General features: G+C 64.3%; 52 protein-coding genes and 1 pseudogene (1 of these 53 cut by a window edge). 29 read left to right on the top strand and 24 right to left on the bottom strand.

Annotated features, from left to right (window positions below; genetic code table 11):
• The 6 genes from H162_RS0115825 to nudC form a co-directional block, all read left to right on the top strand.
• Positions 1-576: the 3' portion of a LacI family DNA-binding transcriptional regulator gene (locus H162_RS0115825; RefSeq protein WP_020654456.1), read on the top strand. The gene continues 435 nt to the left of window position 1, outside the view; the window shows 576 of its 1,011 coding nt (coding positions 436-1,011); its start codon lies beyond the left edge, outside the window; it ends in the stop codon at positions 574-576.
• A 288-nt stretch (positions 577-864) separates the two neighbouring features.
• Entirely contained in the window at positions 865-1,290 is a 426-nt protein-coding gene (locus H162_RS0115820; protein ID WP_020654455.1) for an organic hydroperoxide resistance protein, read from the top strand.
• 190 nt (positions 1,291-1,480) lie between these two features.
• A complete protein-coding gene (locus H162_RS0115815; RefSeq protein WP_020654454.1) occupies positions 1,481-2,506 on the top strand; it encodes an alpha/beta hydrolase in 1,026 nt (341 codons plus the stop codon).
• Between the two features lie 225 nt (positions 2,507-2,731).
• A complete protein-coding gene (locus tag H162_RS0115810; RefSeq protein ID WP_020654453.1) occupies positions 2,732-3,097 on the top strand; it encodes a VOC family protein in 366 nt (121 codons plus the stop codon).
• Positions 3,098-3,704: 607 nt separating this feature from the next.
• The gene (locus H162_RS0115805) at positions 3,705-4,790 is read left to right on the top strand and encodes an MFS transporter (protein ID WP_229452094.1); all 1,086 of its coding nucleotides are present in this window, start codon (positions 3,705-3,707) and stop codon (positions 4,788-4,790) included.
• 110 nt (positions 4,791-4,900) lie between these two features.
• On the top strand, positions 4,901-5,722 hold the full coding sequence (gene nudC, locus H162_RS0115800) for an NAD(+) diphosphatase (protein ID WP_020654451.1): 822 nt from the start codon (positions 4,901-4,903) through the stop codon (positions 5,720-5,722).
• Here the strand turns inward: nudC and H162_RS0115795 are convergent.
• Positions 5,719-6,654: a hypothetical protein gene (locus H162_RS0115795; protein WP_020654450.1), complete on the bottom strand. Its 936-nt coding sequence runs from the start codon at positions 6,652-6,654 to the stop codon at positions 5,719-5,721. The genes nudC and H162_RS0115795 overlap by 4 nt on opposite strands.
• 143 nt (positions 6,655-6,797) lie before the next feature.
• On the opposite strand from H162_RS0115795, the gene folE reads away from it, so the two are divergent.
• The 3 genes and pseudogenes from folE to H162_RS0115780 all read left to right on the top strand — a co-directional run bounded on the left by folE (position 6,798) and on the right by H162_RS0115780 (position 8,483).
• Entirely contained in the window at positions 6,798-7,376 is a 579-nt protein-coding gene (gene folE, locus H162_RS0115790; protein ID WP_020654449.1) for a GTP cyclohydrolase I FolE, read from the top strand.
• Positions 7,377-7,448: 72 nt separating this feature from the next.
• Positions 7,449-7,730: pseudogene (locus H162_RS0115785) on the top strand (transposase); the annotation flags it as partial.
• Between the two features lie 147 nt (positions 7,731-7,877).
• Positions 7,878-8,483, top strand: coding sequence for a phosphatase PAP2 family protein (locus H162_RS0115780; RefSeq protein ID WP_020654447.1), 606 nt, complete (start codon positions 7,878-7,880; stop codon positions 8,481-8,483).
• Between the two features lie 5 nt (positions 8,484-8,488).
• Here the strand turns inward: H162_RS0115780 and H162_RS0115775 are convergent, their stop codons facing one another.
• Complete coding sequence (locus tag H162_RS0115775) at positions 8,489-8,896, bottom strand: hypothetical protein (RefSeq protein WP_026354703.1); 408 nt, start codon at positions 8,894-8,896, stop codon at positions 8,489-8,491.
• 76 nt (positions 8,897-8,972) lie between these two features.
• The gene (locus tag H162_RS0115770) at positions 8,973-10,007 is read right to left on the bottom strand and encodes a lipid A deacylase LpxR family protein (protein ID WP_020654445.1); all 1,035 of its coding nucleotides are present in this window, start codon (positions 10,005-10,007) and stop codon (positions 8,973-8,975) included.
• 130 nt (positions 10,008-10,137) lie between these two features.
• Between H162_RS0115770 and H162_RS0115765 the strand changes: the two genes are divergently transcribed.
• From H162_RS0115765 to H162_RS0115750, 4 genes are read left to right on the top strand one after another with little or no spacing between them, the layout of a single operon-like run.
• Positions 10,138-11,373 (top strand): RtcB family protein, encoded by a 1,236-nt coding sequence (locus tag H162_RS0115765; protein ID WP_020654444.1) that lies wholly within the window; start codon positions 10,138-10,140, stop codon positions 11,371-11,373.
• A 39-nt stretch (positions 11,374-11,412) separates the two neighbouring features.
• Positions 11,413-12,027 (top strand): (2Fe-2S)-binding protein, encoded by a 615-nt coding sequence (locus H162_RS31055; RefSeq protein ID WP_084677033.1) that lies wholly within the window; start codon positions 11,413-11,415, stop codon positions 12,025-12,027.
• Between the two features lie 10 nt (positions 12,028-12,037).
• Positions 12,038-12,985: an FAD binding domain-containing protein gene (locus tag H162_RS0115755; protein ID WP_020654442.1), complete on the top strand. Its 948-nt coding sequence runs from the start codon at positions 12,038-12,040 to the stop codon at positions 12,983-12,985.
• Positions 12,982-15,186, top strand: coding sequence for a xanthine dehydrogenase family protein molybdopterin-binding subunit (locus H162_RS0115750; RefSeq protein WP_020654441.1), 2,205 nt, complete (start codon positions 12,982-12,984; stop codon positions 15,184-15,186). Before H162_RS0115755 ends, H162_RS0115750 begins: the two co-directional genes overlap by 4 nt.
• A gap of 5 nt (positions 15,187-15,191) precedes the next feature.
• Here H162_RS0115750 and H162_RS0115745 read toward each other — a convergent pair whose 3' ends face one another.
• From H162_RS0115745 to H162_RS0115735, 3 genes are all read right to left on the bottom strand, one after another.
• Complete coding sequence (locus tag H162_RS0115745; protein ID WP_020654440.1) at positions 15,192-15,827, bottom strand: HAD hydrolase-like protein; 636 nt, start codon at positions 15,825-15,827, stop codon at positions 15,192-15,194.
• Between the two features lie 117 nt (positions 15,828-15,944).
• The gene (locus H162_RS0115740) at positions 15,945-16,898 is read right to left on the bottom strand and encodes a polysaccharide deacetylase family protein (RefSeq protein WP_020654439.1); all 954 of its coding nucleotides are present in this window, start codon (positions 16,896-16,898) and stop codon (positions 15,945-15,947) included.
• Between the two features lie 213 nt (positions 16,899-17,111).
• Complete coding sequence (locus tag H162_RS0115735) at positions 17,112-17,852, bottom strand: SDR family oxidoreductase (RefSeq protein ID WP_020654438.1); 741 nt, start codon at positions 17,850-17,852, stop codon at positions 17,112-17,114.
• 187 nt (positions 17,853-18,039) lie between these two features.
• On the opposite strand from H162_RS0115735, the gene H162_RS0115730 reads away from it, so the two are divergent.
• Entirely contained in the window at positions 18,040-19,677 is a 1,638-nt protein-coding gene (locus tag H162_RS0115730) for an ATP-binding domain-containing protein (protein WP_026354701.1), read from the top strand.
• A 21-nt stretch (positions 19,678-19,698) separates the two neighbouring features.
• Here H162_RS0115730 and leuA read toward each other — a convergent pair whose 3' ends face one another.
• Complete coding sequence (gene leuA / locus H162_RS0115725) at positions 19,699-21,381, bottom strand: 2-isopropylmalate synthase (RefSeq protein WP_026354700.1); 1,683 nt, start codon at positions 21,379-21,381, stop codon at positions 19,699-19,701.
• 562 nt (positions 21,382-21,943) lie between these two features.
• Here leuA and H162_RS0115720 point away from each other — a divergent pair.
• The 3 genes from H162_RS0115720 (at position 21,944) to H162_RS31045 (ending at position 24,059) form a co-directional block, all read left to right on the top strand.
• Positions 21,944-23,041, top strand: coding sequence for an NHL domain-containing protein (locus tag H162_RS0115720; RefSeq protein WP_020654435.1), 1,098 nt, complete (start codon positions 21,944-21,946; stop codon positions 23,039-23,041).
• A gap of 78 nt (positions 23,042-23,119) precedes the next feature.
• Positions 23,120-23,743, top strand: a complete 624-nt coding sequence (locus tag H162_RS33265; protein ID WP_084677032.1) for a hypothetical protein — start codon at positions 23,120-23,122, stop codon at positions 23,741-23,743.
• Between the two features lies 1 nt (position 23,744).
• A complete protein-coding gene (locus H162_RS31045) occupies positions 23,745-24,059 on the top strand; it encodes a hypothetical protein (protein WP_020654433.1) in 315 nt (104 codons plus the stop codon).
• A gap of 39 nt (positions 24,060-24,098) precedes the next feature.
• Here H162_RS31045 and H162_RS0115705 read toward each other — a convergent pair whose 3' ends face one another.
• Entirely contained in the window at positions 24,099-24,728 is a 630-nt protein-coding gene (locus H162_RS0115705; RefSeq protein WP_020654432.1) for an NUDIX hydrolase, read from the bottom strand.
• 457 nt (positions 24,729-25,185) lie between these two features.
• On the opposite strand from H162_RS0115705, the gene H162_RS0115700 reads away from it, so the two are divergent.
• From H162_RS0115700 to H162_RS31035, 4 genes are all read left to right on the top strand, one after another.
• Positions 25,186-25,842 (top strand): MEDS domain-containing protein, encoded by a 657-nt coding sequence (locus tag H162_RS0115700; protein WP_026354698.1) that lies wholly within the window; start codon positions 25,186-25,188, stop codon positions 25,840-25,842.
• A gap of 16 nt (positions 25,843-25,858) precedes the next feature.
• Entirely contained in the window at positions 25,859-28,294 is a 2,436-nt protein-coding gene (locus H162_RS31040; RefSeq protein WP_020654430.1) for a hybrid sensor histidine kinase/response regulator, read from the top strand.
• Positions 28,295-28,393: 99 nt separating this feature from the next.
• Entirely contained in the window at positions 28,394-29,680 is a 1,287-nt protein-coding gene (locus tag H162_RS0115690; RefSeq protein ID WP_026354697.1) for an MFS transporter, read from the top strand.
• Positions 29,681-29,860: 180 nt separating this feature from the next.
• Positions 29,861-33,067: a DUF3427 domain-containing protein gene (locus H162_RS31035; protein WP_040787553.1), complete on the top strand. Its 3,207-nt coding sequence runs from the start codon at positions 29,861-29,863 to the stop codon at positions 33,065-33,067.
• A gap of 142 nt (positions 33,068-33,209) precedes the next feature.
• On the opposite strand, the gene gyrB is transcribed toward H162_RS31035, so the two are convergent.
• From gyrB to dnaA, 3 genes are all read right to left on the bottom strand, one after another.
• Positions 33,210-35,714, bottom strand: coding sequence for a DNA topoisomerase (ATP-hydrolyzing) subunit B (gene gyrB / locus H162_RS0115665; RefSeq protein WP_026354695.1), 2,505 nt, complete (start codon positions 35,712-35,714; stop codon positions 33,210-33,212).
• A 141-nt stretch (positions 35,715-35,855) separates the two neighbouring features.
• Positions 35,856-36,962 (bottom strand): DNA polymerase III subunit beta, encoded by a 1,107-nt coding sequence (dnaN, locus tag H162_RS0115660; protein WP_026354694.1) that lies wholly within the window; start codon positions 36,960-36,962, stop codon positions 35,856-35,858.
• 119 nt (positions 36,963-37,081) lie between these two features.
• Entirely contained in the window at positions 37,082-38,473 is a 1,392-nt protein-coding gene (gene dnaA, locus H162_RS31030; RefSeq protein WP_020654422.1) for a chromosomal replication initiator protein DnaA, read from the bottom strand.
• 365 nt (positions 38,474-38,838) lie between these two features.
• Here dnaA and rpmH point away from each other — a divergent pair, with 365 nt between their 5' ends.
• The 7 genes from rpmH to H162_RS34055 all read left to right on the top strand — a co-directional run bounded on the left by rpmH (position 38,839) and on the right by H162_RS34055 (position 43,985).
• Positions 38,839-38,976, top strand: coding sequence for a 50S ribosomal protein L34 (gene rpmH / locus H162_RS33260; RefSeq protein ID WP_078035393.1), 138 nt, complete (start codon positions 38,839-38,841; stop codon positions 38,974-38,976).
• Between the two features lie 30 nt (positions 38,977-39,006).
• A complete protein-coding gene (gene rnpA, locus H162_RS0115645; RefSeq protein WP_084677031.1) occupies positions 39,007-39,405 on the top strand; it encodes a ribonuclease P protein component in 399 nt (132 codons plus the stop codon).
• Complete coding sequence (gene yidD / locus H162_RS0115640; protein WP_020654420.1) at positions 39,402-39,662, top strand: membrane protein insertion efficiency factor YidD; 261 nt, start codon at positions 39,402-39,404, stop codon at positions 39,660-39,662. Before rnpA ends, yidD begins: the two co-directional genes overlap by 4 nt.
• An 11-nt stretch (positions 39,663-39,673) precedes the next feature.
• Positions 39,674-41,344: a membrane protein insertase YidC gene (gene yidC, locus H162_RS0115635; RefSeq protein WP_026354692.1), complete on the top strand. Its 1,671-nt coding sequence runs from the start codon at positions 39,674-39,676 to the stop codon at positions 41,342-41,344.
• A 115-nt stretch (positions 41,345-41,459) separates the two neighbouring features.
• Positions 41,460-42,839 (top strand): tRNA uridine-5-carboxymethylaminomethyl(34) synthesis GTPase MnmE, encoded by a 1,380-nt coding sequence (mnmE, locus tag H162_RS0115630; protein ID WP_020654418.1) that lies wholly within the window; start codon positions 41,460-41,462, stop codon positions 42,837-42,839.
• Positions 42,840-42,912: 73 nt separating this feature from the next.
• Positions 42,913-43,503: a DUF1439 domain-containing protein gene (locus H162_RS0115625; protein WP_020654417.1), complete on the top strand. Its 591-nt coding sequence runs from the start codon at positions 42,913-42,915 to the stop codon at positions 43,501-43,503.
• A gap of 278 nt (positions 43,504-43,781) precedes the next feature.
• Positions 43,782-43,985 (top strand): hypothetical protein, encoded by a 204-nt coding sequence (locus H162_RS34055; protein ID WP_040787551.1) that lies wholly within the window; start codon positions 43,782-43,784, stop codon positions 43,983-43,985.
• A gap of 13 nt (positions 43,986-43,998) precedes the next feature.
• Here the strand turns inward: H162_RS34055 and H162_RS0115620 are convergent, their stop codons facing one another.
• Positions 43,999-44,589, bottom strand: coding sequence for an Hpt domain-containing protein (locus H162_RS0115620; RefSeq protein ID WP_020654416.1), 591 nt, complete (start codon positions 44,587-44,589; stop codon positions 43,999-44,001).
• Positions 44,589-45,548 (bottom strand): CAP domain-containing protein, encoded by a 960-nt coding sequence (locus H162_RS0115615; RefSeq protein ID WP_020654415.1) that lies wholly within the window; start codon positions 45,546-45,548, stop codon positions 44,589-44,591. The genes H162_RS0115620 and H162_RS0115615 overlap by 1 nt, the downstream gene beginning before the upstream one ends.
• A gap of 141 nt (positions 45,549-45,689) precedes the next feature.
• On the opposite strand from H162_RS0115615, the gene pssA reads away from it, so the two are divergent.
• Complete coding sequence (pssA, locus tag H162_RS0115610) at positions 45,690-46,469, top strand: CDP-diacylglycerol--serine O-phosphatidyltransferase (protein ID WP_020654414.1); 780 nt, start codon at positions 45,690-45,692, stop codon at positions 46,467-46,469.
• 1 nt (position 46,470) lies between these two features.
• Here the strand turns inward: pssA and H162_RS0115605 are convergent, their stop codons facing one another.
• From H162_RS0115605 to H162_RS0115555, 11 genes are all read right to left on the bottom strand, one after another.
• Positions 46,471-46,782 (bottom strand): metal-sensitive transcriptional regulator, encoded by a 312-nt coding sequence (locus H162_RS0115605; protein WP_020654413.1) that lies wholly within the window; start codon positions 46,780-46,782, stop codon positions 46,471-46,473.
• Position 46,783: 1 nt separating this feature from the next.
• Positions 46,784-47,710, bottom strand: coding sequence for an aldo/keto reductase (locus H162_RS0115600; protein WP_020654412.1), 927 nt, complete (start codon positions 47,708-47,710; stop codon positions 46,784-46,786).
• A 155-nt stretch (positions 47,711-47,865) separates the two neighbouring features.
• Positions 47,866-49,011, bottom strand: coding sequence for a D-alanyl-D-alanine carboxypeptidase family protein (locus H162_RS0115595; protein ID WP_020654411.1), 1,146 nt, complete (start codon positions 49,009-49,011; stop codon positions 47,866-47,868).
• A 96-nt stretch (positions 49,012-49,107) separates the two neighbouring features.
• Positions 49,108-49,737, bottom strand: coding sequence for an alpha/beta hydrolase (locus H162_RS0115590; protein ID WP_026354691.1), 630 nt, complete (start codon positions 49,735-49,737; stop codon positions 49,108-49,110).
• 16 nt (positions 49,738-49,753) lie between these two features.
• Positions 49,754-50,080, bottom strand: coding sequence for a (2Fe-2S) ferredoxin domain-containing protein (locus H162_RS0115585; RefSeq protein WP_020654409.1), 327 nt, complete (start codon positions 50,078-50,080; stop codon positions 49,754-49,756).
• A 47-nt stretch (positions 50,081-50,127) separates the two neighbouring features.
• Positions 50,128-51,267 carry a VanZ family protein gene (locus tag H162_RS0115580; RefSeq protein ID WP_020654408.1) on the bottom strand — a complete coding sequence of 380 codons (1,140 nt, stop codon included), beginning with the start codon at positions 51,265-51,267 and terminating at the stop codon, positions 50,128-50,130.
• Positions 51,264-51,908 carry an ABC-type transport auxiliary lipoprotein family protein gene (locus tag H162_RS0115575; protein ID WP_307188078.1) on the bottom strand — a complete coding sequence of 215 codons (645 nt, stop codon included), beginning with the start codon at positions 51,906-51,908 and terminating at the stop codon, positions 51,264-51,266. Before H162_RS0115575 ends, H162_RS0115580 begins: the two co-directional genes overlap by 4 nt.
• Positions 51,909-51,916: 8 nt before the next feature.
• The gene (locus H162_RS0115570) at positions 51,917-52,864 is read right to left on the bottom strand and encodes an MlaD family protein (protein WP_020654406.1); all 948 of its coding nucleotides are present in this window, start codon (positions 52,862-52,864) and stop codon (positions 51,917-51,919) included.
• A gap of 1 nt (position 52,865) precedes the next feature.
• Positions 52,866-53,681, bottom strand: a complete 816-nt coding sequence (locus H162_RS0115565) for an ABC transporter ATP-binding protein (protein WP_051109944.1) — start codon at positions 53,679-53,681, stop codon at positions 52,866-52,868.
• Positions 53,682-53,725: 44 nt separating this feature from the next.
• The gene (locus H162_RS0115560) at positions 53,726-54,859 is read right to left on the bottom strand and encodes an MlaE family ABC transporter permease (protein ID WP_026354690.1); all 1,134 of its coding nucleotides are present in this window, start codon (positions 54,857-54,859) and stop codon (positions 53,726-53,728) included.
• 54 nt (positions 54,860-54,913) lie between these two features.
• Positions 54,914-56,404: a B12-binding domain-containing radical SAM protein gene (locus tag H162_RS0115555; protein ID WP_020654403.1), complete on the bottom strand. Its 1,491-nt coding sequence runs from the start codon at positions 56,402-56,404 to the stop codon at positions 54,914-54,916.
• Positions 56,405-56,818 lie beyond the last annotated feature (414 nt).

Genomic DNA, 56,818 nt, shown 5'->3' with positions numbered 1-56,818 from the left:
CCGATCGTGGCCTTCGGGCGCAAGATCAAGGGCGAGCGCATGCTCGGCTTTTGCCTCGACAACTACCGCGGCGCCTGCGATGCGGTCGAATTCCTGGTCAAGCAGGGCCACCGGCGCATCGCCATCATCACCGGCCCGGCCGACCACGGCGACGCCCGCGCGCGCCTGGCGGGTTACTACGACACCCTGGCGAAACACCGGATCGAGGTCGATCCGAACCTGGTGGTGGCGGGCGACTTCCAGGAATCGGGTGGCCTGCTGGCGGTGAACCAGCTGCTGGCGGCGCACCAGCGCTTCACCGCGATCTTCGCGAGCAACGACCTGACCGCCTACGGCGCGCGGCTGGCGCTGTACCGCCGCAATATCCGGGTGCCGGACGACATTTCGATCGTCGGCTTCGACGACCTGCACAGCTCCATGTACACGACCCCGCCGCTGACCACGGTGCGCCAGCCGCTGTACGAGGCCGGGATCGGCATCGGCCGCATGATGCTGTCGATGCTGGGGCATGAGCAGCCGCCGGTCGACGTGCCATCGCTGAGCCTGATCGTGCGCGAATCGGTGCGCCTGATCTGAGCCGGGATTTTCACTGAAATCCGATCCTGCTCAACCCGCGTCCGCCGCTTCGTCTCGCTTCCTGTAACATCTTGTTACACAAGTAGCTTGCAATTGAATAGCGCACGATTTAATATGCAGTCCATGGCAGCGATGAACGAGGTTCAGCGAAGCCGGCAGCACCAGGCAGGCTGGTCCCCAGGGAGAGTCAGGCCTAGGGCAAGAGAGTAGATGTAGTATTTAAATAGTGCGCTATCTAATAGCGAATTAATCCAGCGGAAGTGTCCGCACCTGATAAGGAGTCATACCATGGCAGTCGAAAAAGTCCTCTACCGCGCATCCGCCAAAGCCACCGGTGGCCGTGAAGGCCGCGCCATCTCGTCGGACGGCGTGCTGGACGTCAAGCTGACCACCCCGAAGGAACTGGGCGGCAATGGCCTGGAAGGCACTAACCCGGAACAGCTGTTCGCAGCCGGCTACTCGGCCTGCTTCCTGGGCGCGATGAAATTCGTCGCCGCACGCGACAAGCTGAAGATCTCGCCGGACGTGTCGGTGGAAGGCGAAGTCGGCATCGGCCCGATCCCGACCGGCTTCGGCATCGAAGTGGTCCTGAAGATCAGCCTGCCGGGCGTGCCGGCTGACGAAGCCCAGGCCCTGGTCGACCGCGCCCACATCGTGTGCCCGTACTCGAATGCCACCCGCGGCAATATCGACGTGACCCTGCAACTGGTCTAAGGCAAGACTCTCCCGGGCGACCGGGGGAGGGCAGCAGTCCGGTTGGCCTTCCATATAAATAGTGCGCTATTTAATCGCTGGATAGACTGATTGCTTTCGCAATACATCGTTTTTGCAGTGAACCCGGCCAAGGCGCCCATGTCGGCGGCGCTGGCCACCCGATCCCGATACGTAGAAAGGCAGGAAGATCATGAGCAAGCTGAGCAAGGCAGTCGTCGCGGCAACCCTGGCAATCACTTATGGCGTCGCCTCGGCGGCAGCCGGCGGGCCCGGCGTGGAGCGCCGCACCCAGGAATTCCTGAACGCCCTCGAAGCCGGCGGCGGCAAGCCGATGGAACAGCTGACGCCGGCCGAGGCCCGCGCGGTGCTGGAAGGCGCCCAGAAAAGCGTGAAGGTCGACCTGCCGAAAGCCGAGGTGTCGGACAAGGTGATCACGGTCGACGGCAGGCAGATCAAGCTGAAGATCGTGCGCCCGGCAGGCAGGAAGGGCGAACTCCCGGCCTTCATGTTCGTCCACGGCGGCGGCTGGGTGCTGGGCGATTATCCGACCCACGAGCGCCTGGTGCGCGACCTGGTCGAGAGCTCGGGGGCGGTGGCCGTGTTCGTCGACTACACCCGTTCGCCGGAAGCCGGCTATGGGGTGGCGATCAACGAGATCTATGCCGCCACCAAATGGGTCGCGAAGAACGGCAAGGAACTGCATATCGACGGCACTCGCCTGGCCGTGGCCGGCAACAGCGTCGGCGGCAACATGGCCGCGGCCCTGACCCTGATGGCCAAGGACAAGGGCGAGCCGAAGCTGCGCTACCAGGTGCTGATGTGGCCGGTGACCGACGCCAACTTCGACACCGCCTCCTACCAGCAGTTCGCGCAAGGCCATTTCCTGACCAGGAATATGATGAAATGGTTCTGGGATAACTACACGCTTGACGCCGCCAAGCGCAAGGAGATCACCGCCTCGCCGCTCCAGGCCAGCCTGTCGCAGCTGAAGGGCTTGCCGCCGGCGCTGATCCAGACCGCCGAGTTCGACGTGCTGCGTGACGAAGGCGAAGCCTACGGCCGCAAGCTCGACCAGGCAGGCGTGGATGTGACCGTCACCCGCTACAACGGCATGATCCATGACTTCGGCCTGCTCAACCCGCTGGCCACGGTGCCGGGTGTCCGTTCCCAGGTCCTGCAGGCCGGTACCGAACTGAAGAAGCACCTGAGCAAGTAATCCTGCTTCAGCCCTGGCGCTTGCCTGGTCCTGCTGTGCGTGGCCGCCTTCGGGCGGCCTTTCTGCGCTGTGGCGCAGCGTCGGATAGGCGTGCCGTGGCGGGCACCGCGGTCCATAATGCAGCAAGGTAGAGGGCTGCCATTGAGACGGCCGAGCGCCCGGCCGGTCCGTCGCCAGCGACGCGGCGCCCCGCATGCGGCGTAATCGATCAGGAGGATGCCAATCATGAATCCAGTTGGATGGTTCGAGATCTATGTGCAGGACATGGCCCGCGCCAAGGCTTTCTACGAGACAGTGTTCAAGGTGCAGTTGCAGCGCATGGAAACACCCGATCTCGAGATGTGGGGTTTCCCGATGCAGCCGGATGCCTATGGCGCTCCCGGCGCCCTGGTGCGGATGCCAGGCTTCGCTTCCGGCGGCAACAGCGTGCTGGTGTATTTCAGTTGCGAGGATTGTGCGGACGCGGCGGCAATGGCTGCCGGGGCTGGCGGCAAGGTCGATAAGGAAAAATTCTCGATCGGACAATATGGCTACATCGCCCTGGTCAGCGATACCGAAGGCAACATGATTGGCTTGCATTCGATGCAATAGATTGGGCGGCGCTGTTCGAACCGATCAGTGCCGCGTGCTGCACATATATTTCACAATTCAAGGATCGGGCGCGGACGCACATACCGGTCCATCAATTCTTCTCAGCCGCAATATGCGCGGCTTCCTTTTTTCTCTCCAGCATTATTCGGCTGATAGCGACTAGCCGGAAAACCTTTCTATTGCACCAAGGATTTGCGCCCATGTTGCGGTGCAAGATCGTGCTTCGCCCCTCCCTCCGAATTACGGTAACCCAGCAATAAAATCGCCAAACGGTCTTTATTGTCGGGCTTCTTATTGTTTCCTTGTTGCAGCATTTGAATGGTTTTGTGCATCCCTGCCAAGGAAGTTGCAATTCTTTCGTCAGTACAATGCAACGATCAAAAATTTTTTCCGCATGGAAAACCCACGGCGAATTTTTCTGCGTAAAATTGCCGTCCATCAGCTTCCTGACGTCATTATTTAAAGAACGTTCGGACTGTGAAAAAAGTTCTGGCAACTCCTTTACGCCTCAAACTATTTAACACTTTTCGCCATGCACTCTACTGTCACCGCTGTCTCCGCTGCGCGTACTTCTTCGCTCGCGCAAGCCCAGCAATATGCCCTGCCGGTGTTGTTCACGCTCTTCGGCCTGATCATGGGTTCGTGGGCGGGCCGTATTCCCGCCCTGGCGGAACGTGTCCAGGTGTCCCACTCGGCGCTGTCGATGGTGCTGCTGTGCGGCGGCCTCGGCGCCGTGGTGTCGTACCCGATTTCGGCCTTCCTGATGGGCCGCTTCGGCGCCCGCAAGACCATGCTGATCTCGGGCATGGCGCTGCTGGCCGTGCTGGTGGCGATCGGCATGGCGCCGACCGTCCCGCGCCTGATGCTGGCGGTCCTGGGCCTGGGCATCACCGCCAGCACCTTCGACGTCGCGATCAACTCGTCCGCGACCAGGCGTGAAAAGGAAAGCGGCAAGTCGGAACTGTCGACCCTGCATGGTCTCAGCTGCGCCGGCGGCCTGGCGGGCGCCACCCTGGGTAGCCTGATGGCCAGCCTGAAGATCGCACCGGCTACCCACTTCGTGATGCTGGCCGGTCCGCTGGCCCTGGTCCTGTGGGCTGCCTACTCGATGATGGCCGAGGATGGCGTGGAGCAGGTCGAGAAGAAGCCGTTCTCGCTGCCGCGTGGGCCGCTGGCACTGCTGGGTCTGCTCGGCTTCCTGGGTTCGATGTCGGAAGGCAGCATCGCCGACTGGAGCGGCGTGTTCCTGAAAGAGCACTTCGGCGCCTCCGACGGCCTGGCGCCGCTGGCCCTGTCGTCGTTCTCGGTCATGATGCTGCTGTCGCGCCTGGTGGGCGACAAGCTGAAAGTGCGCTTCGGCGCCCAGCGCCTGGTGACCCTGGGTTCGCTGGTCTCGGCAAGCGGCCTGTTCTTCGCGGTGCTGGCGCCGAACGCCTACGTCGCACTGGGCGGCTTCGCCATCGCCGGCCTCGGCCTGGCCCTGCTGTTCCCGTTCGTGTTCAGCGCCGCCGGCGCCCAGGGCCCGATCGCCCTGGCAGGCGTGGCCAGCATGGCCTACAGCGGCAGCCTGATGGGCCCGCCGGTGATCGGCGCCGTCGCCCATTACGTCGGCATGCAGGCGGCAATCGCGTACGTGGGTGGCCTGTCGATCCTGATCGCCCTGGTCGCCAGCCGCACCCGTCTGCTCAAGTAATCTCCCATGCGTGAAGAGGGGGCGGGGCGGCTGTCCTGGTCTGCGCCGGCGCCGGAGCGCTGTCGCGAAAGACGGTATCATCGGGAGAAGCCAACCCGACCTGATCCGCCATGCTCCAGACACCCGCCTCCTTCACGCCGCTGTTCGCGCCGCATTCCGATCCGGAACCCCTGAGCTTCCTGTTCCACCAGGGACGCCTGCTGGTGCGCGAGGGCAGCCTGGCTTTGCCGGATGCGGCGCTGCTGGGCCAGATCGGCGCCGCGCCCGACTGCCTGCAGCCGCTCGGCCTGCTGGATGGCCGCTACTGCCAGACCGGCTGGCTCGATGCGGAACCGGCGCTGCCGCCAGGCTATGGCTGGCGGGGACTGCGTTCACTGTTCGGCGAAATGGACGAGCAGCTGGTGGGCCTGGCCGGACGCGCAGCCCAGGTCGCCGAGTGGGCGCGCACCCACCGCTTCTGCGGCGCCTGCGGCAGCGGCACCGTGCTGGCGGCGGGCGAGCGCTGCTTCAAGTGCGTGAACTGCGGCCACATGGCTTATCCGCGCATCTCGCCGGCGATGATGGTCCTGATCCGCAAGGGCGACAGCGTACTGCTCGCCATGCACCTGGCTTCGCCGGTCAAGCGCTTCGTGCCGCTGGCCGGCTTCCTCGAGGCGGGCGAGTCGGTCGAAGAGGCGATCCATCGCGAGGTATACGAGGAAGTCGGGCTGCGCGTGCAGAACCTGCGCTACTTCGCCAGCCAGTCCTGGCCGTTCCCGCATTCGCTGATGCTGGCCTTCACCGCCGACTACCTCGACGGCGAGATCCGCGTCGACCAGACCGAGATCGCCGAGGCGCGCTGGTTCGGTCCGGATGACGCATGGCCCGAGCGCGTGCCGCAGATGTCGGTCTCGAGCGTCCTGGTCGACGCCCACCGTCCGCCGGGACGCTAGGATTGCGCGGGGAGCCTTGCTTCCCGTACCGTCGTGGCGCTGGCGGAGTCATCCCAAACGGGCATGTCGCCGCCCGGCATTTCCTGTGTCCGGGATTCCGCCATCGGGCGCGCGGACGCGGGCTTGGCGCCGGTGCCGCGCAGCTTGACCGCGCGTTGCAGCAGGTCGAACCAGAACGGCGCCCCGAACAGCGTGGTGCTGGCGGTCAGCAGCCAGCCGGCGGCCTGCAGGGCAAACTGGCGGTCGAAGCCGGGCGGGAAGCTGGCCCAGCCGATCGGCAGGGCCCACAACTGGTTCAGCGCGGCCGCGTCCAGCGCGCCCGGCGCCGCGCTGATCTGCGCCGCCAGCGCGGGATGCTGCCACAGCGTGCGGAACAGGTGGATGCTGTCGATGTTCAGCAGGATCGCCAGCAGCAGCGACACAAGCCAGGAGACCAGCAGCTGGCGCCGCTTGTAGACGCCCGACAGGCGTTCCATGCCATTGTCGAACCAGCTGGCGATGCCGTCCTGGAAACGCTGCAGGTCGCCGCCGGCGCGCGCATGCAAGGCTTGCAGGGTGCGCCGCAGCTGTGGATCGGGAATCGCGGCGATGGCGGGGCCGAGCGCCGCCTGCCCGAGCCGGATGCTGTCCACCAGGGCGATCGCGAAATGCGTCGGGTCGATGTAGGATGGGCGGCTGGCGGGCGTGGCGGCCTGCCCGTCGTGGCCGCTGCCGCTTCCTTGTGGATTGACCAGCGGATGGGCGTACAGGGATCGCGCCAGCGCGTCGAAGCGCGGATCGCCGAGCATGCGCTTGATACCGTCGAGCAGCATCCTGGCGCGCAGGCCGAACATCGCCGCAAGCGCTTCCTGGATCGTGCTGACGACCAGCGCCAGCGTGCCGTAGCAGAATGCGAGGCCGATGGCGACTTCGAGAACGGTGCTGCCGAACATGGTGCTCTCCCGGGAAGAAACCACCTTCCACGCTAGGCTTCTGCCGCAACGCTGCATTGTTCTTGCTCAAAAAATCGGCACGAGCCGATCGTCTTCCCGCATTTTCTATATACTTGCGGCAATCGTTTTTCTTAGGATTTACCATGTCTCACAAAGATGCTTTCACCGAACAAGACTGGCGCCGCCTGCTCGCCAGCCTTGGCGAAGATCCCGACCGTCCAGGCCTGCACGAAACGCCGGCGCGCGTGGCGAAAGCGTGGAAACACTGGACTTCCGGCTACGGCCAGGATCCGGTGGAAGTCCTCAAGGCCTTCGAGGATGGCGCCGAGGAATACAACGAGCTGATCGTGGTGCGCGGCATTCCGGTCTACAGCCATTGCGAACACCACCTGGCGCCCTTCTTCGGCAGGGCCACGGTCGGCTACTTGCCGAACGGGAAGATCGTCGGCCTGTCGAAACTGACCCGCCTGGTCGACATCTTTGCCAAGCGCCTGCAGGTGCAGGAGCGCCTGACGATCCAGATCGCCAACGCGCTGATGGAAGTGCTGGAGCCGAAAGCGGTCGGCGTGGTGATCAAGTGCCGCCACATGTGCATGGAAAGCCGCGGCATCCGCACGCAGGGCGAAGAGACCATCACCTCGGCCATGCTGGGCGAGCTGCAGCCGAACCTCGCGCTGCGCACCGAGTTCCTGGCGCTGGCGCGCGACGACCGCGGCGCATAAGCCCCCCGCCCCCGGTGCACGCCGGGGGAACCTGTTCCGGATTGCGCCCTCCAAGATGTTTTGGAGGTCGCGATGGAGCGTCCAATATTCCCGAGCGATATATCGCGCGAGCAGTTTGACAGCGTGCGCAGCATGCTCGAGGCTGCGCGCCGCAAGACGCGTCCGCGCAAGCACGACCTGTACGACGTGTTCTGCGCGATCCTGTATTTCCTGCACACCGGCGCCCCCTGGCGCAGCCTGCCGCCGGCGTTTCCGCCGTGGCGGACCGTGCACGAATATTTCAGCCAGTGGAACATGCTGCGTGACGGCGAGCACACCCTGCTCGAGCTGAGCCTGAAAAAACTGGGACGCCGGCAGGAGCTCGCGCAGCTGGGCAGCCGGCGCTGAGGCTGTCATTTTTTTGTCACAATTTGTTGCATTTGCTCTGAGGTGTGCACAAAAGCATGGGCTAAGCTAATGGAAAGTTGTAATATTTTCATCATTAGTGAACGAGATAAAGCCATGTTCGAGCACCTCAACCTGACGCTGTTTGCGGCCCTGAACGCCCATGCCGGACTGGCCGGGTGGCGCCTGCTGGGGGCCGTGTTCGCCGCCGAATGGCTGATCTTCATGGTGCCGTGCTCGCTGGTGCTGCTGTGGGCGGGCGCCGGGCCGGGCCGCGAAGTGGCGCTGCGCGCCTTCCTGGCCGCGCTGTGCGCCCTGGCGCTCAACGGCCTGATCGGCCACCTGTGGTACAGCCCGAGGCCCTTCGTGGCCGAGATCGGGCACACCTTCATGTTCCACGACCCGGACAGCTCCTTCCCGAGCGATCACGCGACCAGCATCCTGTCGGTGGCGCTGGTGCTGGCCTTCAGCCAGGTGGCGCTGGCGCGCCGGCTGGGCCTGGTGATGCTGCCGCTGGCGCTGGTCGTGGCCTGGTCACGGGTGTATCTCGGCGTGCACTGGCCAAAGGACATGATCGGTGCGCTGCTGGTCTCGGGCGCGATGGCGCTGGCCGCATATACGCCGCTGGCGCAGGCTGCCTGCGCGCGCCTGCTGCCGGCCCTCGAATCCGTCTACCGCCGGGTGCTGGCGCTGCCGATCGGACGCGGCTGGCTGCGTCCATAGAGGGGTTACGCTTCCGGTTTTTCGAACACCAGCCCGTCGTTCCCGTCGAGCCGGAAGATGCCCAGCGCCTGCCCGGTCACGCTGTCGGCGTCGGGCGCTTCCAGCTCGTTGCACCCCTGGGTCTCGACCTGCCAGGCTTCGTCGTCCGCACGCAGCGTATACACGCCATTGCCATTGTCGAACAGTTCGATTTCCAGGCCAGGCAGCCGCACCTGGCCCAGTTCCATCTGGCGCTGGCAGTCCGGCATGTTCGACACGATGAGGCGCAGGACCGCGCGCTTGCTCCAGAAATACTCCTGGTCGACCCGCACGATGAGCGCGTGCTGGTTGCTGCCGTCGATGAGGTAGCTGGTCGAATCGCTGGTGCAGCCGGCCAGCAGCATGGGGGCCAGCAGGAGAAGGGGAAGGCGCATGGTAGTCCGTGGTTGATGATGCAACAGTGCATCACCTGCCGAGTATAGAAGCGCCTCCAGCCGCGCGCAACCGCGATCAGAATTCGGTGCCGAGGGTCAGTGCGCCGACCGTGTGGCGCGGCGCCGGTCTCGGCGAACGGAATTCCGGGCTACGCCGCGTCACCTTGAACTGCATGAACCACGGTCCATGGCCGGGTCCCCGGGTGCGCGGAAAATCCAGGCGCAGGCCGGTCATCAGGTCGGTCACCCAGCGCCGCGGCCGGACCTGCGGGTCGCTGCGCCACGGCCGGCCCTGGAGGAACAGGTTGTATCCCATCCAGCGTCCCTCGACCCCGGCGAAGGCCGTGCACTGCACCCAGTCCCAGCGGCACGAGGTCGCCACGTTGCCGCGCGAGATGCGGTGCGTGATCCCGGGCGGCATGGGCGAGACGGCCGGCAGGTCCTTGCCGACCGAGAGCACCACGCCGCCCGCCGCGTAGCTCACCAGGGTACCGAGCCCGACCCGCCAGTAGGCATTGGTCTGCAGGCGCACGTCGCCCCACAGCGCGCCTGACAGCGCCGGCCAGGCCGAGCGGCGCTCGACCGACAGCACGAAGGCCAGCGAATTGCCGACCTGGTGGTCCCAGCCCTGTGGCAAGGGCCGGTCGAGGATGCGGTGCACCAGCTTTTGCGCCGGCTCGGCCAGCGACCATCGTCCCGTCAGGCCGGCCTGGGCGCCGAGGGTGGTCAGGGTCTGGCCGTCTTCCGACAGGAACAGGTAGTCGCGCTCCAGGTAGAGCAGGCCGGCGTAGGGGCGGTCGCAGGGCTGGCAGGTGGGAATGCTGATGTCGCCGGGCGTGTACATCAGCTGCCCGAAGCTGTTCCGGGTGTACAGCAGCCGCTGTCCTTCGCAGCCGAACCAGCGGCACAGTCCATCGGCCCAGCCGCGCGCCAGCGCGGAGCGCTCGTCGGCCATATGGCGCGCCGTGAACGCGAGACCGTTCGTATAGTAGCGGTCGGTGCCGAAGAAGCCGTCGTTCTCGTAGGTGAAGTAGCGGGCATCCTGCGCGCCGGCGGCGCTGGCGGCCAGCAGGAGGGCCAGGGCAGCAAGGCGGGTCGTCAGCGTCGGCATGGTCGGCCTTTCCTGTTCGAAACACCCACCAGTGTTCATGCGGCGCGCAAGGCGCCTTTGATCTTCGACAGGGAATCCGCGCGTTTCAGCCGAACTCCATGGTTTTTTGATTTACGCGATGATACGCCGCATGGAACAGAACGACTTTGAGCTGCTCGGCGGTACGAAGGGGCGTCCGGTCAAGATGTGGACGCGCGGGGTGCCGGTCGAGCCCGAGGCAAAGGAACAGCTGGCGAAGCTGGCCCAGCTGCCCTTCGTGTTTCATCACGTCGCAGTGATGCCCGACGTCCACGTCGGCAAGGGCTCGACCATCGGCAGCGTGATTCCCACCCTGGGTGCGGTCATCCCGGCGGCGGTCGGCGTCGACATCGGCTGCGGCATGATGGCGGCCAAGACCACCCTGCGCGCCGAAGACCTGCCCGACAACCTCGGCAAGCTGCGCAGCGCCATCGAGCAGGCGGTCCCGCATGGCATCTCGCCCAGGACCCGCAACGCCAGGGGCGGCGACGTCGGGTCCTGGAACAAGCCGCCGGCCGCGGTCGATGCGGGCTGGGCCCAGCTCAGGGGCGAGTTCGAGGAAATCTGCCGCAAGTACCCCAAGCTGCGCCACTCGAACAACTACAGGCACCTCGGCACGCTCGGCAGCGGCAACCACTTCGTCGAGGTCTGCCTCGACGAGACCGGCGCCGTCTGGCTGATGCTGCACTCCGGCTCGCGCGGCGTGGGCAATGCGATCGGCACCCATTTCATCGAGCTGGCGCGCCAGGACATGCGGCGCCACATGGTCAACCTGCCCGACCAGGACCTGGCCTACCTCGAGGAGGGCACCGAGCACTACGACGACTACGTCGAGGCGGTCGGCTGGGCGCAGAAGTTCGCGCGCATCAACCGCGAAGTCATGATGCAGAACCTGATCCAGGCGGTGCGCAGCGTCATCACCAAGCCCTTCGAGACCCATGTGGAAGCGGTCAACTGCCACCACAACTACGTGCAGCGCGAGCGCCACTTCGGCAAGGACGTGCTGGTCACGCGCAAGGGCGCGGTGTCGGCGCGCGAGGGCGAGCTCGGCATCATTCCGGGCTCGATGGGCGCGAAGAGCTTCATCGTGCGCGGCAAGGGCAATCCCGAGAGCTTCAACAGCTGCAGCCACGGCGCCGGCCGCCTGATGAGCCGCACCGAAGCCAAGCGCCGCTTCACCCGGGCCGACCAGGAGCGCGCCACCCAGGGCGTCGAGTGCCGCAAGGACGAAGGCGTGATCGATGAAATCCCGATGGCGTACAAGGATATCGACGCCGTCATGCATGCCCAGCGCGAGCTGGTCGAAGTGGTCCATACCCTGAAGCAGGTGGTCTGCGTGAAGGGGTGATTCCCGCTGTCTTTCGGCCCCGCGCAGGGGGCACCCGCCATGGGGCGGAGCCTGCGCATTCTTGTGAAGCGAGCCATCATGCCAGACGACGACCTGACACCCTTCCAGCGCCCATCCACGTCCATCCATGTCCCCGAGCAGCCCGTCACCCTGCGCGTCAACGGCGCCGACTGCACGCTGTCGATCGAGCCGCGCGTCACCCTGCTCGATGCGCTGCGCGAAGTGCTCGGGCTGACCGGTACCAAGAAGGGATGCGACCATGGCCAGTGCGGCGCCTGCACCGTGCTGGTCGACGGACAGCGCATCAATGCCTGCCTGACCCTGGCCATCATGCAGGAGGGCCGCGAGATCGTCACCGTCGAAGGCCTGGCGGCGGACGGCCGGCCGCACCCGGTGCAGGCCGCGTTCATCGAGCATGACGCTTTCCAGTGCGGGTATTGCACGCCCGGCCAGGTGTGTTCGGCGGTCGCCCTGCTGCGCGAAGCGCGCGAGGGCCAGGCCAGCGCCGTGACGGCGGGCGAGCGCCCCGGCGCCCTGGGCGACGCCGAGATCCGCGAACGCATGAGCGGTAACCTGTGCCGTTGCGGCGCCTATGCCAACATCGTGGCGGCGGTGCGCAGCGTGGTGGAGCGTAACGCCGACTTCGGTACCTGAGGGGACGGGCATGCACTCGCTGTCCTACGACCGGGCCCTCGATGTCGGCCAGGCGCTGGCGCTGGTGCGCCAGCCGGGCGCCAGGTTCATCGGCGGCGGCACCAACCTGCTCGACCTGGCCAGGAGCGGCGTCGAGCGGCCGCTGCGGCTGGTCGACGTCAGCCGGCTGCCGCTGTCCGCGATCGTCGAACTGCCCGACGGCGGCGTGCGCATCGGCGCCACCGCCACCAATACCGCCGCCGCCAACCATCCGCTGGTGCGCACGCGCTACCGCGCCCTGTCCGAGGCCCTGCTGGAGGGGGCGAGCACGCAGCTGCGCAACATGGCCACCGTCGGCGGCAACCTGCTGCAGCGCACCCGCTGCCATTACTTCACCGATCCCGGCTTCGCCAGCTGTAACAAGCGCGCGCCCGGCTCGGGCTGCGCCGCGCGCGACGGCTTCAACCGCATCCACGCCATCCTCGGCGCCAGCGAGGCCTGCGTGGCGACCCATCCGTCGGACATGGCGGTGGCGCTGTGCGCCTTCGATGCCGTGGTGCGGCTGCAGGGAGCGAACGGCGAGCGCAGCGTGCCGCTGTGCGGCTTCCACCGCCTGCCGGGCGACACGCCGGAAATCGACACCGTGATCGCCCCGGACGAGCTGGTCACGGCGATCGACCTGCCGCCGCTGCCGTGCGCCGCGGGCTCGCACTACCTCAAGCTGCGCGACCGCGCCAGCTACGCCTTCGCCCTGGTGTCGGTCGCGGCCGCGCTCGACCTGCGCGGCGGCGTCGTGCACGACGTGCGGCTGGCGCTGGGCGGCGTGGCGCACAAGCCCTGGCGCGCCCGCGATGCGGAAGACGCGCTGCGCGGCCAGGCGCTGGCCGGCGCCCGGCCGCTGCGGCACAACGGCTTCAAGGTGGAACTGGCGCGCCGCGCGGTCGTGCGCGCGCTGCGGGTGACGGGAGGTTTGACATGAACATCGGGGCGCCCGTCGACCGTACCGACGGCTGGGCCAAGGTCAGCGGCGCCGCGCGCTACGCGGCCGAGCATCCGGTCGAGAACCTGGCGCACGCGGTACTGGTCACCAGCACCGTCCCCAACGGACGGATCATCCGCATCGACACGGCGCGCGCGCGCCAGGCGCCCGGCGTGCTGCTGGTGATGACCCACGAGAACGCGCCGCGGCTGCCGGAGGAAACCAGGCACGGCAAGCTGTCTCCGCCGATCGGACGCATCCTGAGCCTGCTGCAGGACGACCTGGTGCACTACAACAACCAGCCGGTCGCGGTGGTGGTGGCCGCTACCCTCGAGCGTGCCCGGGAAGCGGCGGCGCTGCTGCGCATCGACTACGAACGCGCCCCGGCGGTGCTCGATTTCGGGGAGGCGCGCCAGTCGGTGCATCCGCCCGACAAGGTGCTGGCCCAGTCCACCGACACCCGGCGCGGCGACGTGCACGCGGGCAGGCTGGCCGCCAGCGTGGTGCACGAGGCGGTGTACTCCACGCCGGTCGAGCACCACAACCCGATCGAGCCGCACGCCACCATCGCGGCCTGGGACGGAGACCACCTGACCCTGTACGACACGACCCAGTACATCAAGGGCGTGCAGCGCAGCGTGGCCGAGACGCTCGGCATCGCGCCCGGGAAGGTGACGGTGCGCTGTCCCTACGTGGGCGGGGCGTTCGGCTGCAAGGGCTCGGTCTGGTCGCACGTGGTGCTGGCCGCGATGGCGGCGCGGCAGGCGGGCCGCCCGGTCAAGCTGGTGCTCGAGCGCTCCCAGATGTTCGGTCCGGTGGGCGCGCGTCCGGTCACCCAGCAGGAGATGCTGCTGGCGGCGTTCTCCGATGGCCGCCTGAGCGCCGTGCGCCACGACACCATTGCCCATACCTCGATGATCGAGGACTGGATGGAGCCCTGCGGCCTGATGACGCGCATGATGTACGCCAGCCCGAACCAGGAAACCACGCACCGGCTCGCGCGCATGCACCTGGGGACGCCGAGCTTCATGCGCGCGCCGGGCGAGGCGAGCGGCTCGTTCGCGCTGGAGAGCGCCATGGACGAGCTGGCGGTCGCGCTGGACATGGACCCGGTCGCGCTGCGGCTGAAGAACTACACCGATCGCGATCCCGGCAAGGACCTGCCGTTCTCCAGCAAGTCGCTGCGCCAGTGCTACGAGGAAGGCGCGCGCCGCTTCGGCTGGCAGGAGCGCGACCCGCGGCCGCGTTCGATGCGGCGCGACGGCAAGCTGGTCGGATGGGGCATGGCGACCACCACCTACCCGGCCAACCGCTCGCCGGCGCAGGCGCGCGCCGTGCTGCATCCGGACGGCAGCGTCGTCGTGGCTTCGGCCACCCACGAACTCGGCACCGGCACCTATACCGTGATGTGCCAGGTCGCCGCCGATGCCCTCGGGGTGGCGCTGGAGCAGGTCGGCTTCGCGCTGGGCGACTCGGCGCTGCCGGAAGCGCCGGTCTCGGGGGGCTCGGCCACGGTGGCCAGCGTGGCGCCGGCGGTGCAGGCGGCGTGCCGCGCACTGCGCCTGAAGCTGGCCGGGATTGCCGCGGCCGACCCGACCTCGCCGCTGCACGGCGCACTGCCCGGCGAGCTCGAGGTGGAGCACGGCGAACTGTACCTGCCGGGCGAGCCGATGCGGCGCGAATCGATGGGCGTGATCGCGGCGCGCCATGGCGGCCCGGTGGAGGCCGAGGCCCGCGCGGAACCGGGCGAGGAGAAGAAGGCCTACTCGATGCACGCCTTCGGCGCCGTGTTCGTCGAGGTCGAGGTCGACGAGGACCTGGGAACGTTGCGGGTGCCGCGCGTGGTCGGCGTCTATGGCGTGGGGCGGCTGCTGAATGCGAAGACCGGGCGCAGCCAGCTCATGGGCGGCATCGTCGGCGGCCTGGGCATGGCTTTGTTCGAGGAGACCGTGTTCGACCGCTTCGACGGGCGCGCCGTGAACGGCAACCTGGCCGAGTACCACGTGCCCGTGAATGCCGACATCGGGAGCATCGAGGTGCATGTCGTCGACGAGGACGACCCGCATGTCAACCCGCTGGGGGCGAAAGGCATCGGCGAGATCGGCATCACCGGCGTGGCCGCCGCGGTGGCCAACGCGGTCTGGCACGCCACCGGCCGCCGCATCCGCGACCTGCCGATCACGCTGGATAAACTTTTATAGGATCCTCAGCAGCGCATGATCGACAGCAGGTCGGCCGGCGTGGCGAACTCGCGCTGCGGCGCGACGCGGCGCAGCGCCTCGATCGACGCATAGCCCCAGGTCACCGCCCCGAAGGCGACGCCGGCCTTGCGCGCGGCGTCGGCATCGGTGGACTGGTCGCCCACGTAGAGCGCCTGCGCGGCCGGGACCATCGCAAGCTTGAGCACCTTGCGGATGCGCGCGGCCTTGCCGAAGATCGACATCCCGCATTCGTAGTACCCGACCAGCGCGCCCAGTTCCGGGCCGAGGACCAGGCGCACGTTCTGTTCCGAATTCGAGGACACCACCGCCAGTTGCACGCCATTGCGGTCCAGTTCGCGCAGCGTGTCGCCGACGCCTTCGAACAGCGGGATGCGCTCGGCATTCTGGCGCATCCGTTCGACGAACGAGCGCGAGGCGAGCGGCAGCTTCCACGCCGGCATGCCGACGTGGCGCATGATGTCGCGCGGTCCATAGTGGCGCAGCCGGGCCGCCTGTTCCGCGTCGACGCGGCGAAAGCCATGCTCGTCGGCGATCTCGTTGAACACGCTCATGAAGAATGGAAACGAGTCGGCGAGAGTACCGTCGAAGTCGAAGATGGCGAGGCGGTAAGTCATGCGCATGAATACGGCAGCAACGCCGGTAGGGAACACATGGCGATTATAGGCTGCGCCTGCCGTAGCACGGCGATGCATAGCTTTTTCCGTAGTCCGGCCCTGCGCCAGTGCCGGACCCTTCCCTCAATGGCGCGCAAGCTGCCAGTTGCTGTACTTGTCGTAGACAAACTGTTCGGCCATGCGCGGCACGGTTTTCAGCAGGCTTCCCTGGATCAGGAGGTTCCGGCTGGAATTGTGATGCATCGGCGCGCTTGCCGCGGTGGCGACACCGCAGGCATGGAAGCGATCCCGGTTGTTGTTCAGGTACTTGCACAGCGAATTCAAGCGCTGCTGGTTCAGCGCATGGCGGCGCATCTGGCGCAGCGTGAAATCGCGGTTCTGGACGTACTCGAACGGGTGGGTCAGGATGACGACCTGTTCGATCCCGGCGCGATGGGCCTGGTCGAGCAGCATGCGCGTCTCGGCAAAGCTGCTGCCGGTGATGGTCAGCGACTTGAGGTGCTGCTTGCCCGGCATCTTCCAGTCGCAGAAGGTCAGGATCGGACATTCGAGCACCCCATGGCGCGCGTGGCGGCCGCTGTACAGGCAGTAACGCTTGTCGCCGCTGTCGAACACCGCCATCCCGATGTTGGAACTGTAGGGAATGCCGGAGCGCGCCAGCGCGCGGTACAGGGCGTCATCGTGCTGGAGGCTGGCGCTGCGGAACACGGTCGGCGCCGGCAGCTTCCAGTCGTGGAAGACCTGCAGTCCGTTCTCGATCAGGCGCAGCGATTCGCCTTCGTCACGCCGGTAGAAATCGTCGATGCCCGGCGTCTGGATCGTGCGGGCGCGCTCGCGCCAGTCGTGGTGCTGGAACACGTCCCAGCAGGGATGGACATGCAGCTGGACTTCATGCCCTTCATCGAACAGGTGATGCGCGATGTCGCGCATCGGATCATGCGTGAAGTAATGGCGGTTCAATGCTTCGACAAAGAAGGTCGCCGTGATGCGGTGGCGTGCAAAGCAGCCAAGCATGAAACCGAGTCCGTGCGACTTGTGGTCCACGACGCACCAGACACGCTGCTCGGCAACCGGCAACAGCGCACGGTCCTGAAACGCGCCTGCGATACTGAATTCTGTGTCAACGCTGATACAAACTTTAGTTTGCATGATAGGAGCTCGCCTAGTTGAGCTGTCAGTATATTCCTACAGCAAGCTCTTAATAATTTATTATTGCTATCCCTTTCAAGTCCGTTATAAAAACCACAACATTCATCCAGCCATCTTTGCCGCCCGCAATGGACCCGGCGCTCAGGCAAGGCCGCCGTTGACGCGCAGCACCTGGCCGTTGACCCATCCCGCGTCCGGCCCGGCGAGGAAGGACACGACGCTGGCGATGTCGCGCGGCTCGCCCAGGCGTTCGAGCGGCGCCATCTGCGCGAACTGCGCGATCTGTTCCGGTGTTTTTCCATCGAGGAACAGCTCGGTTGCCACCGGCCCCGGCGCCACCGCGTTCACGCGTATCTGGCGGCCGCGCAGTTCCTTGGCGAACACCCCGGTGAGCGCTTCGACCGCGGCCTTGGTGGCGCTGTAGATCGCGTAGCCCGGGAGCCTGAGCGCCAGCACGGTGGTCGAGAAGTTGACGATGCGTCCGCCCGGATTCAGCCGCTGCGCCGCCTCGCGCAGCGTGTTGAAGCTGCCCTGCACATTGATGGCGAAGCTGCGCGCGAACAGCTCGTCGCTGGCCTCGGCCACAGGCACGGTGTTCAGGATGCCGGCATTGTTGACCAGGACATCGACCTTGCCCAGTTCACGCTCGGTGGTATCGAACAGGGCGCGCACCTCGTCGGGCCGGGAGATGTCGGCGCGGACCGCGAGCGCGGCATGGCCGGCCGCGCGCAGCGCCGCGACCGTCTTTTCGGCCTCGATCGCATTGCTCGCATAGTTGACGGCCACCTTGTAGCCATCCTCGGCCAGGCGTTGGGCGACGGCGGCGCCGATGCCGCGCGATGCGCCGGTGACGATGGCAACCTGTTGCTGTGCTTCTTTCATGCAGTCCTCCTGGAATAGGTGAGTGACTCCATGATCGGCGATGGGCGCATGAAGATCATTGCCTGGAGAACGACAACATCGTTTCGTTTGGCTGAATAATCCTGGCCGTGTTCGCCAATGGTGTGTGTATATTCTGCAAACAGCTTTACAATATTTCTACCTTATACCTCGCACCCTTGGGCGCTCCATGGCATATATCCATCCAGCCGGCTGGCGTGAGATGTCCGTCACCGGTGCAGCGGCTCGCGAAATCGAAACCCTGGCCTTCCTCGACCAGCGGCTGGCGGATGCGCCTTACCACATCTACCACGGGGTCCACTGGACCAATGTCGAGCAGGGCTTCTCCGTGTATGGCGACATCGACTTCATCGTGGTCGCGCCCAACGGACGGATGCTGGTCATCGAACAGGTGGCGGGTTTCCTGAACGAGACCAGGGATGGACTGGTCAAGAGCTACCAGGGCAGGCCGCGCAAGATCCGCAACCAGATCCTGGCGACGATCGAAGGGCTGACCAAGCGCTACACCGGCGAGCTGTCGATCGACTACCTGCTGTACTGCCCGGACTACATCGTGCGCGACCAGCAGCTGGCCGGCATCGACCCGCGCCACATCATCGACGCGACCAACAAGCCGGCCCTGGCGAGGGTGATCCGCGAGACGCTGCCGCTCACGCCGAAGACCGAGGAATTCGACAAGGTGACGCGCTTTCTCGGCGATACGCTGAACCTGCGGCCCGATCCGAGCTCGATGATCGGCCACGCGGTCAGGATGGTCACGCGCCTGTCGGGCGGCCTGACCACCTGGGCGCGCCGGCTCGACTTCACCCCGTTCCGGCTGCACGTGGTGGGCACGGCGGGCAGCGGCAAGACCCAGCTGGCGCTGGCCGAGTACACGGCGGCCGTCGACGCCGGCCTGCGTCCGCTGTACGTCTGCTTCAACCGGCCGCTGGCCGACCATATCGAACGCCTGGTGCCGGCGGGCGGGCGGGTGGCGACCTTCCACACGCTGTGCGACGCCTGGCTGCGCGCGCAGGACGTCACGCCCGACTATTCCTCGCCCGAGGTCTGGACCATGATCGAGGAATCGCTGGCCGCGGCCGAGCTGCCGGAAACCTGGCAGTACGACGTCGTCATCGTCGACGAGGGCCAGGACTTTTCCGCGATCTGGCGCGACATCGTGCTGCGCATGCTGAGGGAGGGGGGCCGTGCGATCTGGCTGGAGGATCCGGACCAGAACCTGTACGCGCGCGAGATGGTTGCGCTGCCGGGCTGGGTGACCCTGCATTCGACCACCAACTACCGCAGCCCGCGCCAGATCGTCGACATGCTGACCTCGATCGGCGCGGCGCATGAGCCGGTCGAAGCGGGCAGCCCGTTCAAGGGCGCGGACATCGAGGAGCTGACTTATCCGGAGGGCGACACGGAAGCGATGCTGTCGCAGACCCGGCGCGCGGTGACGCTGTGCCTGGCCGCCGGCTTCGGGCGCCAGGACATCGCGATCTGCTCGTTCCGGGGACGGGAGAAATCGACGATCCTGAAACTCGACAAGCTGAGCGACGCCCACACGCTGCGCTCGTTCACCGGCGCCTACGACCTGTTCGGGAACCCGATGTTCCGCGAAGGCGGCCTGCTGGCCGAATCGGTCTACCGCTTCAAGGGCCAGTCGGCCCCCGCGCTGATCTTCACCGAGATCGACTTCGAGGAACTCGACAACCTGTCCCTGCGCAAGCTGTTCGTCGGCATGACGCGGGCCAGGCTGAAACTGGTGCTGGTGATGAGCGAGCGCGCTTCGGTCCAGCTCCTCGACCGCATCAGCGGGCGCTGAGGCGGTCGAAAAGCTTCGGCTTTACGCCGCCATCGCTCCGGCATCCTCGCCGGCCGCCGCCACATGGCGGTTGACGGCCGACAGCACCGACTTGAACGAGGCCGTCACGATATTGCTGTCGATCCCCACGCCGAACAAGGTCGGTCCATTCCCCACGCGCAGTTCGACATAGCACGCCGCCTTCGCATCCGCGCCCATGCCGATCGCGTGCTCGTGGTAATCCATCAGGCGGATATCCAGCCCCATCGCATTGACGAAGGCATCGATCGGCCCGTTGCCGCGTCCCTTGAACACCTGCGGCGCATGATGGCGCGCCACGTTCACCTCGAGCTGCACGTCGTGCGCGCTGTCCTCGGTCATGCGGTGCGCCTCGTAGTGGTAAGGCACGTCCTGCTCCAGGTATTCGCGCTTGAACAATTCGTGCAGGTCGCTGGCGGCGATCTCGCGGCCGCTCTCGTCGGCCAGGCGCTGGACGGCGCGCGAGAACTCGATCTGCAGGCGGCGCGGCAATTGCAGGCCGTATTCCTGCTCCAGCAGGTAAGCCATGCCGCCCTTGCCGGACTGGCTGTTCACGCGGATCACCGCGTCGTAGCTGCGGCCCAGGTCGGCCGGGTCGATCGGCAGGTAAGGCACTTCCCAGATCGCATCCGCCTTCTGCTGGGCGAAGCCCTTCTTGATCGCGTCCTGGTGCGAGCCCGAGAACGCGGTGAACACGAGGTCGCCCGCATACGGATGGCGCGGGTGGACCGGCAACTGGTTGCATTCCTCGACCAGCTGGCGCACCGCGTCGATGTCGGAGAAGTCCAGGCCCGGATTGACGCCCTGGGTGTACAGGTTCATCGCGAGCGTGACCAGGTCGACGTTGCCGGTGCGCTCGCCATTGCCGAACAGGCAGCCTTCGACGCGGTCGGCGCCGGCCATCACCGCCAGCTCGGCGGCGGCGACCGCGCAGCCGCGGTCATTGTGCGGATGGACGCTGATGATCAGGGACTCGCGGCGCTCGAGGTGGCGGCACATCCATTCGATCTGGTCGGCGTACACGTTCGGCGTGCTGGCTTCCACGGTGGAAGGCAGGTTGACGATCATCGGACGTTGCGGGGTCGGCTGCCACACGGCGCTGACGGCGTCGACGATCTGCTTCGAGAAATCGAGCTCGGTGGTCGAGAACGATTCCGGCGAATACTCGAGGCCCCAGTCGGTCTGCGGATGCTGGGCGACCAGTTCCTTGATCAATTCGGTGCCCTTGACCGCGATCTGCACGATCTCGTCGCGCTCCATGTTGAACACCACGCGGCGGAACACCGGCGCCACCGAGTTGTAGATGTGGACGATGGCGCGCTTGGCGCCGGCGGCGGATTCCACGGTGCGGCGGATCAGCTCTTCGCGCGCCTGGGTGAGCACGATGATGGTGACGTCGTCCGGAATGTGGCCGTCGTCGACCAGCATGCGCACGAAGTCGAAGTCGGTCTGCGAGGCGGACGGGAAGCCGACCTCGATCTCTTTCACGCCGATCTTCACCAGCATCTGGAAGAAGCGCAGCTTCTTCTCCGGGCTCATCGGCTCGATCAGCGCCTGGTTACCGTCGCGCAGGTCGGTGCTCATCCAGATCGGCGGACGGGTGATGGTGCGGCTCGGCCACTGGCGGTCGGCCAGCTGGACGGCGGGGAAGGGACGGTATTTGGCGGCGGGGTTCTTCAACATGATCGGTAGCTCCTGATGGGGTGGTCACAAGACGGCCTGATGGCCTGGGTGGCTGCGGCTGCCGGGCGGGCCACGAAACGCTAGGCCCGGCAACCGATCGGTAGCTTTAGCAGCAGGCGAAACGTCGCCTGCGAGCCGACCGCCAGGACGAACCCGGTATGGAGAAGCGATGGTGCGGATGATGGAACAGTGAACATCGGTGCAAATCCCTGGACTGCTGAATGGGGCCGGCAAAGAGCCGGAACGTACGGCGAAGGATTACGCGCGTAGTAGCAGCGCTGCCAGCGATAGCGCGCCGGCGGCAGGGAAGGAAATCGACAGATGCAGTGGAAAAGACATAATTTCGACTTTAAGGAAGAGCGTGCCGTATGTCAAGCGAAAAATTGTGCACTGCGGCGAAGAAAATGCGGAAAATGCGACAGGCAGCTCCTGGCCGCCAGGCTGTCGGACGGACGCGACGCGGCCTTGGCCATGGCCTCAGTTTATGCGGACGCCATGGCCGGATGCAGCCGCCGGCGGGCCCATACGTGCTAGCATTTGTGGCAACATGTTCTGGAGATGCTCCATGAAACGCAGTCCCGTCACGAACGCTTCCCGGCTCCGCGTGCGAGCCCTTGCCGCATCGGCGCTGCTGCTGCTCTGCACCGCGTGCGGCTTCGAGCACACTGCCGACGACGATGACGATGACGACTCGGGACAAACGGGGAACATCGCGATCCTTGCGGGGGATGCGACACAGGAAGGCAGCACGAACGCCACCGGCGCGGCGGCGCGCTTCAAGGCCCCGCGCGGCATCACCATCGACGCCAGCGGCAACCTGTACGTCGCCGACACCGGCAATTTCACCATCCGCAAGATCACGCCCGAGGGCGTGGTGACGACCCTGGCGGGTACGGCCGGGCGCGGCGAATTTGCCGAGGGCAGCGGCAGCAGGGCGCGCTTCCTCAACCCGGTCGCCATCACCATCAATGCGCAGGGCACGCTGTTTGTCGCCGATAATCTCCGCATCCGTAGCGTCAACTCCAGCACCGGCCTGGTGAGCACCGTCACCGAGATCCCGGTGGGGACGAATGTCGATGCGCGCAGCATGAACGCCGTCCTGCCGGGCGCGATCGCCGTCGATGCCAACGGCAACCTGTATGCGACCAACGGCTATGGCACGCGCCAGATAACGGCGTTCGGCACCACGATGCTCGAAGGCGATGCGACGCAGAACGATCTGTTCGGCACCCGGCTGTTCACGCCGCGCGGCGTGGCGGTGAATGGTAGCGGCACTGTCTTCGTGTTCGACCTGGAGCGCAAGATCAGCCGCTGGACGCCCTCGGGCGTGCTGGGATCGGGGAATTTCGAGACCCTGGCCGGCGCACCGAACACGAGCGGCTCGGCCAACGGCACCGGCGCCGCGGCCCGCTTCAGCCAGGTGGTCGCGCTGACGCTCGACGGCCAGGGCAACCTGTACGCGGCCGACAACGGGAACAACCTGGTGCGCAGGATCACGCCGGCCGGTGTCGTCACGACCGTCGCGGGGGTCTCGGGCGCCGACGCACTGCGCACGGGCGCGCTGCCGGGCAGCCTGGCGGAGATCCGCGGCATCGTCTCGGACGGCAATGGCAATCTCTACGCGACTTCCGGCAATGCGGTGGTCAAGATCACCCTGGAGTAAGCCGGATAGTTTGCCTTGGCGCAAATGCTGCAGGTCCCAGCCGGGCTTTAATTGAGCGGTTCTTCCAAGGGGGACCGCATGAATTCAGGGCAAAGCACATCACTTTCCGGCGCGAGCCGGCGGAAAGCGGAGGACAGCGGCGTGACATGGGTGGCACGGTTCCCGGCCAGTCGCTCGCTCAGCGATTTACGCAGTCCTTTTCGGGGCCGGGTCGAGGCATTCGTTGGCGCCATGCGCAACGCGGGCGCGACGGTGGTGGTGAATGGCACGCTGCGCGACCGGCGCCGTGCCTACCTGATGCATTGGTGCTGGCGGATCGTCAATGAACACATCGATCCGCAGAAGGTCCCGCTATCGGATGAGGTCGAGATCCGCTGGGCCCACCTCGACCAGTCCGGGAAGGTCGCATGCACCGCATCGATGAATGCGGCCAGGGACATGGTCAACGCCTTCGGCTTGAGCCGGCTCGGCGTTGCGCCATCGCTGAGCTCGCGCCATCTCATCGGCTGTGCAATCGATATGTCGATCAGCTGGACAGGGCCTTTGTCGATTGCGGACCACGACGGCAAGGTCGTGAACATCGCGACCGCGCCATGGACCGGGATGAACCTGCGGCTGCAACGCGTGGGGGAGGGCTACGGCGTCATCAAGTACAAGCGCGGTGGCCGGGACGAGCCGCATTGGTCGGATACGGGAGCGTGACATGCAGATCAGAGCCTGGGCATGGCTGGTGCTGTTCGCCGCGCTGCCATTGCGTGCGGCCGTCACACTGCCGGCCGATGTGGAGCGCTTCCTCGAGCAGCGCGATACCTGCGAGCATTTCCGTGGCGAGATTCCGGAACCGCAGGAAGTCGAGCGGATGAAGGATGTGAACCTCCAGATCGACAGGTACTGCCGCGGAACCGATCGGCGGCTGGCTCGCCTCAAGAAGAAGTACAGCAGGAATGCCGCCGTCAGGAGACGGCTGGATGGATACGAGGCGAAGATCGAACCCGCGCCGGAGCATCAACGCAGGTAGTGCCGTTCCCGCGTGTTGCGTCTCGACCCGGCGCCGGCGTTACAGGCGCTGGAGCGCCGCCAGCAGTGGCAGATCGTTCGCATGCGTCAGCATCCTCGGCAGGGCCGTGGGAGGAACGAGATGCACGGCCTGCGATTCCCAGCCCATCGATGCAGGCGTCCCGCCGACACGTTCCGCCAGGTAGTAGCGGGTATAGGTCAGCGTGCGGCTCGCATCGGCCAGCCATGCCTTGATCCGCACCTTGAGTCCCGATTCTTCGAACGCTTCCCGGATCGCCGTGGCCTGGAGGTTGACGCCGCTGTCTATCCGCCCCTTGGGCAGGGTGACGGCATAGCCACCGAATCCATTCGAGGGAGATACCAGCCAGATGCGCCCGTCCGGCTCCCGGATGGCGACGCCGGCGGCCGCGGCCTTGCCGGGTGGGATGACAAATGCCGGTTCATCGAGGGGGATTTGTCCTTCCACCTTGTCCCAGTCTTCATTGCTGCTGGGGGCATCGCGCCACTCGTCGAAAGGAAGTCCGTTCAGGGTTGCCGGCAGCAGTCCGCCTGGAATGACGGTGGCGATGGCGTTGCTGTCAATCCAACTGCTCAGTGGCGTGGGATGACTTGGCTTGTGCAGTATGACCGGATGGCCATGGTCGTTGGGTTTCAGGTGGTAGACGGTCATGGAGCTAGAGTGCGCGAAGAATGTGCAAGGCGTTTGTATTTACTTTGAACAACGAAGCGCTTATTACGCATCAATTACGCATCATTCAAGCATGTTACGACAATTTTGCAAGGACACAACGCTGGCTCATGTAGAATGGACCGATGGTCAAAAGAGTCTTGCTTGTTGACTATTTGTTGCTTGATGTGAGTTGACGCGGCGTGTACTGCCAAGTTGCAGCGAGACCACGAAATCCTTGAACGACATCTTCTTCATATCCTTCCTGTCTGACAGTGCGGTTTCGTGGTGCGTGAGCCGCTAGCCAGTGCCGTTCACCGCATCCCCACTGGTTTCGGGCTTGCTGCGGCCAGCAGTCATCTGCTGGAAGCCGCAGCCGACCAAGCCTGGAATAAATTGCATTTCAGTAAAAAAACAGGCCTGGAATACGCTCTTGGTCTTTTAACTATTGGTAATCCATATGTCAATCGTAAAGAAGCCTGTGAACCTGGCCGGTTCTTCCCTCACCCACTCTTGTCATGCCTGCGCCTTTTTTCATTCCAAGGAAGAAGAGTATCGTGTGCTCATGCCTTTCATCAAGGAAGGATTCGAGGAGGGGGATCGCGCCTTCCACATCGTGAACCCTGACTATCGCGCTTCACATCTGGAGCGCCTGGAACGGGAGGGCATCGATACAGCCGCAGCTGAAACGCAGGGGCAGCTCGAAGTGCGGACCTGGGGAGAAACCTACCTGCAGGATGGCCATTTCGACCAATACCGCATGATCGCTACCCTGCTGAAAATGATTGCTCCGGACAACGCACCTCCCGGAAAAATGTCGCGCAATATCGCCAGTATGGCGTGGGCGCTTGAAGACCGGCCCGGCGTTAACGATATCGTCGAATACGAAGCACGGCTGAACCAGGCGCTTCCTGAACAGCATGATCCCGTGGTCTGCACCTATGACCTGTCCCAGTTCGATGCCACCGTCGTGATCGATATCATGCGCACCCACCCCATGGTCATCATTGGCGGCATTCTTCAAGAGAACCCGTTTTTCATTCCGTCTGAACAAATGATTCAGGAACTAGAGGCGCGGAAAGCATCAGGCGATATCCGTCCTGGCGTGACCGAGTAAAGCTGTATCGACCGGTATGCAGACTCCAGAAAAACACGGTTCAGAGATAGACGGCCTGCGGCAAACCACACGCGATCTCGTCGCCATGACGACCTTGCCGGCTATCTGGGGCGACCTTCCTCCCAACGGCGTGATCGAGAGTCTGTCCAGCGTCCTGTTGAAAACGCTGGACCTTGACCTGGCCTATATCCGCTTGCCCGGCAGCGCCGACACCGGCGCGATCGAAGTCATTCGCAGCAGGCGGCAGGGTGCTGAAGCATTGTTCCTCCCCGCGGCACGGGCAGTGCTGGATAGCGTCACGGCACAGTGCAACGCACATGAGCCGGCGACGATGCTCCCGCCCTGCGGCCAGGGGCAACTGCGCGTCAGCATTGTCCGCTTCGGCATCACGGGCGATATCGGCACGATGCTGGTCGGCTCCCAGCGGCCTGATTTTCCATCCGAGAATGAGCGCCTGTTGCTGGGAGTGAGCGCCAACCAGGCAGCCGTCGTATTGCAGCGCCACCTGGCCGAGCGCGCACTCAAGCGCAGCGAGTCGCGCTTCCTGAACCTTGCGGATGCAGCGCCTGCAATGCTCTGGGTAACCGAGCCGGATGGCAGCTTCTCATTCATGTCTCGCGGGTGGCATGAATTTACCGGACAAAGCAACGAGGACGGCCTGGGTTTTGGCTGGACCGCGGTCATTCACCCGGAGGAGCGGGACGCGGCGAAAAAGGCCTTCCTGGATGCGAACGAGCGAAAAAAGGAGTTCAGCCTCGAGCACCGGGTCTTGCATGTGGATGGAAGCTACCGCTGGGTCATCGCTACGGGGCGCCCCAGGTTTTCCGCTGCCGGAGACTTTCTCGGTTTCGTCGGCAATGTTCTCGATATCACCGATCGCAAGCGGACGGAGCAGACGCTTCATGAGACGCGCGAGATGCTTTCCGCAGTATTCGACGCACTGCCGGTCGGCGTGGCGGTGGTGGATCAGGGGGGCAAACTGCTGCTTTCCAATCGGGAGATGGATCAATACTTGCCCACCAGGGTCTTGCCGTCACAGGAAGACACTTGCCATGGCCGATGGCAGGCTTTTCATGCCGACGGCCGCCCTTATTCGTGCCAGGACTTCCCGGGCTCGCGTGCATTGCGCGGTGAGCGGGTTGTGCCGGGCATCGAAGCGCTCTATGAAAAAGATGACGGCGGTGAGATCTGGACGCAAATTGCCGCGGTGCCCCTGAAGGACTGCGATGACGTGCCCAATGGCCAGGTTTCCATTGTGACGAACATCGATGCCTTCAAGCGTACCGAAGCGACGCTTCGCCTGGCCGAAGCGAAGCAGCGCGCCCTGTTCGATGAGGTCGCCAAATCAAACAAGAACCTGAGCGAATTCCTGGCTGTCCTTGCGCATGAATTGCGTAATCCGCTGGCCCCCATTCTGACCGGTCTCGAAATCATGCGCATGCGCTCCGACAGTCCGGAAACCGTCGTGAACGTGAGAGGAATCATCGAGCGCCAGGTAAAGCAGCTGTCGCATTTGATTAACGACCTGTTGGATATTGCCCGCGTAACTAACGGAAAAGTCGACATCAAGAAGGAAGCTGTCGACCTGAAATCCATCGTTTCCCACGCCGTGGAAACCAGTCTTCCCTTGATCGAAAAAGGCGGTCATGCGTTCAGCCTGAATCTGCATGCCGGGCCGCTTCCGGTCGACGTGGACGCCGCGCGCATTGCCCAGGTGGTCGGCAACCTGCTGACGAATGCGGCGAAATACACGCCACATGGCGGCAAGATCACCCTGGCTGTCGTGCAGGACGGCGACGAGGCAGTTATCTCGGTCACCGATAACGGCATAGGCATTCCTGCGGAATCGCTGGAATCGGTGTTCGATATGTTCAGCCAGGTCGGACGCAACATGAATCACTCCCAGGGCGGCCTGGGTATCGGACTGTCGCTGGTGCGCCAGCTCGTCAGCCTGCACGACGGCACGGTCGCGGCAATCAGCGAAGGCGCGGGCAAGGGCAGCACCTTCGTTGTCAGGCTGCCGATCGACTTGGCCAATGCGGCTTCCTGCTCGGGTCCCGACGCATCCGAAGCTGCTGCCAGGACAGGGAAAACCTTCCGCATCCTGGTCACGGACGACAATGTGGATGCAGCGCGGACCTTATCCTCACTGCTGGAGATGTATGGCCACGATCTTCGGATGGCACACGATGGACAGCATGCGCTGCAGATCGCGGAGCAATTTCATCCGGATGTAGTCTTCCTCGATATAGGGATGCCGGGTATGACGGGCTACGAAGTGGCGCATCGGCTCAGGAAGATCGAGGGCATGGATCGCAGCATCATCGTCGCAGTGTCGGGATGGGGCGCGAAGGATGACCTTGCCCGTTCGAGAGAAGCCGGATTCGACATGCATTTCACTAAACCGGTCGCGCCGTCGCGCGTCAGCGATTTCCTGAATCTGCTGCATTGACTGCTGAAGAGGCAAAGGAGTGCGCCGGGTGTTCAGGGTCGAGGTTTCAGCGATCAGAATTTCTTTCTCCCTGGCATATTCGTTTGGTACGATCCTGAAATGATCGATATCTCTTCCAACGAACCTACCCCTGCGCGCATTCGTCGTCGTCAAACCCTGGCGCTGGTGCTGCTGGTGGTTACCGGCGTCATCAATTACCTGGATCGCGCTACCCTTGCAGTCGCCAACGAGTTCATTCGGGCAGACCTTGGCCTCTCGCTTGGCCAGATGGGCTTGCTGCTGTCGGCGTTCTCATGGAGCTATGCGCTATGCCAGCTTCCGGTCGGTGCGCTGGTCGACAAGGTGGGGCCACGCTGGCTTCTCGGCATGGGCCTGGTGCTGTGGTCAGTGGCGCAGGCCGCGGGCGGACTCGCAGCGACCTTCGGCTACTTCGTGATCGCACGCATCGTGCTCGGCATCGGCGAGGCGCCGCAATTCCCGGCGGCGGCCCGGGTCGTGAGCAACTGGTTCCCGCTGCGTGCACGCGGCACGCCGACGGGCATCTACAATTCGGCTTCGCCGCTGGGCGTCGCGCTCGCTCCACTCTGCCTGTCCCCCCTGATCGCCGCGACGAGCTGGCACTGGGCCTTCTTCATCACCGGCGCACTCGGGCTGGTGGCGGCAGTCGTCTGGGTGGCCCTCTATCGCGATCCGGTCCGCGAGCAACTGTCCGAGGCCGAGCGCGCCTACCTCGACGCGGGCCAGGCAGCCGAGGCCGCGCCGACAACGAGCTTTGCGTCCTGGCGCGCGCTGTTCCGGCACCGCGCCACCTGGGGCATGCTGCTCGGCTTCTTCGGCTCGGTCTACCTCAATTGGGTCTACCTGACCTGGCTGCCAGGCTATCTGCGGACCGAGCGCCATATGGACCTGGCGCAGTCCGGGGTGGCGGCCTCCATTCCCTTCTTTTGCGGCTTCGCCGGCGCCCTGGTGGCCGGCTGGGCCTCCGACCGCGTCACCCGGCATGCGAGCTCGCCGGTGTCCAGCCGCCGCAATGCGGTGGTGGTATCCATGCTGGGCATGGTGGCGTTCACGATTCCGGCGGCACTGGTCGAGAGCAATACGGTGGCCGTGGCCTGCATCGCGATCGTCATCTTCCTCGCCAACGCCTCGTCCGCCTGCTCCTGGTCGCTCGCCACGGCGGTGGCGCCGCGCAGCCGCATTGCATCGCTCGGTGCGATCCAGAACTTCGGCGGCTTCCTTGGCGGCGCGCTCGCGCCGGTCCTGACCGGCTACATCGCGCAGACCTGGTCCTTCGTGCCGGCCTTGCTGACCGGCGCCGGGATTGCCTTCCTCGGTGCGATGTCGTACCTGTTCCTGGTTGTACGGCCCATCCAGGAGCAGGACTGACGAAAAAAAAGCCAACCTCGGCGGTTGGCTTTCTTTCCTGCCTGTAGCGCGAGCATTCACTCGCCAGGCACCGCAATTGATCTCACAACATGGGACGAGACTCGCTTCCCTATACCTAGGATTTCTTGCTTAGTCTCATTATTCTCGAGCTATACTGGTTTTTTGTCAGCTCGATATCCAATGCCGCAATCTTTGAATGATGGACTGTACGACCAGCTTCTTACTGACGAGTTGGTCGAAGAATTGGGTCAGCACTACCATACAGATCATTACACATTCACGGAGCTGGACGATGGAAGTACGGCTCGGCGTCTAGCAGAAGCACTCGCTGATCAGCTTGCTAATGTGCTTGACGAGCTCATCCCGACAGGCCCAGACCATGCTGAAGCAAGAGGCAAAGCTTCCCGTGCTAAGGCGCAATTAGAGTTGGTGAACGCCTTGCTCGTTGAGCTTCGACAGAGGCTAGCGAAACAGTACCCGGATCAAAGCTCTAACTCGAACATTCGTCTTCTGGCAGCACCGGCACGGACTCTTACTGCAGTTCACCGTACCCGAACTGCACCAGCCTTTCCTGAAACCGGGATCATCTCACCCTGGCTATTCACTGCGGCCAAAGCATCCCCTGCATTGTTGACTGAGCTGCGTCATGAGCTTGCCAGCAGTAATCGGGTCAACATCTTGATGAGCTTTATCACAGTGTCCGGGATCCGTAAAATCCGAGACATCTTGCAGCATATTACGGCTTTAGATGGAGCGGGGCGGACGCAGACCAAACTCCGCATCCTTACGACTACCTATATTGGCGCCACAGAGGCACAGGCGGTTGATGAGCTAGCCAGATTGCCTGAATGCGAGGTGCGCATCTCTCTTGATGGACGTCGTACTCGTCTTCACGCCAAGGCGTGGATATTTGAACGCGATAGTGGATTTGGTACAGCCTACGTCGGCAGCGCCAACCTCACGCAAGCTGCGCTAGCAGGTGGATTGGAATGGACCGTCAAGTTTACAGAACGCGGTCAGGGAGCCATGTTCCAGCAAGCTCAAGCGCACTTCGAAACCCTCTGGCATGACACCGAGTTTGTGTCGTATGACCCGAACCAAACCGAGCACCGCGATGCTCTAGAGCGCGCTATCGCAAAGGAAAAGAATGGTGGGAAGCTTGCACAGCCTGACAATGTGCTTAGTTTTTTTGATATCACTCCGAAAAACTACCAGCTAGAAATGCTTGAGCAGCTACAGGCCGAGCGCGAACATCAGCGAATGCGTAATTTGGTTGTGGCAGCTACCGGTACGGGCAAAACTGTCGTTGCTGCATTCGATTACCAGCGCCTATGTACGCAAGTCGGCGGTTATCCTCGTCTCTTGTTCATTGCGCACCGAATCGAAATTCTGAACCAAGCTTTACGCACCTATCGCGAAGTGTTGCGTGACCCCAGCTTTGGTCACGTACTGAGTGGAAGCACTCAGTTGGGTAACGCTGATCATCTATTCACAACGATCGAGAGTCTCCATAGCAATGATCTGCTGACACGCTACAGTGAAACCTATTGGCATACGGTCGTGTTTGATGAATGCCACCGTATTGCGGCTGCGAGTTTTGACGTTGTTGCAAGGCGGGTAAAGCCAACGATCTTGCTGGGTCTTACCGCTACACCTGAGCGAAGTGATGGGAGGCCGATTACACCCTATTTCGATTCCCGACCGGACGGAAGACCGGCGGTTGAACTCAGGCTGTGGCAAGCACTGGATCTTCAATTGCTCGCCCCTTTTGAGTATTTTGCGTGCGACGATACCACTAATCTTCGTGAGGTTCCGTGGAGACAGGCTGGCGAAGCCGCTTACCTTGATAAGGTTTTGACAGGGAATGACGTTCGCGCTCGATTGATCATTAACGAATGGCGTCGCTTGTGCGTATCGCCGCGCCAAAGTAAAGCCATTGCGTTTTGTGTCAGTGTGGCGCATGCGCAGTTCATGACCACACAGTTCAACAAGGCAGGTTTTCCAGCACTCTGCTTGACGGGACAATCAACGCAGGCAGAGCGTGAGGCAGCTCCGCTAGCGCTCGCCAAAGGCGAGATATGCGTATTGGTGACAGTAGATCTGTTCAACGAAGGCGTCGATATTCCAGTAGTGGATACCTTGCTGCTTCTTCGACCAACGCAAAGCCCGGTCCTGTTTCAGCAGCAAATCGGACGTGGACTACGCCTGTCGAATGGCAAAGAGAGCTGCTTGATTCTCGATTTCGTAGGTCAGCATTCGACGAATTTTCGCTTTGATCACCTGCTGGGTCAGATTACAGGTCTGAGCCGACGTCAGTTGATTGAAGGTGTAGAGAATGGCTTTAGCCAGCTACCTACCGGCTGTTATATCCAGCTGCAACAGTGTAGCCGTGAGCAAATACTGAACAATTTGCGCAGGCTCGTTCAGCAAAACTGGTTGCGCATGACCACTGAATTACAAGCATATGCGAGCTTGAAAGGAGCTCAGAACGTTACGCTTGCTGGATTCCTGCATGATCAAGCGCTCAGTGTGGAAGACGTTTATAGAACTTCGGGAAGTAGTGGCTGGACTTCCTTGCGGCGTGCGGCGGGGCTGATCGTGAGTGACACAGGCCCGGAAGAAGAGTATTTCGGTCGCCGCTTCTCGGCGCTTCTACATTCCAATGATCCTGAGCAGATCGCCCTGATGGCGAAGCTCCATTCATCATCGTTGGATGAGCTTGATCATGGTCCTGAAGATGCGCTGCGCTTGCAAATGCTGGCTTATCAAACCGATGGCACTGCTTCACGAGTTGGAACAGGTCGCAATTTTGCGCAGCGTTTGAAGAGCAATCCTCATAGTGCCGCTGAGCTGGCGGAGTTGGCACAGGTACTTGGAGCGAACGCATTGCCGAAGCCGGTACCACTGCTGGGCTTGGAGTGGTCATCACTTCGTCTGCACGGCCATTATCGTCTTAATGAGATTCTCACCGCTGTCGGCTTTTTGACCTCGGAACGTCGGCCTTTCTTCAACACTGGGGTGTTGCGCTTGAAGGAACGAAAGGTTGAACTGATGTTCGTGACGCTGGACAAGCGGAGCGGTTTTCACGAAACCATCGCCTATCATGACTATGCGTTGAGTCATGAACTCTTTCACTGGCAGTCACAAAACAGTACGGCGCCGTCGACGGGCATCGGGCAGCAATATATTCGTAGTGTGGGCGAACAACCGAACGGCTGGGAATTCCAGTTGTTTGTTCGGGTCGACCAAGACACCCCGTATCTAGCCTGTGGTCCCGTGAAATTCCAGGAAAGCCATGGTGAACGTCCTATGAACATCATTTGGAAACTCGAAGTGCCTTTACCTGCGGCGGCCTTTAGCCAGTTCAGTGTATTGCGAGCTGCGTGAATTCAGTGATATCCACATCTTCCACGCCAGGTGAACCAACACTCAGGACGGGACACTGACGAAAAAAAAGCCAACCTCGGCGGTTGGCTTTTTCTCCTGCCTGTAGCGCGAGCATTCACTCGCCAGGCACGGCGTTCACGCCTCAGACGTCGATATTGCCCGCCTGGAGCGCGTTGGTCTCGATGAAGTTACGACGCGGTTCCACCTCGTCGCCCATCAGCGTGGTGAAGATCTGGTCCGCCGCTATGGCGTCCTCGATCTGCACCTTCAGCAGGCGGCGCACGGTCGGATCCATGGTGGTTTCCCACAGCTGCTCCGGATTCATCTCGCCCAGACCTTTATAGCGCTGCTTCGACACGCCGCGTTCGGCTTCGTCACGCAGCCAGTTCATGGCTTCGTGGAAGTCGCGCACCGCGAATTCCTTCATGCGGTCGCCTTCGCCGCGGCGCACGATCGCGCCTTCGCCCATCAGGCCCTTGAAGGTGGCGGCCGAATTGGCCAGCACCGCGTAGTCTGCGCCGGCCACGAAGTCGGCGTCGATCGCGGTCACCTGCACGTTGCCGTGGCGGATGCGCTCGATGCGCAGGCCGTGCTTCTCGGACAGCTCGTCCGAACGCACGCCCACCTTCACCGACGGATCGTTGATCGCGGCCGCCATGGCCTTGGCCGATTCCTCGGCCTTGTCCAGGGTGGTCAGGTCCAGCGCCACGCCGCCGTTGACGATGGCGGTCAGCGCGGCGCGGTCGATCACGCGGGTCAGGCGCATCATGATGGCGTTGGCCAGGTTGTACTGGCGCACCAGCTCGCCCAGCGCTTCGCCGTTCACCGGCTCGGCGCCATCACGCGGGATCAGGGAGGCGGTGTTCAGCGCCACCGTCATCATGTAGCTCGCTTCCTCGACGTCGTCCTTCAGGTAGCGCTCGTCGCGGCCGGCCTTGACCTTGTACAGCGGCGGCTGCGCGATGTAGATGTGGCCACGCTCGACCAGCTGCGGCATCTGGCGGTAGAACAGGGTCAGCAGCAGGGTACGGATGTGGGCGCCGTCGACGTCCGCGTCGGTCATGATGATGATGCGGTGGTAGCGCAGCTTGTCGACGTTGAATTCGTCCGGACCGATCGAGGTGCCGAGGGTCGCGATCAGGGTGGTGATCTGCTCCGACGACAGCATCTTCTCGAAGCGCGCCTTTTCCACGTTCAGCACCTTGCCGCGCAGCGGCAGGATGGCCTGGAATTTACGGTCGCGGCCCTGCTTGGCCGAACCGCCTGCGGAGTCACCCTCGACGATGTACAGCTCGGCCAGCGCCGGGTCGCGTTCCTGGCAGTCGGCCAGCTTCGACGACAGGCCCAGGCCGTCCATCACGCCCTTGCGGCGGGTCAGGTCGCGCGCCTTGCGCGCCGCTTCGCGGGCACGCGCCGCTTCCACGATCTTGCCGCAGATGATCTTGGCGTCGTTCGGCTTCTCCATCAGGAAGTCGGTCAGCGTCTTGGCCACGATCTCTTCGACCGGGCCGCGCACTTCCGACGACACCAGCTTGTCCTTGGTCTGCGACGAGAATTTCGGCTCCGGCACCTTCACCGACAGCACGCAGGTCAGGCCTTCGCGCATGTCGTCGCCCGAGATCTCGACCTTGGCCTTCTTGGCGAAGTCGTTCTCGTCGATGTACTTGTTGATCACGCGCGTCATCGCTGCGCGCAGGCCGGTCAGGTGGGTGCCGCCGTCACGCTGCGGGATGTTGTTGGTGAAGCACAGCACCTGTTCGTTGTAGGCGTCGTTCCACTGCATCGACACGTCCACCGAGATCATGGTGCCTTGCTCGGACACGCGCTCGCCGGTCGCCTGGAACACGCTCGGGTGCAGGACAGACTTGGCCTTGTTGATGTACTCCACGAAGCCGCGGGTGCCGCCTTCGAAGGCGAACACTTCTTCCTTGCCGGTGCGCTGGTCGCTCAGCTTGATGTTGACGCCGTTGTTCAGGAAGGACAGCTCGCGAATGCGCTTCGACAGGATTTCGTAGTGGAACTCGACGTGGGTGAAGATTTCCTCGTCGGCCCAGAAGTGCACTTCGGTGCCGCGCTTGTCGGTTTCGCCGATGACCTTCATCGGGGAGACCTCGACGCCGTCGACGACTTCGATCAGGCGGTCCAGCGGGGCGCCGCGTACGAATTCCAGCTGGTGGACCTTGCCGTTCTGGCGCACGGTCACACGCAGCAGCTTCGACAGCGCGTTCACGCAGGACACACCGACGCCGTGCAGGCCGCCCGACACTTTATACGCGTTCTGGTTGAACTTGCCGCCGGCATGCAGCTCGGTCAGGGCGATCTCGGTCGCCGAGCGCTTCGGCTCGTGCTTGTCGTCCATCTTGATGCCGGTCGGAATGCCGCGGCCGTTGTCGGTGATCGAGATCGAGTTGTCCGAATGGATCGTGACGTGGATCTCGGAGCAGTAGCCGGCCAGCGCCTCGTCGATCGAGTTGTCCAGCACCTCGAACACCAGGTGGTGCAGGCCGGTGCCGTCCGAGGTATCGCCAATGTACATGCCCGGACGCTTGCGTACCGCTTCCAGGCCTTCCAGGATCTGGATCGAGGAGGCGCCGTAATCATCCGCCTTGGCGGCGGAGGCCATTTGAACTTGGGTATTCTCGGACATGGACTGCTTTCTATAAAACGGGTGATTCAGGCTGCTTGTGGCGGCCTAAAACCGCTGTTCTCGCGAGGCCGCGGAGGCCTGCGCGGGAACGACGGGGTGAGGCTATTCCTTATCGCGGACTGTCTCTCTGCTCGGCGCCTGTCAAATGCGCATCGGCATGACGACGTACTTGAAGTCGCCGTTGTCGGGAATCGAGATCAGCGCCGACGAATTCGAGTCGCCCAGGGAGATGTTCACCTGGTCGCACTTCAGGTTGTTCAGCACGTCGAGCAGGTAGGTGACGTTGAAACCGATGTCGATGGCGTCGCCGCCGTAGTCGATTTCCAGTTCTTCCACCGCTTCTTCCTGGTCGGCGTTGGTCGAGCTGATCTTCATGCTGCCCGGACTGATGATGCAGCGTACACCCTTGAACTTGTCGCTGGTCATGATCGCGGCGCGCTGCAGCGAACGCAGCAGCTCGTCGCGGCTGATCGTGAAGTCGTTCTTGTAGCCCTTCGGGATCACCCGGGTGTAGTCAGGGAACTTGCCTTCGACCAGCTTCGAGACCAGCTCGATGTCGGCGAAGGTCAGCTTCACCTGCGAAGCCGCGATGTCCAGGCGCACGGTCTCGTCGCTTTCTTCCAGCAGGCGCTGCAGCTCGATGATGGTCTTGCGCGGGATGATCACTTCCTGGCGCTCGAACTGCTGCTCGGTTTCCACCTGGCAGAAGGCCAGGCGGTGGCCGTCGGTCGCCACGGCGATGATGTTGTTACCGTCCAGCACCAGCAGCAAGCCGTTCAGGTAGTAGCGGATGTCCTGCTGGGCCATCGCGAAGTGCACCATGTTGAACAGGTGCTTCAGCGTCTTTTGCGGCAGGATCACGCTGGCGTTGTAGCTGTCGGCCACCGACACGGTCGGGAATTCCTCGGCCGCCAGGGTCTGCAGCGCGAAGCGCGACTTGCCGCTCTGGACCGCCAGGCGCTTGTTCTGCAGGGTCATGGTCACATCGCCCGACTCCGGCAGCGCGCGCAGGATGTCGAGCAGCTTGCGCGCCGCCACGGTCGTGCCGGTGACGTCGTCGCCCGAACCGATGTTCGCGTGCGTCGTGATCTGCACTTCGGTATCGGTCGACAGGAAAGACACGCTCTCGCCGTTCTTGCGAATGAGGATATTGGCCAGAATCGGCATAGTGTGCCGACGCTCGACAATACCACTCACGATCTGCAGTGGCCGGAGAAGCGTGTCTCGGGTGGATTTGACCAATTGCATAGTAATCCTCAATAGGTTTGTAATGAATTTATTGCTAACGCACTATTTTGCCACGCCAGGGGCAATAGAAATACCCCCAGGCATCAGGCTGGCCTTATCCCCGGCCCGGGCGCCATCCTTTACCCTTTGAGGGTCTGTTCCAGGACGTGCAGTTCGTGGTTGCACTCGGCGTTCTTCGCCCGGTCCTGGGCGATCTTGCGCACCGCGTGCAGCACGGTCGTGTGGTCGCGGCCGCCGAACAGCTCGCCGATCTCCGGCAGGCTCTTCTGGGTCAGCTCCTTCGCCAGGTACATCGCGATCTGGCGCGGGCGCGCGATGTTGGCCGGGCGGCGCTTCGAATACATGTCCGCGACCTTGATGTTGAAGAAGTCGGCGACCGTCTTCTGGATGTTTTCCACGGAAATCTGGCGGTTCTGTACCGACAGCAGGTCCTTCAGGGCTTCCTTGACCACGTCGATCGTGATGTCCTTGCCGTGGAAACGCGAGTAGGCGAGGATCTTGCGCAGCGCGCCTTCGAGTTCGCGGACGTTGGAGCGCAGGTGCTTGGCCACGAAGAAGGCCACGTCGTCCGACAGGGTCACGCCTTCGGACTGCGCCTTCTTGAGCAGGATCGCCACGCGCATTTCCAGTTCCGGCGGCTCGATCGCCACCGTCAGGCCGGAATCGAAGCGCGAGATCAGGCGGTCGTCCATGCCCGTGATTTCCTTCGGATAGGTATCCGAGGTGATGATGATCTGCTTCTTGGCCGCGATCAGCGCTTCGAACGCATAGAAGAACTCTTCCTGCGTACGGCTCTTGCCGCCGAAGAATTGAATATCGTCGATCAGGAGCATGTCGAGCGAGTGGTAGTAGTGCTTGAAGTCGTCGAAGCCCTTGCGCTGGTAGGCGGTGACGACGTCGCGCACGTACTGCTCGGCGTGGATGTAGCGGATGCGCGCGCCCGGCTGGTCGGCCATGACCTGGTTGCCGATCGCATGGATCAGGTGGGTCTTGCCCAGGCCCACGCCGCCATAGAAGAACAGCGGGTTGTACGACACGCCCGGGTTGTTGGCGACCTGGATCGCGGCGGCGCGCGCCAGCTGGTTCGCCTTACCGGTCACGAAGCTGTCGAAAGTAAGCTCGGTGTTGATCCGGCTTTGCTCGCGCTTGGGCGAGTTGGCGATGTTCAGGTTCTCCTGGCCGACCGGCGCGGCCGGGCGCATGCCGCCGCCGTTGCCCGCTGCCGGCGCCACGGTCGCGGCCGGACCCGCCGGCTTCTTGGCCGGATTGTTCTTCGGGTCGAGCACGAACTGCACCTCGACCGGTGCTTCCCAGTACTGGGCGGCGAGCTCGGTGATGCGCGTGGCGAACTGTGTTTTCACCCAGTCGAGCTTGAAGCGATTCGGCGCGGCGATGCGCAGCTTGCCGTCTTCGTAATCGAGGGCGACCAGCGGTTTGATCCACGCACTATACTGCTGGGGCGTTAGTTCGAGCTCCAGCTGCGCGGAACAGGTCTGCCAAAAGTTTTCCATACATCGCTAATTGATACGTAACACGCTATTTTACATGGGTCTTCCAGAGTTATCCACAGGTTGCGCGACTATTTTCAACCGAAAACGCGGTTGGCGGAGCACCCTTGGGAACCCATGGGCAGGGGCGGCCGGGCGCCTGCGAAACAACAGCTTCCTTGACAGCTGGACTGGAAGTAGGGTCTAATTCAGGGTTCCCCGCCTGTACACCATATCAAGCTGTCAATCCCAGCGGTTGGTGGCCGGGTCAAGAGAGTATCTGCTGTGGCGTGACGCTGGCTTAACATCTGCGAACTGTCATTGGCGACGCATGCTGACAAGACGTCAGCCCCGATTTTGCATTTTATTTTGCTTTAAGCGAGACCACCATGAAACGTACTTACCAACCTTCCGTCGTTCGTCGTAAGCGTACGCACGGCTTCCGCGCACGTATGGCTACCCGTGGTGGCCGTCAAGTCCTGAACGCCCGCCGCGCCAAGGGCCGCAAGCGCCTGGCAGTCGTCTAAGCCGACACCGCAGATCGATTGCGGTCGGCCATGACAGGCGAAGGTTCGCACGACTTCGCGCGCGCTCGGCGCATCGTTAAAACGGATGAATTTTCATCCGTTTTTCGTTTGCGGCCAACGCAAAAAACCGCGCATTTCGTGCTCTACACCCGACCCAACTCCCTGCCGCATGCGCGGCTAGGCGTCGTTGCGGCCAAGCGTTTCGCCCCGCGCGCGGTGACGCGCAACACGATCAAGCGCGTCACGCGCGAACTGTTCCGCAGCAGCGAGCTCCAGGCGGTCGACTGCATCGTGCGCCTCGCGCGTCCGGTCAACGCCAAGGACGGTCCCGCGACCACCCGCGCCCTGAAGGCGGAACTGCGCACCGAACTGGCGCGCCTGTTCGCTTCCCAGCGCCCGCGCCGGGCGAGCGCGTCCTCGCCATCATGAAGACGCTGCTCGTCTGGTTGCTACGCGGCTACCAGCTGCTGCTGTCCCCGATGCTCGGGCAGAAGTGCCGCTTCTACCCGACCTGCTCCAATTACGCGATCGAAGCGCTGCGCACCCACGGCGCCCTGCGCGGCACGCTGCTGGCCACGCGCCGCGTGTGCCGCTGCCACCCGTGGAACGCCGGCGGCGTCGATCTGGTGCCGCCCGCGCGCACCAAGGATTCCCACTCAGCCGATTGCGGTTGCAACCATTCCTGATCAATACCTCAATGGATATCAATAAACGTACCGTCCTGTGGATCGTGTTCGCTGTCTCCCTGATTGTTCTATGGAACAACTGGATGGTGTCCACCGGCAAACAGTCCCTGTTCTCGCCGGCCCCGCCGGCACAGGTCGCCCAACAGCAGGCCAAGCCGTCCGACGTTCCCGCCGCAGCCCAGCCGGGCAGCGCGGCCGTGCCGGGCACGCCGGGCGCCACGCCGCCTGTCGCGGGTGGCGCGCCGGCCGCCGCGGCCAGCCAGGTCGTGACCATCAGCACCGACGTGGTGAAGGTCGACATCGACACCGTCGGCGGCGTCATCAAGCGTCTCGAACTGCTGAAGTATCCTGACCATAACGACAAGACCAAGAACCAGGTCCTGTTCGGCGTCAACGGCAACAATGTCTACCTCGGCCAGACCGGCCTGATCGGCACCAGCGCCGCCGGCGTGCTGCCGAACCACACCACGCCGTTCGTGGTCCGCCCGGGTGTGCGCACCCTGAACGGCGGCAACCAGGTGCAGCTGGTGATGGATGCGGAGCAGGGCGGCGTGCGCCTGACCAAGACCTTCACGTTCCGCCGCGGCGACTACGTGATCGGCATGCGCCATGACGTCACCAACGTCAGCGCCGCGCCGGTGCAGCCGTCGCTGTACCTGCAGCTCCAGCACGACGGCAACGAACCGGCCAACAACTCGTGGTTCATGTCGAGCTACACCGGCCCGACCCTGTACACCGACGCCGAGAAGTACCAGAAGCTGACCTTCGAGGAAATCGAGAAGGGCAAAGCCGAGCACTCGACCAAGGCCGACAACGGCTGGGTCGCGATCTCGCAGCACTTCTTCGTCTCGGCCTTCATCCCGGCCGACAAGGCGCCGCGCGACATCTTCACCAAGAAGATCGCGACCAACCTGTACGCGATCGGCACCGTGCAGCCGCTGGGCAGCGTGGCGCCGGGCGCCACCGTGTCGGCCGACACCCGCCTGTATTCGGGTCCGCAGGACGAGAAGACCCTCGAGACGATCACCCCGGGCCTGGAGCTGGTGAAGGACTACGGCATGCTGACCGTGATCGCCAAGCCGATCTTCTGGGTGATGGACCACCTGTACTCGCTGCTGGGTAACTGGGGCTGGACCATCGTCGCCCTGACCATCCTGATCAAGCTGGCCTTCTTCCCGCTGTCGGCGGCAGGCTACCGCAGCATGGCCAAGATGCGCGTGGTGACGCCGAAGATGCAGGCGATCCGCGAGCGCTACAAGGCCGATCCGCAGAAGATGCAGCAGGCCACCATGGAGCTGTACAAGTCGGAAAAGATCAACCCGCTGGGCGGCTGCCTGCCGATCCTGGTGCAGATGCCGGTGTTCTTCGCCCTGTACTGGGTGCTGCAGGCATCGGTCGAGATGCGCGGCGCGCCGTGGGTCGGCTGGATCACCGACCTGACCCAGCCTGACCCGTACTTCATCCTGCCGATCCTGTACGCGGTGTCGATGTTCATCACGACCAAGCTGAACCCGCAACCGACCGATCCGGTGCAGGCGAAGATGATGCTGTTCATGCCGCTGGCATTCTCGGTGGTCTTCTTCTTCTTCCCGTCGGGACTGGTGCTGTACTGGGTGGTCAACAACATCCTGTCGATCGGCCAGCAGTGGGTCATCACCAAGAAGTACGAGACGGCGAAGTAAACTGTTCGCTGTTCCTGGAAAGCCCGTGCGATGCGCGGGCTTTTTTGTTTCTGGCGGTGCGCGGCGAACCTGGATCGCCAAACAACGCCCGGGCGTATCCCTTACAATCCATCCCATGAAACTCGACACCTCCCCCATCGCCGCCATCGCGACCGCCCCCGGCCGCGGCGGCATCGGCGTCGTGCGCGCCTCCGGCAAGTCGCTGGCCCCGCTGATCGACGCCCTGTTCCCCGGCGCCACCCTGGCCCCGCGCCACGCCACCTACATCCCGTTCAAGGCTGCCAACGGCGACGTGATCGACCAGGGCATCGCGCTCTACTTCAAGGGCCCGCATTCCTACACCGGCGAGGACGTGCTGGAGCTGCAGGGCCACGGCGGCCCGATCGTGCTGCAGATGCTGCTTGCGCGCGTGCTGGAAGCCGGCGGCGCCTTCGGCCTGCGCCTGGCGGAACCGGGCGAGTTCACCCGCCGCGCCTTCCTGAACGACAAGCTCGACCTGGCCCAGGCCGAGGCGGTCGCCGACCTGATCGACGCCTCCACCGAAGCGGCCGCCAGGTCGGCTTCGCAGTCGCTGTCCGGCGCGTTCTCGCAGGTGGTGCACAGGCTGGTCGACCAGACCACAAATTTGCGCATGCTGGTCGAAGCCACCCTCGACTTCCCGGAAGAGGAAATCGACTTCCTCGAGAAGTCGAACGCGCGCGGCCAGCTGGCCGGCATCGTCGACTCGCTGGAAGCCGTGTTCCGCCAGGCGGCGCAGGGCGCGCTGCTGCGCGAAGGCCTGAACGTGGTGCTGGTGGGCCAGCCGAACGTGGGCAAGTCCTCGCTCCTGAATGCGCTGGCGGGCGCCGACGTGGCGATCGTCACCCCGATCGCCGGCACCACGCGCGACAAGGTCAGCGAGACCATCCAGGTCGAAGGCATCCCGCTGAACATCATCGACACCGCCGGCATCCGCGCGGTGGACGAGGGGATCGACGTGGTCGAGCGCATCGGCATCGAGCGCACCTGGGGCGAGGTCGGCAAGGCCGACGTGATCCTGCACCTGCTCGACGCCAGCCTGGGGCCGAGCAAGGCCGACGAAGCGATCGTCGCCGCCTTCCCGCAGAACGTGCCGGTGGTGCGCATCTGGAACAAGATCGACCTGTCGGGCCACCAGGCGTCCGTCGATACGGGCGCGGACGCGACCCATATCTACCTGTCGGCGCACGAGAAGATCGGCATCGACCTGCTGCGCGCCGAACTGCTGCGCATCGCCGGCTGGCAGCAGACCGGGGAGTCGCTGTACCTGGCGCGCGAACGCCACCTGATCGCGCTGCGCGCCGCGCGCGAACACCTGGACCTGGCGCGCCAGCACGCGATGCAGGACGACCAGTCGCTCGACCTGTTCGCCGAGGAGTTGCGGCTGGCGCAGGACCAGCTCTCCAGCATCACCGGGCAGTTCACGCCGGACGACCTGCTGGGGGTGATCTTCAGCCGCTTCTGTATCGGAAAGTGAGCGCCCACCCCTGCCGTGTCCCGGTTGAGCCGCCCGCGCGGCTCGCCGGGGCCGTCTGTGCTACGCTCCCCGCATGAACGATTCGTACCAGACCCGCCCCCATCCGAACGGGCGCCGCCGCGTGGCGGCACTGGCCGCGGCCAGTGCCGCCTGCGCCCTGTTGTCCTCGTGCGCCAGCCTGATCGGCCCGCGCCAGGTCGAGCTGCCGCTGCACAAGCTGCAAGCCGGCATCGACCGCCGCTTCCCGATCGATAACTCCATGCTGAGCGCGCTGAACGTCCACCTGTCGCGTCCCCAGCTCTCGATCCAGCCCGAGCTGGACCGCGTGGCCCTGGCCCTGGACGCGTCGGTCGCCCCGCCGTTCATGCGCGATTCCTGGTCCGGGAGCCTGGCGTTTTCGGGGCGCCTGTACGTCGACGCCGGGCGCTCGGCGGTGATGATGGCCGAACCGCGCGTGGACCGCATCGACTTCGGCGCCGGCAGCGGCAGCCTCGAGCGCCAGATGGCCAGCGTCGCCAACGGCCTGATCGGCACCCTGGTGCGCGACGTGCCGGTCTACACCTTCCGCACCGAAGACCTGCGCCATGCGGGCGTCCAGTTCACCCCCACCCGCATCCAGACCACCCGCTCGGGCCTGCTGGTCACCCTGGAACCGGTGCGCTGAGCGCTCCTTCTCTGTTGCGTGCGCGCATATTGTTGGCAGTAAGATAGGATTTTCTCGCCGCACGATGTATTGCCCGAATGCGGTGTTGCGTACATGCCTTAAATCAAGGCTGTCGATAATGACAGCATTGCACAGGCATGCCATTGGGCGCACACTGATACGCACTGTACTGCCGCGACAGCCTGGCTGTTGCGGTCTGGCTTGCGCTTTCTCATGCACGCGGCATTCCACTGGAGTAATCTTTTCTGGACTTCAGTCTGCCGTGTAGGGGGTGGATCTTGGAAACGACACACGAGAGTTTTCCGGACAACGGGATGCCCGAGGCGCCCATGGCCGCGATTGCGCGTACCACGCCTTCCCGACTGAGCTTGCCGGCAAAAGGTTCGTGCTGGTATTGCGAAAAACCACTCGACAGTGTGCGCCGTTTCTGTGGCAAGAGCTGCGCCGATTCGTTCGACGAGGAAGCGGAATACACGCGCTGAAGGCGCGCTGCCGCTAGGCGGGGGTGGTCCCGTCCATGACGGCCAGGGCGCGCTCGAAGTCGAACTCCCCGATGGCGCTGTCCAGTGCACGCAGGCGTTCCGTCCCGAGCGTGGCCAGCAGGGCGGGGCGCTGGGTGGCGAACAGGGCGGGCGCATCGCCATTCCCCAGGTCGAGCATCGCGCGCAGCGTCGCCAGGTCTCCCGTCACGGCCGGCATGGCTGAGGCCGGCAGCACGGCGCCAGCCAGCGCCGCATCCAGTGCTTCCAGCACCCGCGCCAGTTCCGCTTCCAGCGCATCGACCATGGCGGCGTCCGCGCCGGCTTGCGCGCGCAGCGCCAGTTCGATGTCGTGCGACAGCCGGCGCAGCCTGCGCGCCTCGATCATCGCCGCGGCGCCCTTGAGGGTATGGATGATGCGCTGGACGAGCTTCGGGTCATCCTGGAGGAGGGCGGCGCGCAGCCGCTGCGCGCTGTCGCGGTAATCGGCCTGGAAGCGTGCGAGCACCCGCAGGTACATGGCGCGGTCGCCCATGACCCGCTCCAGTCCGGCGTCCAGGTCGATGGCCTGGCCGCGGTCCTTGCGTCCGTCCGGGGCGTTGTGCATCAACGGGTGGTGAACGACCACTCGCGCGCCACCGGCGTGCCGCCCACCGAGCCGGTGAAGCTGACGTCGTAGGTGGTCGCGGCGGCCAGCGGCGCCAGCGGGACGATCGCGGCCGCGGTCTTGTCGCCGGTCGGGTCGACGCGCTGCACCTGCAGGTTGGCGCCGCCGCGCGGACGCACGCTGAAGCTTTGCACGGCGATGTCGAATTCGAGGTTGGCGTGCACGCTGATCGGGTAGCCCACTTCGTTCCGGCCCTGTACCGGATCCGGTTCCTCGCTGTCGCTGAAGAAGTTCGGCGTCACCTGGGTCTGGCCATTGAACGGCCAGGTCACGACCGTGCCGCGCGCAATGCCCGACGTGAAGCCGCCGCGCGTCCCGAAATCGGCGGTGAAGTAGTTGAAGCCGTTCGCCGCGGTCGCCGCGCCCGTGCCGATTTCCCTGAACATCGGCTCGAAGATCACGAAGCGATGGAAGATCGCCGTGATCAGTTCTTCGGCCATGTAGAAGCCGGAGCGGTTGTTCGTCCCCGAGATCACCTCGCCGTAGGCGAAGCCGTTCGCCGGCAGCGTGTAGCCGGCCGCGTTCAGGCGGTCCGCCAGCGTGGCGCCGGTGAAGCCCTGGCGGCCCGCGGTCTGGTCGTGGCTCATGAGGTTGTTGACACGCTGGTAGTCGGAGTGTCCCTGCGCCGCGACGTTGATCTGGGCGTTCTCGGCCACCGCCGGCATCCCGGCCTGGGTGCGGCGATAGTTGATCCAGTTGCGCCCGTCGGCTGCGATATTGCCCGTCAGGACAGGCGCGGAGGCGTCCGGCGTCACCGTGCCGGTGGGAGGCATGGCCGCGGCGGCGTTGTTGGCGATACCGGAGGGGCTCGCGCTGCCGCCGCCACCGCCGCATGCAACCAGGCCCACCGCGATGCCCAGCGCCGCAACGAATGCCGACCAGCGAAGCGTATAGCTCATATTGCAACTCCTGTCAATACCTGGAAACCAGCTGACATTCTAGGGCAAATCGTCGTGTCACGCCGGACGTTAGCATCATGCGCAACAGCCTTATTTTGCTGCCTGTAGAATGTGGCATTCATTATCTTGTCGAGCCATCAATTGAAGCCTACACGCCAGCAGCGCCTTGCCCGCGCCAAGTTCGCCCTACCCAGTTTCGTGACGCTGTTGTCGATTGCGTGCGGCTTCGGCAGCATCGTGATCTCGGTCGATAACGCGCACGTGGGCGACCCAGGCGATTACCGGCTCGCCGCGATCCTGCTGGTGCTGGCCGGCGTGTTCGACGCGCTCGATGGCTACGTGGCGCGCGCCACCAACACGCAAAGCAGCTTCGGCGTGCAGCTCGATTCGATCGCCGACGTGATGAACTTCGGCTGCGCCCCCGGCCTGCTGCTGTATTGCTACGGCTTCGCCCAGATGAGCGAGGCGCATCCGACCCTGGTGCGCATGGGCGGGCTGGCCTGCTTCGTGTTCGTCACCTGCGGCGCGCTGCGCCTGGCGCGTTTCAATATCAGCCACGGCCGCACCGATCCGCGCTATTTCGTCGGCATGCCGATCACCGCCGGCGCGGCCTGCGTGGCCTCGGTGGTGGTGGCCTGGCCGGCGCCGGCCGTCACGATGACGCAGGCGTTCCTGGTCGCGGCGCTGATGGTCGTGGTGGGCGCGCTGATGGTGTCGACGATCCGCTTCCCCAGCTCCAAGCATCCGCGCCGCAAGGGGATGCTGGTCCTGCTGGGCGTGTGCGCGGTGCTGCTGGCATTGCTGCAGACGCGCTTCTTCGTGCTGTTCTTCCTGCTGTACGTGTGCGCGACCCTGCTGCTGAATATCGGCTGGAAGCTCGGGTGGCAGGGCGTTGCCCCGCCCCGGGTCTACGAGGACTGATTCAGGCGAACCTGTCGAGCATGGCCGCCAGGTGGGCGGCCCGCGCCTGCGCTTCCTCCAGGTCGGCGGCGTCGCCGGTCTGGGTGAGGATGGCCGAGGTCAGGAGCTGGACGAAGGAGCGGTCGAGGGCCTTGCGCGCCGCCGCCATCTGCTGCGCGACGGCGTCGCAGTCCGACGGCGTGTCGGCCAGCGCGATCAGCTTCTGCACGCCGCGCAACTGGCCCTCGATGCGCGCCAGCCGGTTCAGCAGGTCCTTCTTCTGCTGCGCGTTGAGGGCCTTGCCTTCGACGACCTTCAGCTGGCTGTCGGCCATCTCAGGCCACCTCGTGTCCGCGCGCCGCGCGCAGGATGCGGAACCAGTCGTCGCGCTCCAGCGTGAAGCTGCTGCCGGCCACCGCCACCCCGATCGCCTCGATGCGGCCGCTGCCGGTGAGCGGAATCGGGCGGCTCGGCAGCTGCATGATCCACGCGAACACCACGCTGGCGAAAGGCTGGCGCAGGCGGTCGGCGGTTTCCTTGATCACCAGGCGCAGGTTCTCGGCGCCGGCGTCGTTCGAATCGAACAGGCGGCCGCCGGCGAGGGGCGACCAGATCATCGGGGCGATGCGCAGGTCCTGCAGGCCGTCGAAGGTCTCGTCGAACATCGGCGCGCTGTGCAGCGGCGAGAATTCGACCTGGTTGGTCGACAGCAGGACGCGGCGGTTCAGGGATTCGAACTGGTGGCGCGTGAAGTTCGACACGCCGAAGTGCAGCACCTTGCCGGCCTGCTTCAGGCGATTGAAGGCTTCGGCGACCTCGTCGAAGTCCATCAGCGGATCGGGGCGGTGGATCAGCAGCAGGTCGAGGCGGTCGGTGTGCAGCTGGCGCAGCGATTCCTCGGCCGAGGCGACGATGTGGGCGCCGGTGGTGTCGTAGTGCTGGATGCCGTGCTGCGGGCGCTTGGACGAGATCAGCTTGATCCCGCACTTGCTGACCAGTTCGATGCGGTCGCGCAGCGAAGGCTGGGCGCGCAGGGCTTCGCCGAACAGGCCCTCGACGCCGTAGTCGCCGTAGATGTCGGCGTGGTCGAAGCTGGTGACGCCCAGCGCGATGCACTGCTCGATGAAGGCGATCCGCTGCTGCACCGACATGCCCCATTCGGTCATCCGCCACATGCCGGCGACGATGCGGGACAGTTCCGGTCCGCCATCGCGGGTGGTGACGCGGGGGCAGTGCAGGTCGGCGGGCAGCGGGTGGGTCATGCGGATCTTTCGTGGTGACGGGATCGCATGATTATAGCGGGAGCGTGTCGAATTGATTGCCTGACAAGGCGAATTCGTCAATACGAACTCGGTGGCAAACAAAAAAGCCCGCCCGGCTCTCGCACGGGCGGGCTGTCGGCGCTACGCCGTATCGCTTACTGCAGCCAGAGCCGCACCGAATCCCAGGCGCGTCCGAAGATGCTCGCTTCCTGCACCTCTTCCAGCGCCACCACCGGCAGCACCAGCAGCGGCTTCCCGTCCGCCATCATCTTCAGGGTGCCGACCTGGCCATTGCGGGCCAGCGGCGCGACCAGCGGGTCCTTGCGTTCCAGGACCGGCTTGAGCTTGCCCGCCACGCCCTTCGGCACGGTGACCAGGATGTCGCGGGTGAAGCCGATCTTCACGTTCGACTGCGAACCCTTCCACACTTCCGGCGTCGCGATCGCCTGGCCCTTCGAGTACAGCTTCACGGTGTCGAAGTTCTGGAAGCCCCAGTTCAGCAGCTTCTGGCTTTCCTGGGTACGCACCGAATCCGAGGGGGTGCCCAGCACGACCGAGATCAGGCGGCGCTGGCCGGTGGTGCCGTTCGGGCGGCGCGCCGAAGCGATCATGCTGTAGCCCGAGGAGTCGGTGTGGCCGGTCTTCATGCCGTCCACGGTCGGATCCAGCCACAGCAGGCGGTTGCGGTTCTGCTGGGTGATCTTGTTATAAGTGAACTGCTTGACCGAGTCGATCTTGTAGAACTCGGGGAAGTCGCGGATCACGTTCGCCGCCAGCATCGACAGGTCGTGCGCGGTCGAATAGTTGTTCGCGTCCGGCAGGCCGTGCGGGTTGGCGAAGCGGGTGCCCTTCAGGCCCATGCGCTCGGCTTCGCGGTTCATCAGGGTCACGAAGGTGCCTTCGTCGCCGGCGACCGCTTCGGCCAGCGCCACTGCCGCGTCATTGCCCGACTGGATCATCAGCCCGTGCAGCAGGTCGTTCACCGACACCGGGGTGGCCGGATCGATGAACATCTTCGAGCTGCTGCCATCGACCTTCCAGGCGCGGGTCGACACGTTCACCATCTGGTTCAGCGCCAGGCGCTTCTCGCGGATCGCGGCAAAGGTCACGTAGGCCGTCATGACCTTGGTGAGCGAGGCCGGTTCGATGCGCGCGTTCTGGTCCTGCGAAGCGATGACCTGGCCACTCGTCGCATCGAGCAGCAGCCACGATTTGGCGGCGATGGTCGGTGCAGGCACGGTTTGCGCGCTGGCCGAGACCATCACCAGGCTGGCGGCAAACGCCGCTAACAGTTTTTTCATGGAAGCAATTTCGTCAGTAAGGTGGTGGAGCGCAAGGCAATGCCGTAAAGCATTGCCTCAAAAGAAGAAGGCACTAATTATAGGATAGTGTCGCGCTCAAATGTCACGCCGCCACATTTGGGCCACGAGATTTTTGATGTGGCCGAGCTTGCGATGGAAGAAATGGTCGGCGCCGGGGATGACGGTGACCGGGATGTCGAGCGGACGCGCCCAGTCGAGGACATCCTTCAATGTGATCGTATCGTCAAGCTCGCCGTGGATCAGGATGGTGTCCTTCGGGACTTCCGGCATCGGCCATTTGCCGGCGGCGGTGCCGACCAGCACCAGGCGTTCGGCCGGACGGCCTTCCGCCGCCAGGCGCTGCTGGAACCGGGCCTGCACGAAGGTGCCGAACGAGAAACCGGTCAGCGTGACCGGCAGGTCGGGATAGCGCTCGCGCATGTGCGCATACATGAGGGCCATGTCGTCCACTTCGCCGCGGCCGTCGTCATGCACGCCTTCGGATTCGCCGACGCCGCGGAAATTGAAGCGCGCGGCCGCATAACCCAGGTTGACGAAGGTGCGCGCCAGCGTCTGGGCGACCTTGTTTTCCATCGTGCCGCCGTACAGCGGGTGGGGGTGGGCCACCAGCGCGATGCCGCGCGGTGCGCCGTCAGGCAGGTCCAGCAGGCACTGCATCTTTCCGGCATGGCCGTCCAGGTAAAACTTGTGCGAATGAATATTCATCATGCTTCGTGGCAGATCAGATTTTCAGGCGTTCGACGACCTTGCCGCCGATGAGGTGAGTGTCGATGATGTCGTCGATGTCGGCCGTGTCCACATAGGTATACCACGTACCCTCGGGGTAGACCACGACCACCGGGCCTTCCTCGCAGCGGTCGAGGCAGCCGGACTGGTTGATGCGCACCTTGCCCGGGCCGCTCAGGCCGAGTTCCTTGATGCGGTTCTTGGCATGCTTCTGCGCTTTCCCGGAGCCGCAGTGGCCGCAGCTCTGGCGCGCATCCTTGCCGTCGCGCTCGTTCATGCAGAAAAATACATGATGTTCGTAATACGGTTTGTCGTCGTTCATGTCGTTCTCGTGAAAAGTGGCGGCGCCAATGCGCAATGATACGCGTCTTACTGCCGGTTGAGTTTATGCGAAGGGAGCAGGAGGAACCACAGCGCAAAAAATGGCCATAGCAGGGACAGGAACTGGGCCGCACCGTTGAAATTCAGGAATTTGCCCTGCACCCAGCCCTGCAGGGTCGACGAAAAATACGGGTTCACGGGGATCGTATTGACGACGATGAGGCTGAGGATGAGGGTGACCACGGCCAGCCGGCGCTGCGCCACCTGGGGCGCGAATACCAGCCCCGCCAGCATGATCAGGCCGATCAGGAAGCCGCCTTCGGCGCCCGGCGTGATCCAGACGAAGGCGTTATCGGGCCGGAACAGCAGCGAGCTGGCGAGCGACTTGACCACCAGCGCCGCCGCGATCAGGGCCAGCATCAGCGAAAAACGCGGCGCCCCGCGGCGCACCAGGCACATCAGGGTGAGGGCCGCGCCGGTCATGCCGCAGGCGGTGATGATGGTCTCGGACAGCCAGTACTGCTCCACGCTCATGGCCGCGCCGGGACGCAGCATGGCCATCAGGTTGATGTCTTCGTCGAGCCAGGCCGACAGCCAGCCGGAGACGATCGGCAGTACCTGGCCATGGCCGAACAGGTAGCTCTGGGGGTAGATCTGGGCCAGCGGCCACAGGGCCACCAGCACCAGCCCCTGGCTGGCGTGCGGCGCGAACCAGCGCCGGCGCAGCTGGTACAGGCGGCTGCGGTCGAGCAGTCCGGGCGCCCACAGCGCGCCGAGCACGGCGCCGGCCAGGCAGCCGCTGGAATTGGTGATGAAATCGAGGTTGGAGGGTACGCGGCTGGGCAGGAAGTTCTGCACCGCCTCCATCGTGCCGGAGACGAGGAGGCCGCCGAGGCCGGCCAGCAGCACCGCCCAGGCGCCGCGCAGGCGTGGATACAGCGACAGCACCAGCAGCACGCCGAACGGAATGTAGCCGACGATGTTGACGGTGACGTCGAAGCCGGTCCAGTAGCGCTGCTTGGTCAGGTTGAGGAAGGCCAGCAGCGGCAGCCCGCTGTCGCGCCAGCCGGAGAACGGGTACCAGCTCGCATAGATGATCAGCAGCAGATAGGCCAGCAGCGCGGCGCGCGAGATCGGCGAACCGCGCGGCGAACCGTGCGCCGGTTCCGCCACGTCCGCCTGTGTCATCGTTTGCCGACGTCGAGCGTCGCCAGCCACGCCAGGATGTCGGCCGCGACGGCGTCGGTGCTGCCGGCCAGCGCGCGCGCCCCGCCCGCCGCGTCGGCGCTGCCGGCGGCGGTCGTGCGGGTGAAGGTGCGCTGGTCGACCAGGCGGTGCTCGCTGAACACCGAGGCGCGCAGGATCAGCTGGCCCTCGCTCTGGCTGGCGCTGCTGAACGCATGGGTGAAGTCGTCGACTTCCATGCGCAGGATCGGTATGCCGTTCGAGGCGTCGGTGGCCGACAGCACCTTCATGCCGGATTGCGCCAGGCGCGTCTTGACGCGCTGGGTGACCAGCTGCAGCGGGTTGCCGCTCCAGCGGCTGTTGGCGTACATGCGCGCTTCCATCGCGTCGGCGTAGTGCAGGCGGTAGAACATGCGCTCGTTGTCGAGGACCGCGGGGCCGGTGGCGTCCATCACGACCAGCGCCGGCAGCGCCTGCGGGATGCTGGCCTGGGCGGCGGGCGCCTGGGCGGCGGGGGCAGGGGCCATGGCGGCCGGGCCGAAATCGAACACGGTGCCGGGCATGTTGCGGCTGCTGCTGCCGCATCCGGCCAGCAGGACGGCGGCCGCGAGGGCGATCAGAAGGCGTGGTGCTTGAACGTTCACGATGGTCCTCATTTGGTCGGGGCCTTGAAGCCCGGCTCGCCCGGTCCGGGCTGGTCGCCCGGCGCGCCGAACAGGATGCTCTGCGGGCGCTCGGACAGCGAATTGGCGGTGCGCCTGACCGCGCGCAGCGAAGTGCGCGCCTCGTCGGTCATCTGGACGACGTGCGGCAGGGTTTCCAGTTCCAGTTCGCTGGTGGCGGCTTCCAGCGAGCCGATCGCCGAGGTCAGGCGCTCGACCGGACCGTCCTGCGCCTGCAGGCGGATGGCCAGCTGGTCGTAGTTCCTGACCATCGAGTTGGTGCTGCCGGCCAGCGTATCGATCGAGTCCATGCTGCGGTCAAGCCTGGTGATCAGCTTCGGCAGGCGGTCGAGGGTCGGCTCCAGCTTCGCCGGCAGCGTGGCGTACGCGTCGGCGACCTTGCCGATGCTCTCGAAGGCGCCGATGATGGTCAGCTGGTTGTTCGGGCCGACGATCGCGTTCAGGCCATCCGCGATCTGCTCGGTCTTTTCCAGGATCGCCAGGCCGCGCTTTTCCAGCTGGTCCAGCAGGCCGGGGCGCATCGGGATGCGCGCCGTCCGCTCGCCGTCGGTCTGCAGGCGTGGTGAACCGGTGCGGTCGTCGTCGAGCTGGATGAAGGCGATCCCGGTCACGCCCTGGTAGCCGAGCGAAGCGAAGGTGGTGGTGGTGATCGGCGAGGCCTCGTCCACCGACAGGCGGATCAGGATCTGGCCGGTGACGCGCGGATCGAAGACGATCTCGTCGACCCGGCCCACCTCGAGGCCGCGGTAGCGCACGCTCGCCTGCGGGTTCAGGCCGGGAATCGACTGGGTGGTGGCGATCTCGTAGGGCACCAGTTCGGTCTTGTCGCGATTCAGCCAGAGGCCGGCCAGCACGGCCGCCACCAGGAGCGCGATCGTAAAGACGCCGGTCATCAGGGCGTACGACCTGTTTTCCATATTAACTCTCCGAATCGTTCTGGGCGTTGCGCTCGACGAGCACTTCCAGCGCCCGCTGGCCGCGCGGGCCCAGGAAAAAGTGTTTGATGAACGGGTGGTCGACGCGCAGCACGTCGCACGACGGTCCGACCGCCAGCACATGCTTCTCCGCCAGCACCGCGATGCGCGAGGACAGCGCGAACAGGGTGTCGAGATCGTGGGTGACCATCACCACCGTCAGCTTCAGCTCGCGGTGCAGGGTCTGGATCAGCGACACGAAGGCGTCCGACAGGTCGGGGTCGAGGCCCGCGGTCGGCTCGTCCAGGAACAATAGCTGAGGCTCGAGCGCCAGGGCGCGCGCCAGCGCGGCGCGCTTGACCATCCCGCCCGACAGGTCGGCCGGCATCTTGCTGGCGTGCTCGGGGCCCAGGCCCACCATGTTCATCTTGAGCAGCACCGCGTCGCGGATCACGTCCTCGGGCAGCGCGTGCAGCTCGCGCATGGGCAGGGCGATGTTGTCGAACACGGTCAGGGCCGAGTACAGCGCGCCCTGCTGGAACAGCATGCCCCAGTGATTGCGCATGCGCTGCAGGTCTTCCGGCTCGGCCGCGCTGATGTCCTTGCCGAACACGCGCACGCAGCCCTTGGAAGGACGCTCCAGGCCCAGCATCTGGCGCAGCAGCACCGTCTTGCCGGTGCCGGAGCCGCCCACGATGGTCAGGATTTCGCCGGCATAGATGTCCAGGTTCAGGTCCTGGTGCACCACCGTGCGGCCGAAGCGGGTCCACAGGTTGCGGATCTGGACCACCGGCGGCCCGACGTCTTCCTCCGGCTGCATGTTCAGGCGCTGGGGCTGGCGCTGCTGCTGTGTCGTGTCGGTCATCAGAACCCCACTCCGCTGAAGATGATGGCGTACACGGCATCGGCCAGGATGACCACGGTGATCGCGGTGACCACCGAGGTGGTGGTGCCGCGGCCCAGGCTCTCGGTGTTGGCCTTGATGCGCAGGCCGTAGTGGCAGGAGATCAGCGCGATCAGGATGCCGAAGGTCATTCCCTTGAGCAGGCCGATCGTGTAGTTCACGACCGGCACCGCGTCCGGCAGCTTTTGCAGGAAGTAGCGGAACGACAGGTTCAATTCGATCTTGGCCGAGACCATGCCGCCGATCAGGGCCATGGCGTCGGTCCACACCACCAGCAGCGGCATCGAGATCGCCAGGGCGATCACCTTCGGCATGATCAGGCGGTAGCCGTGCGAGATGCCCATCACCAGCATGGCGTCGAGTTCCTCGGTGACGCGCATGACGCCCAGCTGCGCCGTGATCGACGAGCCGGAGCGGCCGGCCACCAGGATCGCGGCCAGCAGCGGACCGAGTTCGCGGATCACCGACATGCCGAGGATGTTCACCAGGTAGCTGTCGCCGCCGAAGGTGCGCAGCTGCTGGGACGACAGGTAGGACAGCACGATGCCGATCAGGAAACCGACCAGCGCGGTGATGCCCAGGGCCTGGAAGCCGGCGTGGTAGATATTCGCCGAGATCTCGCGCCAGGGACCGGTCTGCGGACGGCGCAGGAAGCGCCCGAGGTCCTGGATCACGACCCCGATCAATCCCACGAAGCCGCGCAGGTGCTCGAAGAAGTTCAGGATCCCGCTGCCGAGCACGATGATGTAGCGCAGGGGGCTGACGCGATGGCGTGGAAGCTGGATGGCGCTGGCCTTCTCGATGCGGCCGAACAGTTCTTCCTGGCGCGGATCGAGCGTGAGCCGTGCCGGGCGGCGTTTGTTCCAGGCGTTCCAGAACATCTGGGCGCCGATGTGGTCGAGGCTTTCGATGCCGGACAGGTCCCATTTGCAGGCGCCCTTGTCCTGCAGGGTGGCCAGCTTGCCGGTGATTTCCTTGAGCGTGCCGCGCCGGGACAGTGCGTGTACCTGCCAGACGCCGCTTGCCACGACAGATTGCTCCGCACGGGAGGCGGAATGTTCGATGGTTAATGTTGGTGCATTTTCAAGCTGCATTGCGGCAGTGTAAAAGAGAATCGTTCGCACCGCCAGCGACGTTAGTCTAGCGTGTCAGGCTGCCAGATGGCGGACTTGCCGGGCCGGGGCGGCCGCCGCGGTCTGCTTCGCGCCATGCGCGCCGCCGTCGATCCTGCCGGCGTAATCGCTGGCGAGGAGGGCCGCGGCTGCGGCCTGGTCCATGCCGCGCAGCTGCAGCCATTCCTGCACCAGCCTGGCCAGCCGGTCGAGGGCGATGCGGTGGGTGGCGTCGGTGCGGGTATAGATCCAGTCCGAGAAAGCCATGAAATTCTCGAACGGCGCATCGCCCAGCATCACGCGGGTGGTGTTGCCGAAGCGGCCCGAATTGGCGACCAGGTCCCAGTAGCGGGCGAAGCGCACCAGGCGCTGCATGGTCGCGAAGTCGATCAGGTTCGTCGCCAGCACGGTATAGGGCGGATAGGGATCGTAGACCATGCCGAACGGCCCGGTGTGGCGGATGATCGGCGTCCCGCGCAGGCGCTTGAGGATGCCGAACTGGATCTCCTGGGCGCCCAGGCTGACCAGGTGGTCGAAGCCGCGCGCGAAACTGGCCACGTCCTCGCCGGGCAGTCCGGCGATCAGGTCCACGTGCAGGTGGGTCTGCGAGTGCTCGCACAGCCAGCGGATGTTGTCGGCCGCCTTGGCGTTGTCCTGGCGGCGGCTGACCAGGGCCTGCACCTCGGGGTTGAAACTCTGGATGCCGATCTCGAACTGCAGCGCGCCCGGCGGGAATTTCGCGATGCTTTCCTTCAGCGCCTCGGGCAGGTGATCGGGCACCAGCTCGAAGTGGGCATACACCGGATCGCCGGGGTTCGCCTCGATCTTATCGAGGAAGAACTGCATGATCTTCAGGCTGGTCTTGACGTTCAGGTTGAAGGTGCGGTCGACGAACTTGAACAGGCGGGCGCCGCGTCCATACAGGTTTTCGAGCTGGGCCAGGAAACCGTCGAGCGGGAAGGGCCAGGCGGTCTTGTCCAGCGACGACAGGCAGAATTCGCACTTGAACGGGCAGCCGCGCGAGGCTTCCACATACAGCGTGCGGTGGGCGATGTCCTCGTCACTATATAGAGAGTAGGGCAGGGCGATCTCCGCCATCGGCGGCTGGACGCCGGCGTGCACCTTCATCAGGGGCTGCGGGCCCTCGAGGATGTCCTTGCACAGCTTGGGGAAGGTCACGTCGCCCCAGCCGGTGACGACGTAGTCGGCCAGCTTCGCGATCGCCTGCTCGCCGGTCTCGTAGGATACCTCGGGACCGCCCAGGATCACCGTCACCTCGGGTGCGACCCGCTTGAGCATGGCCACGACCCTGGTGGTCTCTTCGACGTTCCATATATAGACGCCGAAACCGACGATGCGCGGTCGATGGGCCAGCAGGCGTTCGACCAGGTCGGTCGTCTTGGCGCCGATGACGAATTCCTGGATGGTCGTCTGGCTCCGCAGCTCTCCCATGTTCGCCAGCAGGTAGCGCAGGCCGAGCGACGCATGGGTGTAGCGCGCATTGAGGGTGGAGAGCAGGATCGTCATGATGCAAGGTGAGTCGGCAAAAGGAAGATTGTACGCTTCTCGCCGCCTTGGCCGGTGCGCCTGGAGCACACTTGAGTGACGTGAAAATGAAAAGTGGGGGTTGACGAGGATGAGCATATCCCTCATACTCTCTTTCCTCTGCTGCTGACGAACAAAACGATTCGCACAACGCAGCAAGGCAGTACCGAACAAGTTCTTTAACAATTAACAGTCGATAAGTGTGGGCGTTTGATGAGGGTGCCAGCTGACAAGTTCAGCTGATTACTTAAATTATCAAATGTTCACAAAAAATACGAACTTCTTCGAAAGAAGAAATCGTCAGTATTTTGAGTGAGCGAAATCGATCCAGTGGATCGATTTCGAAACCATGAGAAATCGTGGTTTCGACAAACAGAGATTGAACTGAAGAGTTTG

Source organism: Massilia niastensis DSM 21313, assembly GCF_000382345.1.
In the GTDB taxonomy this organism is placed as follows: domain Bacteria; phylum Pseudomonadota; class Gammaproteobacteria; order Burkholderiales; family Burkholderiaceae_D; genus Telluria; species Telluria niastensis.
Note: the sequence above shows the minus strand (reverse complement) of the source record. Positions and strands in the feature narration are given on the sequence as shown.

Bases quoted from the DNA above. Each gene is read 5' to 3' on its own strand.
- H162_RS0115820 (WP_020654455.1), top strand. From the start codon at position 865: ATGGCAGTCGAAAAAGTCCTCTACCGCGCATCCGCCAAAGCCACCGGT.
- H162_RS0115815 (WP_020654454.1), top strand. From the start codon at position 1,481: ATGAGCAAGCTGAGCAAGGCAGTCGTCGCGGCAACCCTGGCAATCACT.
- H162_RS0115810 (WP_020654453.1), top strand. From the start codon at position 2,732: ATGAATCCAGTTGGATGGTTCGAGATCTATGTGCAGGACATGGCCCGC.
- nudC (WP_020654451.1), top strand. From the start codon at position 4,901: ATGCTCCAGACACCCGCCTCCTTCACGCCGCTGTTCGCGCCGCATTCC.
- H162_RS0115795 (WP_020654450.1), bottom strand. From the start codon at position 6,654: ATGTTCGGCAGCACCGTTCTCGAAGTCGCCATCGGCCTCGCATTCTGC.
- folE (WP_020654449.1), top strand. From the start codon at position 6,798: ATGTCTCACAAAGATGCTTTCACCGAACAAGACTGGCGCCGCCTGCTC.
- H162_RS0115780 (WP_020654447.1), top strand. From the start codon at position 7,878: ATGTTCGAGCACCTCAACCTGACGCTGTTTGCGGCCCTGAACGCCCAT.
- H162_RS0115775 (WP_026354703.1), bottom strand. From the start codon at position 8,896: ATGCGCCTTCCCCTTCTCCTGCTGGCCCCCATGCTGCTGGCCGGCTGC.
- H162_RS0115770 (WP_020654445.1), bottom strand. From the start codon at position 10,007: ATGCCGACGCTGACGACCCGCCTTGCTGCCCTGGCCCTCCTGCTGGCC.
- H162_RS0115765 (WP_020654444.1), top strand. From the start codon at position 10,138: ATGGAACAGAACGACTTTGAGCTGCTCGGCGGTACGAAGGGGCGTCCG.
- H162_RS31055 (WP_084677033.1), top strand. From the start codon at position 11,413: ATGGGGCGGAGCCTGCGCATTCTTGTGAAGCGAGCCATCATGCCAGAC.
- H162_RS0115755 (WP_020654442.1), top strand. From the start codon at position 12,038: ATGCACTCGCTGTCCTACGACCGGGCCCTCGATGTCGGCCAGGCGCTG.
- H162_RS0115750 (WP_020654441.1), top strand. From the start codon at position 12,982: ATGAACATCGGGGCGCCCGTCGACCGTACCGACGGCTGGGCCAAGGTC.
- H162_RS0115745 (WP_020654440.1), bottom strand. From the start codon at position 15,827: ATGCGCATGACTTACCGCCTCGCCATCTTCGACTTCGACGGTACTCTC.
- H162_RS0115735 (WP_020654438.1), bottom strand. From the start codon at position 17,852: ATGAAAGAAGCACAGCAACAGGTTGCCATCGTCACCGGCGCATCGCGC.
- H162_RS0115730 (WP_026354701.1), top strand. From the start codon at position 18,040: ATGGCATATATCCATCCAGCCGGCTGGCGTGAGATGTCCGTCACCGGT.
- H162_RS0115720 (WP_020654435.1), top strand. From the start codon at position 21,944: ATGAAACGCAGTCCCGTCACGAACGCTTCCCGGCTCCGCGTGCGAGCC.
- H162_RS33265 (WP_084677032.1), top strand. From the start codon at position 23,120: ATGAATTCAGGGCAAAGCACATCACTTTCCGGCGCGAGCCGGCGGAAA.
- H162_RS31045 (WP_020654433.1), top strand. From the start codon at position 23,745: ATGCAGATCAGAGCCTGGGCATGGCTGGTGCTGTTCGCCGCGCTGCCA.
- H162_RS0115705 (WP_020654432.1), bottom strand. From the start codon at position 24,728: ATGACCGTCTACCACCTGAAACCCAACGACCATGGCCATCCGGTCATA.
- H162_RS0115700 (WP_026354698.1), top strand. From the start codon at position 25,186: ATGTCAATCGTAAAGAAGCCTGTGAACCTGGCCGGTTCTTCCCTCACC.
- H162_RS31040 (WP_020654430.1), top strand. From the start codon at position 25,859: ATGCAGACTCCAGAAAAACACGGTTCAGAGATAGACGGCCTGCGGCAA.
- H162_RS0115690 (WP_026354697.1), top strand. From the start codon at position 28,394: ATGATCGATATCTCTTCCAACGAACCTACCCCTGCGCGCATTCGTCGT.
- H162_RS31035 (WP_040787553.1), top strand. From the start codon at position 29,861: ATGCCGCAATCTTTGAATGATGGACTGTACGACCAGCTTCTTACTGAC.
- gyrB (WP_026354695.1), bottom strand. From the start codon at position 35,714: ATGTCCGAGAATACCCAAGTTCAAATGGCCTCCGCCGCCAAGGCGGAT.
- dnaN (WP_026354694.1), bottom strand. From the start codon at position 36,962: ATGCAATTGGTCAAATCCACCCGAGACACGCTTCTCCGGCCACTGCAG.
- dnaA (WP_020654422.1), bottom strand. From the start codon at position 38,473: ATGGAAAACTTTTGGCAGACCTGTTCCGCGCAGCTGGAGCTCGAACTA.
- rpmH (WP_078035393.1), top strand. From the start codon at position 38,839: ATGAAACGTACTTACCAACCTTCCGTCGTTCGTCGTAAGCGTACGCAC.
- rnpA (WP_084677031.1), top strand. From the start codon at position 39,007: ATGACAGGCGAAGGTTCGCACGACTTCGCGCGCGCTCGGCGCATCGTT.
- yidD (WP_020654420.1), top strand. From the start codon at position 39,402: ATGAAGACGCTGCTCGTCTGGTTGCTACGCGGCTACCAGCTGCTGCTG.
- yidC (WP_026354692.1), top strand. From the start codon at position 39,674: ATGGATATCAATAAACGTACCGTCCTGTGGATCGTGTTCGCTGTCTCC.
- mnmE (WP_020654418.1), top strand. From the start codon at position 41,460: ATGAAACTCGACACCTCCCCCATCGCCGCCATCGCGACCGCCCCCGGC.
- H162_RS0115625 (WP_020654417.1), top strand. From the start codon at position 42,913: ATGAACGATTCGTACCAGACCCGCCCCCATCCGAACGGGCGCCGCCGC.
- H162_RS0115620 (WP_020654416.1), bottom strand. From the start codon at position 44,589: ATGCACAACGCCCCGGACGGACGCAAGGACCGCGGCCAGGCCATCGAC.
- H162_RS0115615 (WP_020654415.1), bottom strand. From the start codon at position 45,548: ATGAGCTATACGCTTCGCTGGTCGGCATTCGTTGCGGCGCTGGGCATC.
- H162_RS0115605 (WP_020654413.1), bottom strand. From the start codon at position 46,782: ATGGCCGACAGCCAGCTGAAGGTCGTCGAAGGCAAGGCCCTCAACGCG.
- H162_RS0115600 (WP_020654412.1), bottom strand. From the start codon at position 47,710: ATGACCCACCCGCTGCCCGCCGACCTGCACTGCCCCCGCGTCACCACC.
- H162_RS0115595 (WP_020654411.1), bottom strand. From the start codon at position 49,011: ATGAAAAAACTGTTAGCGGCGTTTGCCGCCAGCCTGGTGATGGTCTCG.
- H162_RS0115590 (WP_026354691.1), bottom strand. From the start codon at position 49,737: ATGAATATTCATTCGCACAAGTTTTACCTGGACGGCCATGCCGGAAAG.
- H162_RS0115585 (WP_020654409.1), bottom strand. From the start codon at position 50,080: ATGAACGACGACAAACCGTATTACGAACATCATGTATTTTTCTGCATG.
- H162_RS0115580 (WP_020654408.1), bottom strand. From the start codon at position 51,267: ATGACACAGGCGGACGTGGCGGAACCGGCGCACGGTTCGCCGCGCGGT.
- H162_RS0115570 (WP_020654406.1), bottom strand. From the start codon at position 52,864: ATGGAAAACAGGTCGTACGCCCTGATGACCGGCGTCTTTACGATCGCG.
- H162_RS0115565 (WP_051109944.1), bottom strand. From the start codon at position 53,681: ATGCAGCCGGAGGAAGACGTCGGGCCGCCGGTGGTCCAGATCCGCAAC.
- H162_RS0115560 (WP_026354690.1), bottom strand. From the start codon at position 54,859: ATGCAGCTTGAAAATGCACCAACATTAACCATCGAACATTCCGCCTCC.
- H162_RS0115555 (WP_020654403.1), bottom strand. From the start codon at position 56,404: ATGACGATCCTGCTCTCCACCCTCAATGCGCGCTACACCCATGCGTCG.